We start from the raw sequence: 52,891 nt of genomic DNA, 5'->3' as shown, positions 1-52,891 counted from the left end.
GGCCCGGCCGGGGTGGGGGACCCGGCCGGGCCTCCGTACGCGCAATCGGGCCTCCGTACGCGCTACTCGGGCCGCGCTACTCGGGCCGCCCGAGCAGCCCGGTCAGGTGCTCCGGCGTGTCCACCGGGCAGACCTTGTGCACGAAGTCCCGCCGCAGCCCGTGGTACGGCTCGCCCGCCCGGTAGAAGTTGGCGTGCATCCGCCGCAGTTCCTCGGCCCGGTACTCGGCCAGCGGCTTCGCCTCCTCGTCGGCGGCGCGACGGCGCTTCTTGTCCACCAGCCGCCCGGTGAGCTCCGGTGAGGCGGCGATCCGGGCCGCCTCCCGGGCCACCCAGCGGCGGAACCCAGCCGCGTCCCCGCCGGCCGTACGGTCCACCAGGCCGATCCGGCGGGCGTGTTCGGCCCCGACCGGCAGCGCCTCGGTGGTGAGCCGCTCGGCCTGCGCGGCGCCGACCCGGTTCGGCAGGGTGTACGTCCAGTACTCGGAGCCGTACAGGCCCATCAGGCGGTAGTGCGGGTTGAGCACCGCCGAGTCGCGACACCACACCTCGTCCGCGGCCAGCGCCGCCATCAGCCCGCCGGCCGCCGCGTTCCCGGCGAGGGCCGCGACGGTCACCTTGTCCGTCGTGGTCAGGACGGCCTCGACGAAGTCGTCCATCGCGTTGATGTTCTCCCAGGACTCCAGCGCCGGGAACACCGCGCCCTCGATGACGTTGAGCTGGATCCCGTTGGAGTAGAAGTCCCGGGGCGCGCCGAGCACCAGCACCGAGGTGGGCCGGTCGGCCGCCTCCCGGTAGGCGGCGAGCAGCCGGCGGCACTGCTCGGTGCTCACCGCCCCTCCGGGGTGGGCGAATTCGAGGAAGCCGACCTCGCCCTCCTCGCGGTAGCGCAGCTCCGACCAGGTGTCGCGGCGGGCGGCCGCCACCGGGCTCACCCGCACCTCGCGGACCCGGTGCAGCTCGTCCGCGAGCACCGTCGCGGCCGGCAGCTTGAAGGTGGCCGGCCCGCCCGGGGTTCGGCGCGCGCGCAGCTGCGGGATCCACACCGCGCCGTCCGTGGTGGCCCGGCAGATCGCGCCGTCCCGGGTGGCCAGGACGGCGCCGGGCACCGGGCCGCGCAGCTCGTCCTCGGGGTGGCCGCCGTGCAGGAAGTACTCCCGCCCGTACAGCTCGTCCAGCACGCCGGGCTGGGAGTCGGCGGCGCGCAGCTTGCGCAGCACCGTGGCGGTGTCGTCCTGCTCCCAGTCGATCCGGCGGGTCGCCTGGCGCAGGAGGGGCCGCAGCTCGCCGTGCACGTCCGGCCGGCCGTAGTCCAGCGGTTCGGGGGTGAACAGCCCGCCCTCGTACCGCTGGACGGCCAGCAGGACGGCCTCCACGGCGGCGTCGGCGACCTCGCCCCGGTAGAGCTCGCTCTTGCCGCAGACCGGGACGGGGAACTCGACGGACGCCCAGATGTCGCCGGCGTCCATCTCCTCCACGGCCTGCAGCACGGTGACGCCCCAGCGTTCCGCGCCCTCGGTGATCGCCCAGTCGAGCGAGGAGGGGCCGCGGTCGCCGGTGGGCCCCGGGTGCACGATCAGGACGGTCCGGGTGGACCAGATGTCCTGCGGGACGGCCTTGGTCAGCATCGGGCAGATGACCAGCTCGGGATCGGTGCGGGCCACCCCCTCCCGCATCCGCTCCTCGTCGAGGGCGAGTTGGACGGCGACCTGGTGGCCGCGCTCGCGCAGCTCGGTGTGGACGCGCTGGGTCAGGCTGTTGAACGCACTGGCGATCAGGAGAATGCGCAAGGGGGGCCTCCGGCAGACAGGGGTCGCGCGGAGGCGATGAAACCAGGGCATGGACACGTAATGATTACGTTCCGTACCTCGGCGCTCTACCCTCACGTACCCCGCACACCTGTGGTCCCGGCGTGGCCCGCGCTTCGCGGTATCTCCCCAGTACCTTCCCCGAGTTGGACTGGCGCGGGCCCCGCCGAGGGGTGCCGCCCCCGTCGCACCGGCCCTACCGCGGGAAGGCTCGCCGGGCCCGCCAGGTGGTGTGCTCGCGGGAGACCGCGTCCTCCGCCTCGGCGGCCAGCCGGGCCCAGCGGGCCTCGGCGTCCGGCGCCCTGACGTCCAGGTCGGAGAGCTGGTTGCCGACGTTCTCCAGCTCGCGCGCGGCCAGCTGGTAGGCGGCGGCCAGCGGGCGGAGCTGCTTGAGCTGCGTCCAGGCGATGATCGCCGCCGCCGCGGCCGAGCTGACCCCGAAGACGTGCACCTGCAGCGCGCCGGTGGCCTGGGCGACGGCGGCCGCCGCGCCCAGGATGATCAGCACCGCGATGCCGAGCCCCCAGGAGACCGCCTGCGACTCGCAGGCATCGGCCCGGGAGCGGTACCAGGTGCGCTGGCCCTCGACCCGGGTGCGCAGGTAGAAGGTGCGCCTGGCGGTCAGGTTCTCGGCGCGCAGCCGGCGCATCTCCGGGGTGATCTCGGCGACGGTGTCGGGCGGCACGATCTCCGGGTCCTCGAAGGCCCGCAGCACGTCCTCCAGCTGCAGCAGGTAGCCGCGGTCCACGTCCGCGGACTCGGCCGGACCGTCGAACGGGCGGGCCCGGACGGTGTACTTCCAGGCCAGCGTCTTGACCGACTCGGCCGCCGCCCGGGCCTCGTACCAGCGGCCCTGCGGGTTGCTGCGGCGCAGCCGGGACCAGAAGTAGCCGGCCACCAGGAAGGCGGCCACCGAGAACAGCGGCCAGACGTCGAAGTCGCCCTTGTCGTCCGGGCCGGGGAACGACCCGATCAGCGCGGCGATCACCAGCATCGAGATCAGGCCGCGGTACCAGCGCAGCGTCTCGCGCTGGCCGTCCAGCGAGGCCTTGTCCGCCGTCCGGAACAGCTCCGGCAGCAGCTGCGCCTCGACTCCCCCGGGCGGATCCTGTTGCACCATCGGTCGAGTCCCCTCCCCCTTCTCCGTCCAGCCCAGTATTCCCACCGTCAACTGGCCTACACGGGCACCTTTTTGACACGCGCGGGACGTGCGGTGATTGCCCCGCCCATCCGCTAACCGATATAACCGGTTACATGCCGTTGCACTGGAAGCTCGTCATCGACTGCACCGACCCGCACCGCCAGGCCGCCTTCTGGGCCGCCGCCCTGGAGTACGCGCTGGAGGACCACGGCCCGCTGGTCACCCGGCTGCTCGCGGCCGGCGCGGTCGGCCCCGAGGCCACCACCGAGGTGGGCGGCCACCCCGCCTGGCGCACCCTGGCCGCCGTCCGCCACCCCGAGGACCCCTTCGACCCCGCCTCGGACACCGGCCTCGGCCGCCGCATCCTCTTCCAGGCCGTCCCCGAGACCAAGCAGGTCAAGAACCGCCTGCACCTGGACGTCCACCCCGGCCCGGACGGGCGCGCGGCCACCGTCACCCGCCTCGAAGCCCTCGGCGCCACCGTGCTGCGGGACGTCGCGGAGCCCGGCGGCGCGTGGACGGTCATGCGGGACCCCGAGGGCAACGAGTTCTGCGTCCACTGACCCGCGCGCCCGGCCTGCCCCGGAACCGGCCGGGCCCGGGCCGGGAACCGTCCCGGACCGGTCCCGGACACGACGAGGCCCCGCACCCGGGCGGGGTGCGGGGCCTCGCGGCGTACGGTGTCGGGCCCGTACGGCGGCGGAAGGTACGGCGTCAGAGCAGGCCGAAGGCCGGCATCAGGTAGTAGAAGGCGAACACCGCCGCCACCGCGTACAGCGGGACCGGCACGCTCCGGCCGCGGCCGGCGGCCAGGCGCAGCACGCAGAAGGCGATGAAGCCGAAGCCGATGCCGTTGGTGATGCTGTAGGTGAACGGCATCAGCACGATGGTCAGGAAGGCCGGGATCGCGATCGTGTAGTCGGCCCAGTCGATCTCCTTGATCGAGTTGGCCAGGATCAGGAAGCCGACGGTGACCAGGGCCGGGGTGGCGGCCTGGGCGGGGACCATGGTGGCGAGCGGGGTCAGGAAGAGCGCCACCACGAAGAGCAGGCCGGTGACGATCGAGGCGAACCCGGTCCGGGCGCCCTCGCCGACGCCGGCGGTGGACTCGACGAAGCAGGTGTTGGCGGAGGAGGAGGTGGCGCCGCCGGCCGCGGTGGCGATGCCGTCGACCATCAGGATCCGGTTGATGCCGGGCAGGTCGCCCTTCTCGTCCAGCAGGTGGGCCTCGTCGGCCACACCGAGGATGGTGCCCATCGCGTCGAAGAAGCACGACATCAGCACGGTGAAGACGAACAGCAGGCCGGTCAGCACGCCGACCTTCTCGAAGCCGCCGAACAGGCTGACCTTGCCGACCAGCCCGAAGTCCGGCGCGGCGACCGGGTTGCCCGGCCAGGTCGGCACGGTGAGGCCCCACTTGAGTGCCGGGACGTCGGCCACCTTGTCGATCACCAGGGCGAGGCCGGTGGAGACCGCGATGCTGATCAGGATCGCGCCGGGCACCTTGCGGATCACCAGGATCAGGGTGAGCAGCAGGCCGACGACGAAGACCAGCACCGGGAAGCCGAGCAGGTGCCCGTTGCCGCCGAGCTGCAGCGGGACGGTGGTGTGCGCGGCGTCCGGGATGCGGCTGACGAAGCCGGAGTCGACCAGGCCGACCAGGCTGATGAACAGGCCGATACCGATCGCGATGGCCTTGCGCAGGCCGAGCGGGACGGCGTTCATGACCCGCTCGCGCAGACCGGTGGCCACCAGCAGCATGATCGCGAAGCCCGCCAGCACGACCATGCCCATGGCGTCCGGCCAGGTCATCTTGGGGGCGAGCTGGAGCGCCACGATGGTGTTGACGCCGAGACCGGCGGCCAGGCCGATCGGGACGTTGCCGATGACGCCCATCAGCAGGGTGGTGAGACCCGCGGTGAGGGCGGTGGCGGTGACCAGCTGGGCGCTGTCCAGGTGGGCCCCGGTCATGTCCGTGGCGCTCGCCAGGATGATCGGGTTCAGCACCAGGATGTACGCCATGGTGAAGAAGGTGGCGACACCGCCGCGGATCTCGCGGGGCAGCGTGGAGCCGCGCTCGCTGATCCGGAAGTAGCGGTCGACCGCGCTGGTGGGGGGCTTCGGCGCGGTGTCGGCGGGTTCGGGCGACTCGGTCGCCGGCTGGACCACAGGCATGCGTGCGTCCTCTGTGGGGGGAGCTGAGGTGGGGGAGCTGACACCCGGGGCGACGGTGGCCGGGCTCAGATCTTTAAGTATGGTTTCCCCGCCGCACCCACGCTATCTTCGCGCGTAGACACCGGCCGGGCCGCGCACAGGCCCCTCGTGCGGCCCCGCACAGTCCCCGCGCAGTCCCCGGGCAGGCCCGCGGTGGTCCCGCGCACGGCCGCCACGACGGCGCCCGGCCCCCGCCGCACCGTACGCTAGGCCCCATGCCCAAGACGCCGCTGCACCCCTCGCCCCCTCCGCTGGAGGCCAATGACGTCGCCATCGTCGGCGGCGGCACGGTGGTGTGGTTCGTCGGCTTCCTGGCCCTGCTCCCCTTCCAGGGCACGCTCTCCGACCACGGCCACGGCAGCTGGCCGTGGATCTGCCTCTCCGGCGGCCTGCTCGGCCTGATCGGCCTCTGGTACTGCCGCGCCCGGCGGGACGCGATCGCCCGCAGCCGCGCCGCGGAGGCGGCCGCGCGGGTGGCCGACGGCGACGGCCAGGACCCGGCCACCCAGTCGGACTGAATAGGCCTTTAGTAGCACGCATCGGACATAAGGCACCCGTAGAGTCGGTGCCATGACGCAGCCTGCCCAGCCAGCTGACGAGCAGCCGACCGACCGGGACCGTCCGGACGGAGCCCACCCGCTCGGGCTGCTGCCCGGGCGGCGCGGCGGCCTGACCGCCGCCGAGGTGGCCGAGCGGGTCGCGAAGGGGCAGGTCAACGACGTCCCGGTGCGGTCCAGCCGCTCCACCAGGGAGATCGTCCGGGCCAACGTCTTCACCCGCTTCAACGCGATCATCGGCGTGATGTTCGGGATCATCCTGATCGTCGGACCGATCCAGGACGGCCTGTTCGGCCTGGTCATCGTCGCCAACACGGCGATCGGCATCATCCAGGAACTGCGCGCCAAGAAGACCCTGGACAGCCTGGCCCTGATCGGCGAGGTCCGCCCGCAGGTCCGCCGGGACGGCGCCGTCCGGCAGATCGGCGTCCCCGAGATCGTCCTCGACGACACCGTGCTGCTCGGCATCGGCGACAAGGTGATCGTGGACGGCGAGGTCACCGAGGCCGACGGCCTGGAGATCGACGAGTCCCTGCTCACCGGCGAGCCCGACCCCGTCCTCAAGCAGCCCGGCGACCCGGTGATGTCCGGCAGCTTCGTGGTGGCCGGCGCGGGCGCGTTCACCGCCACCAAGGTCGGCCGCGAGGCCTACGCGGCCCAGCTCGCCGAGGAGGCCAGCAAGTTCACCCTGGTCAAGTCGGAGCTGCGCAGCGGCATCGACAGCATCCTGCGGTTCATCACCTACCTGCTGATCCCCACCGCGATCGGCCTGATCATCAGCCAGCTGGCCGTCGAGGGCCGGGACTGGCGCGAGGCCGTGCGGCGGATGGTGGCCGGCATCGTCCCGATGGTCCCCGAGGGCCTGGTGCTGCTGACCTCGGTGGCCTTCGCGATCGGCGTGATCCGGCTCGGGCGCAAGCAGTGCCTGGTCCAGGAGCTCCCGGCGATCGAGGGCCTGGCCCGGGTGGACACCGTCTGCCTGGACAAGACCGGCACCCTCACCGAGGGCGGCATGGACGTGATCGACCTGCGGGTGATCTCGAACGGGGAGACCACCACCGTCGACAAGGACACCGTCAAGCACGCGCTCGCCGTGATGGCGGGCGCCGACGCCCGCCCCAACCCGTCCATGCAGGCCGTCATCGACGCGTACGGGCGCGGCGACGACGGCGCACCGGGCGGTGCGGCGGGCGGCGCAGCTGGTGGCGCGGCGGGCGGTCCGGCGGGCCGCGACGGCTGGCGGGTGATCGAGGCGATGCCCTTCTCCTCCGCCCGCAAGTGGAGCGGCGTGCAGCTGCTGGAGCCGCACGGCGGCGAGGCCAGCTGGCTGCTCGGTGCCCCCGACGTGCTGCTGCCCGCCGGGCACCCGGCGCTGGCCGAGGTGGACGAGCTGGGCGCGCGGGGCCTGCGGGTGCTGCTGCTGGGCCGCACGCCCGTCCCGCTGGACTCCCCCGACCCGGCAGCCGGCCTCACCCCGCTCGCGCTGGTGGTGCTGCAGCAGCGGCTGCGCGGCGACGCCGCCGAGACCCTGCGGTACTTCGAGGGGCAGCGGGTCCGGGCCAAGGTCATCTCCGGCGACGCGGCGGTCTCGGTCGGCGCGGTGGCCGGCCACCTGGGCCTGCCCGGCGCCGACCACCCACTGGACGCCCGCGCCCTGCCCACCGACCCCGAGGAGCTCGCCGAGACCGCCGACCGGACCAGCGTCTTCGGCCGGGTCACCCCGCAGCAGAAGCGGCTGCTGGTCGGGGCGCTGCAGTCGCGCGGCCACACCGTGGCGATGACCGGCGACGGCGTCAACGACGTGCTGGCGCTCAAGGACGCCGACATCGGCGTGGCGATGGGCACCGGCTCCGACGCGACCAAGGCGGTCGCCCAGATCGTGCTGCTGAACGACTCCTTCGCCTCACTGCCGTCGGTGGTCGCCGAGGGCCGCCGGGTGATCGGCAACATCGAGCGGGTCGCGTCGCTGTTCCTGGTGAAGACGGTCTACTCGGTGCTCCTGGCGCTGCTGGTGATCTTCACCCATTCGCCGTACCCGTTCCTGCCCCGGCACTCCACCGTGCTGTCCACGCTGACCATCGGCGTGCCGGCCTTCTTCCTCGCGCTCGCCCCCAACAACGAGCGGGCCCGCACCGGCTTCGTGAAGCGGGTGCTGCGGCTGGCCGTCCCCGGCGGCGCGATCGCCGGGACGGGCACCTTCGTCGCCTACGCGCTCGCCCGCGCCGACCACGCGACCGAGCTCAAGGCCGACACCAGCGTGGCCACCCTGACGCTCTTCCTGATCGCCATCTGGGTCCTCGCCATCGTCGCCCGCCCGTACAGCTGGTGGCGCCTGCTGCTGATCGGCACCATGGGCGGCGCGTTCGCCCTGGTCCTGCTGGTCCCCCCGCTGTCCGACTTCTTCCAGCTCTCCCTGGTCGGCACCCGCGACCCGCTGATCGGCGTCGCCATCGCGGCGGTCTGCGGCATCGCCCTGGAGATCGCCTGGAGCTACCTGAAGCGCCGCGGGCTGGAGTAGGCCGCGGGTACCGTGGGTGTGACCACCGAGGGGGTGCCGCACGCATGGCTTACACGGACGGGCGATCCGGATCCGAGCGCGAGAACGGGCAGGTGGAGGCCTTCGCCGCCTTCCTGAGCGGCCTGCTGGCGGCCGGGCTGACGGTCCTGGCCCTGCTGGGCGCCGGCTGGCTGATGAACGCCGGCGAGCTGACCTCGCCCTCACGGCCCTGGTTCCCGACGGCCCTGAAGGCCCTGGTGGTGGCCGTCTGGCCGGCCACCACCGTCCTCGTCTACCTCCGGCTCAAGCGCCGCCGCGAACGGCCCTGAGGCTCAGCCCTCGAAGTCCCGGGCCGCCGACAGCTCGTACGCCCGGTCCGGCTCGCTGAGCGCGGCCAGCACCTCGAAGCGCCGGTGCCACTGCCCGACCGACCAGGCGAGCCCGGCCGCCAGGCCCTCCGGGGTGGCCGCGTGCAGCAGGCCGGGCACCGGCGGGACCTCGAACTCGTCGTCCTCGTCCCCGGCCTCGGCCAGGTCCGGGTCGTACGGCGGCTCCGGCGCGTCCGCCCCGGTGTCCCACCGCCAGTCCACCGCGGCCTCGCCGCCGTCCGGCCCGACGACCAGCAGCTCCTCGTGCTCCTCGTACGCGACCGGGCAGCCGGGCAGCAGCTCCCGCACCACGGCGGGGACCCGGTGCAGCACGCCCTCGGAGAGCACCCGGCCACCGGCCACCTCGCTGGCCAGCGAGACGTGCAGCCGCTCGGCGAGGTCGGCCGCTAGCGCCGGGGCGACCGGCAGCAGCGGGTACGGGTGCAGCAGCTGCACGAGGTCGGGGGCGTCGGCGACGACCGCCTCGGTGGCGTCCACCACCACCGTGTGGGCCGGCCGGCGCCCGGTGGCCGGGTCCAGCGGCGGCAGCGCCCGCACCACGTCCAGCGACTCGATCCGCTCCACCTCGACCCGGGCCAACGCGCTGTGCAGCCCGTGCAGTTGACGGTGCCCGAGCTCGACGGCCGGATCGGTCATCCGGTCCAGCACCTCGTCCGGCCCGTGCGGCTCGGCGAGCAGCGCGGCCAGCGTGGTGCGCACCCCGAGCGCGTGCAGGAACTGGTCGTCCAGGGTGGTGCGCGCCTCGTCGTAGAGGCCGCGCAGCAGCGGGTCCGCCCCGGCGGCGCGCAGCCCGGCGGGCTCGCGGCCGCCCAGCACCGGGTGGTCGCGCAGCCACCACGCGGTGTACGGCGGCAGGTCGGCGTACGAGCCGTCCGGCAGCAGGGTGCGCACCGGGTCGACCACGGCGTCCCGGTAGGGCGGGCGGGCCAGCGCGGCGAGCGCCTCGGGCCAGGCGTCGTCGTCCACCAGGTCGAGGTCGCGCACCGCCAGCAGTTCGGCGGCCACCGGCGGGACGCCGACCGCCTCGTCCGCCTGCAGGGCCTCCAGCGCGTCCTCGGCCCACTCGGCGAGCCCGTCCGGCGCCTCGTCCAGCAGGCCGGTGGGGTGGCCGCCGGCCGCCCGGTCCGCGGGGACGGTGGGGTCGAGCCGCTCCAGGTCGTCCGGGTCGAGCACCACGTCCTCGGCGCGCACCAGAACGAAGTCCGCCAGCACGCCGACGGCCGTGAGCACCTCCGGCCCCCAGCGCTCCAGCAGCTCGTCCTCCACCCAGCCGGCGTCCTCCTCGCGCGCGAGCGCGGCGAACGGGCTTCCGGGCAGCACGAGTTCGCCCGCGCGGGCCGGCTCGCCCTCGTCGTCGAGCAGTGCCAGCCGGGCCAGCCAGGGGTGCTCGCCCGGCTCCGTGCCGGCGGCCTTCACCAGGGCCAGGACGGCGTCGGCGAGTTCGAGCGCGGCGTCCAGGTCGTCCTCGGCCAGCGCGTAGGAGCGGGCCACGGCGGCCCGCACCTCGGGCGTGTCCAGCACCCCGGCCGGGGTGGCGGTGCCCGCGCCGAGCTTGGCCAGCAGCGGGTGCGCGGCCTCGGGGTGGGCCAGCCGCAGGTCGAGCGCGGCCAGCGCGCCGGCCAGCGACTCGGGGTAGCCCGGGAAGGCCGCCCAGTCGGCGTCCTCGGAGGGCAGCAGGACGCGCCGCGGCCCGGTGATCGTCCGGCCGTCCGCCAGCGGCACGGGCAGCGCGCCGAGCGCCTCCGGGTCGGCCCCGCCGAGCGCCGCGTACAGGTTGCGCCACCAGCCGGGCTCACGGTCCAGGCCGCCGAGCTGGTCCACCACGTCGGCCAGCGGCACCCGGCGCACGTTCAGCACCCGCAGCTCGGTGCGGCGCTCCAGACCGGCCGGCAGCAGCCCGGGGAAGATCGGCGCGAGCGCCTCCACCACCGAGCCGTCCGCGCCCTCCAGCAGCGTCGCGTCCCGGGGCCGCAGCGCGGGGGTGCCCTCCTCGACCGGCGCCGGGTGCGGCAGGAACGGCGTGCCCGGCAGCCGGGACAGCACCGCCGTGCGCAGCGCGTTGTCCAGCGCGCCCTGGCCGAGCGGCCCGGGCACCAGGCCGAGCGAGCCGAGGTCGGCGCCGCGGGCGCGCAGCAGGTCGGCGTAGCTGTCGGCGGCGCGCTCGGTGAGGAAGTCCGCCAGCGGGCCGGGCGCCACGTGCCGGCGGGTGGAGTCCAGCGGGTAGGAGGCGATCAGCAGCGCGGGCAGGCCGATCGGCTCGTCGCTGGGGGTCGGCGCGTGCACCACCGACGCGATGCCGGGCTGCTGCGGGGCGCCGTCCGCGCCGACCGGGACGGCCCAGGTCACCGTCCAGTACGGGCGGGCGCGCTCCTCGGTGGGCCGGTCGACGAGCAGCTCGGCGTCCAGCCGGCCGGAGGCGCCGGCGGTCTGCCAGACCGTCTGCCGCAGCCGCCCGCCCGCGTCGTCGGTCACGGTGACCTCGGTGACGCCGTCCGGGCGGGTCTCGGCAGCGGCCCGGGTGAGCGTCCTGGTGCCCTCCGGGGTCTCCACCACGACCTCGGCCAGGCCCGGCAGGGTGAGCAGCAACGCGTCGTCGATCGCGGCCAGCAGACGGCGGGTCAGGTCCTCGGCGGCGGCGTCCCGCATCGGCAGCACGACCACCGTGTCGTAGCCCTGGGGCGCCGGGCCCTCGGCCGCGAACGGCAGCCGCAGCAGCGGCACGTGGCCGTCCCGGCGGCGCAGCTCGTCGGCCAGCGCGGGCTGCGCCTCGGCGAGCGAGCGGGCCTCGCCGAGCGACCAGCGCACCCCGCCGCCGGCACCGAGCACCGCGGGCTCGTCGGTGACCGCGAGGACGGCGGCGAAACCGACCCCGAAGCGGCCCACGGCGGGCTGCTCACCGCGCTTGGAGGAGGCCCGCAGGGTGGACAGCGACTCGACGGCCGCCGCGTCCAGCGGGGCGCCGGTGTTGGCGGCGGCGAGCACGCCGTCGGCGAGGGTCAGCCGCAGCCGCCCGGGGCCGTGCCCGGCGCGGACCGCCGCGTCGGCCGCGTTCTGCGCCAGCTCGACCACCAGGCGGTCCCGGTAGCCGCCGAGCGCCAGCTCCTCCTCGGCGTTGGCGTCCTCCCGGAACCGGGCCGGCGAGGCGGCCCAGGCGTCCAGCACCCGCCGCCGCAGCGCGGCACTCCCGAAGGCGTCCGCGGGGTGCTCGTCCGTGCCGCTGCCGATGATCCGAGGTTCCACTGGACCTGCCACCTTCCGCCGCCCTGTACGTCGTAGGGCATTCTTCCCTGCCCCACCGACTGCTCCCGACCACGGCCCCCGCGGGCCGCCCCGCCGGGCCGCTGACGGGGCGCTGAGAGGCCGCTGACGGGCCGCCGAGGGAGCGCCGAGGGACCTGCCGAGGGGGGCGCTGACGGGCCGCCGGGGGGCCACTGAGGGGCCCGGGAACGGCGTCGGCCCGCCGCACCGGGGGGTGGGGCGGGCCGACGGCGGATCGCTCAGGAGTGGCCGAGCTCCTCGGCCGGGGCGTCGGGCTCGACGGAGCCGGAGGTGCGGTCCGGGTGGAGCTGCAGGGGCTCGACCACCAGCTCGTCCAGGATCAGCTCGGACGGCGCCGGCGGGGCCGGGATGACGGCCGCCTCGGAGTGCCCGCCGCAGCCGTACGCGAAGGAGACGATCTGGCCGTCGGCCGGGCCGAACTCGTTGCCGCACACGCCGAAGGCCTGCCCGAGCGAGCCGCCGATCGGGATCAGGAAGCCGCAGCTGTTGCACGAGGCGGGCGCGGCCTGCGCCATCGGGGTCTGCGAGCCGTGGGCCTTCTCCCAGCGGTCGGCCGCCAGGTGCAGGCCGAGCCGGGAGAGCACCCGGCTGCGGCCCAGGCCGAGCTCGGCGGCGACGGCGTCGATCCGGGCGCGGGCCGGGGCGGGCTGGACGTGCGGGTCGGTGACGACCAGGTCCTCGTCGTCCGCCAGGGCGATCGCGGAGTTCGGCGCGGGCTCGTCCTCGCCGGTCCAGCCCGGCTCCAGCCGCAGGTCGTCGGCGTCGGTCGGCAGCAGGTCGCCCGGGCCCATGTCGCCGGGACGCAGCCGCTCGCTCCACGGCACCCACTGGGGTGCCAGCACCGCGTCGGCGCCGGGCAGCAGCACGACCTCGTCCAGGGTGACGTTCTTGGCGCGCGGGGCGCGGGCGACGGTGACCGCCCAGTGCCAGCCGCGGTAGGCCGCGTCCAGACACTCGAAGGTATGGGTGACGACGCGGTCGGCGTCCGCCTGCACATCGAGGTGCGGCCCGACGGCCTCCGCACCGACGGCCTCCTCGGCGGCCTGGCGGGCGAGTTCGACGGCCTCGGCACAGAGCCGGTCGGGGGTACGGCTTCGCATCGCAGCACTCACGGCGTCGATTCTCTCCCAGTTCTTCTGTCGCCCACGGCGTGTTGCCTGTTCCGTCGCGGCTCGGTAGTCCCTCGTCCATTCTGCGCGACCGGAGGCCCCCTCGGGTACCGGCCGCGCCGCTCGCACGGCCTGCCGACGCTCCGGCGCCCCGTCGGGCGGACCCTGGGCAGGCTACCCGCCGGTCGGTGCCCCGGCACAGTCCGGGGCGGACGCAAGCGTTCCGCGGCCGCGCCGAGCCGGGCACAATCCCGCGTCGGCGCGGCGAATCTGGGGCAGGATGGGCATGTGGCGGACGACGACCCGTCGCAGCACGCACTGCGCCCCTCGCAGGCCGGCAGCCCCGACGAGGCGGACGCCGTGCCGCGACAGCAGCCGGTCCCCGGCGCGGGCGAACCGCGGCCGGCGGACCGCCCCGGGGCGCCCGCCGGGGACTCCGGTCCCGCCGGTCCCGTCAGCCTGGTCAAGCCGGCGAAGCCCTCGGAAGGGGCCGCACCGGCAGGACCCGCCGCACCTTCAGGACCCGCGGAGCCGCCGGATCCCGCCGGGGAGACCACCCCCGGCCCGGACGACCCCCACGCCCGCCACCTCGCCGCCCTCGACGAGGACCTGGAGGAGGAGGTCCCCGAGCCCCGCCGCCACTTCCTGGTCCGCACCGCCTCCGCCGCCGGCTCCCGCACCGGCAAGGTGGTGCACGGCACCGGCCGCCGGATCCGCCGGGCCACCTCCGCCGAGGGCGCGGGCGAGTCCGGCCTCGCCAAGCTGATCGAGCTGCACGCGCTGAACTCCTTCGGCGACATGCTGATCACCATCGCGCTGGCCTCCACCATCTTCTTCTCGGTGCCCACCGGCGAGGCCCGCGGCCGGGTGGCGCTCTACCTGCTCATCACGATGGCCCCGTTCGCCCTGCTGGCCCCGGTGATCGGCCCGCTGCTCGACCGGCTGCCGCACGGCCGCCGGGCCGCCATGGCGATGTCGATGCTGGCCCGGGCCGTCCTGGCCTGGACGATGGCCGGGGTGATCTCCGGCGGCGGCCTCGCGCTCTACCCGGAGGCGCTGGGCGTGCTGGTCGCGTCCAAGGCGTACGGGGTGGTGCGCAGCGTCGTGGTGCCCCGGCTGCTGCCGAGCCGGCTCTCCCTGGTGAAGGCGAACTCCCGGGTCACCCTGGCCGGGCTGCTGGCCACCGGCGTGGCGGCCGCGGCGGGCGGGCTGCTGCACCTGATCGGCCCGGGCTGGCCGCTGCGCGGCGCCTTCCTGGTCTTCGTGATCGGCACCCTGATGGCCTTCCACCTGCCGCACACCGTGGACTCGGCCAAGGGCGAGCAGCGCGCCGTCCTCCACGCCGAGGTGCACGGCGAGGGCTCGCACCTGCTCCCCCACCGGCCGCCCCCGGTGAAGGCCTCGCTGCGCACCGTCGGCCCCTCGGTGATCCTGGCGCTGCGGGCGATGTCGGCGATGAAGTGGCTGGTCGGCTTCCTGGTGATGTTCCTGGCCTTCCTGCTGCGGGAGGAGCCGATCGGCGGGCTGCGGCCGACCCTGGCGCTGGGGCTGGTGGCGCTGGCGGCGGGTACCGGCAACGCGCTCGGCTCGGTGCTCGGCTCCTGGCTGCGCACCCGCGGGCCGGAGGCGACGGTCACCGCGATGCTGCTGCTGGCGACCTGTGTGACGGCGGCGGCCGCGCTCTGGTACGGCGTGGTGACGGTGATCCTGGTCGCTGCCGTCGCCGGCATGGCGGCCTCGCTGGGCAAGCTGGCACTGGACGCGCTGATCCAGCGGGACGTCCCGGAGGCGGTGCGGACCTCGGCCTTCGCCCGTTCGGAGACGCTGATGCAGATGTCCTGGGTGGCCGGCGGCGCGGTCGGCATCCTGCTGCCGCTCAACGGCGAGCTGGGCCTGTCGGTCGCCGCCGCGGTGGTGGGCCTGATGCTGCTGTGGACGTTCCGCTCGCTCTTCCGGGTGGGCCTGCGCAGGCACCCGGCGACGCCCCGGGTGGCCTGACCGGGCGGCGCGGCAACACGCGGTGGCCGACCCCCGCGTAGCGTGATCGGCCAGGCCCGGTAGATTCTGATCCCATGAGCCTCAATTCCCGTGCCATCGCCGCCCTCGGCGCCGTCGTCGTGGTCGGCGCCGCCACGGTGGGCACCTCCGTCGCCATCGCTGCCGACCAGACCGAGCACATCTCGCACCAGGCCACCCTCACGGTCGGCAACTCCTCGTTCGTGGCGCAGCCGCTGTGCTGGAACAACGGCAGCCCGCTCACCGAGGACCTCCAGCAGAAGTGCCAGGAGGACGCCCAGGACGCCCTGAAGAACGGCACCCTGCCGAGCTCGGACGTGGTGGCGAGCGACCGGGTCGGCGTCGGGGTCTCCCCGAACGTGGCCGACTCGGGCTGGTGGGCGTTCACCAACGGCGGCTCCTCCAGCAGCGGCGGGCGCACCAGCCTGGCGGTGTACGCCAAGGGCCCGACCTGGTCCGGTGCCCAGCAGGCGAACAAGGTGCTCAACGCCAGCGGCAAGACCCTGGTCACCGTGGTCGAGGGCGACAAGAACTCGGACAACCCGATCGCCGTCTGGTACTTCCAGCTGAACACCCAGGACAGCTGACGGTCCTGCGATGACCGCGCACGACGCCGGCAACGGCGAGCACGAGCAGTCGGGCCCCGGGCGGGCCCGGCTGCTCGTCGTCGTCGCGGTGGCCGCCGAGGCGGAGGCCGTCCTGCGCGGCCTGCCCGGCGGGTCCGCCGCGCTGCCGCTGCCCGGCGGCACGCTGCACCGGGCCGAGGAGGCCCCGGTGGACGTCCTGGCCGCCGGGGTCGGCCCGGCCGCCGCCGCGGCCGCCGCCGCCACCGCGCTGGCCGCCCGCCCGTACGCCCTGGTCGTCTCGGCCGGGATCGCCGGTGGCTTCGCCCCGCACGCCCCGGTCGGTGCCACGGTGGTGGCCGACGCGATCGTGGCCGCGGACCTCGGCGCCGAGACCCCCGAGGGCTTCGCCGACGTCACCGAGCTGGGCTTCGGCACCACCCGGCACACCCCGCCCCCGGCCGTCGTCGCGCTGGTCGCGGCGGCGCTGGCCGGCCCGGACGGCCAGGGTGCCGTCACCGGCCCGGTGCTGACCGTCTCCACCGTCACCGGCAGCGCCGCGCGGGCCGCCGAGCTGGCCGCCCGCCACCCCGGCGCCGCGGCCGAGGCGATGGAGGGCTTCGGCGTGGCCGAGGCCGCCGCCCGGTACGGCGTGCCGGCCCTCGAACTGCGCACCGTCTCCAACCCGGTGGGCCCGCGCGACCGGGCCGCCTGGCGGATCGGCGAGGCCCTGGGCGCCCTGGAGCGGGCCTTCGCCGCGCTGCCCGTCCACGAACTGGCCTCGGTGCCCGTCCACGAACCGGCGACAGCGCCCGCCCATGAACCGGCTGCCGCTCCACGAACCGATTGAGGAGGCCGGCCGTGGCTGAACGGCTGAGCATCGCGTACTCGCCCTGCCCGAACGACACCTTCGTCTTCCACGCCTGGGCGCACGGCCTGGTGCCCGGGGCGGACGTCCCCGAGGTGACCTTCGCCGACATCGACGTCACCAACGGCCTGGCCGAGCGCGGCGAGCTGGACGTCCTGAAGATCAGCTACGGCGCGCTGCCGTGGGTCCTGGACGAGTACACCCTGCTGCCCTGCGGCGGCGCGCTCGGGCGCGGCTGCGGCCCGCTGGTGCTCACCCTGCCGGGCGTGGCCTCCCCCGCGGACCTCACCGGGAAGACCGTCGCGGTGCCCTCCGAGCGGTCCACCGCCTACCTGCTGTTCCGGCTCTGGGCGGCGAAGGCGGTGCCGGGCGGCTTCGGCGAGATCGTCGTGCTGCCGTTCCACGAGATCATGCCCGCCGTCCGGGACGGCCGGGTGGACGCCGGCCTGGTGATCCACGAGGCCCGCTTCACGTACGGGCAGTACGGCCTGCACAGCCTGGCCGACATGGGCGAGGCCTGGGAGGACGAGACCGGCCTGCCGATCCCGCTGGGCGCGATCGTCGCCAGGCGCTCGCTCGGCGCCGAACGGCTGCGGGCGCTCACCGACGCCGTCCGCGCCTCCGTCCGACAGGCCTGGGCGGACCCGGAGGCCAGCCGGGAGTACGTGCTGGCGCACGCCCAGGAGATGGACCTGGACGTCGCGCGGCAGCACATCGGGCTGTACGTCACCGAGTTCACCGAGGACCTCGGCGAGGAGGGCTACGAGGCCGTCCGCGCGCTGCTCACCCGGGCCGCCGACGAGGGGCTGGTGCCCCCGCTCGACCCGGGTGCGCTCGCGTTCGGGTAGTCCCGCCGCGCGGGACCTCGGGCGCGGACCTCAGACGTCGAACTGGTCGGCCACCGCGCGCAGCAGGCCGGCCAGCTTCTGGCCGGTCGGCTTGGCGGGGTAGCGACCGCGCTGGAGGCCGGGCAGCACCGCGTCCAGGGTGGTGATCAGGTCCTGGACGATCGGGGCCATGTCGTCGGCGCTCTTGCGCTGGGCGGCGGCCACCGAGGGCAGCGCGTCCAGCAGCTGCACGCCCATCGCCTGGTCGCCGCGGTGGCCGGCGACCACGCCGAACTCGACCCGCTGACCGGGCTTCAGCACGGTGACACCGGCGGGCAGCGCCTTGGTGTGGACGAAGACGTCGCCGCCGTCGTCGCGCGACAGGAAGCCGAAGCCCTTCGTCTCGTTGAACCACTTGACCTGGCCGGTGGGCATCTCGAACAGTCCTCGAATGGGTGTGAGGGATCCCGGTCATGGCCGGGGATCACTGGGTGGTGGGAAGATGCGGGCGACCTCGGCTCGGCGCCCGCGGGCGCTCACGGTCAGCACGCTGTCAGGAGCAGACTAACGGTCCGTGACCGCCTCGTCCGTGTTCCGCGAAGGATCCGCGCCCCAGGCCCGCTCGGGGCGTCGGGCGCGCGGGGATCTCGCCGCCACGGGCGACCCGGTACTGGCACGGCCGGGTCGCGCCACTGCGCTGTCCATCGGCTCACACCCCCGGGTCTGAGAACGCGGGACGCACCTGTAGCGCCCCTCGGCACCCCCTGCATACCCCCGCTCAGCAGGGATCAAAACGTTGAGCTGCCGGGAAACTGCGTAACGTGACCGGACCGCTCCGGTGGGCGGTGCGCCCGGGCGCTCTGCCAGACTGGGGGCCGTCCGGTCCCGCCCCGAGGAGTGAGCAGACGTGAGCAGCCAGAGCGCCGATCCCGGCGACGTGTACGTCAAGGCCGGGGTGATCGTCTTCGGGCTCGGCGCGGTCGCCACCCTGGTCACCTTCGTCCCGCTGTTCCTGCACCTGACGCCGCTGCCGACGGCCGCGTACTGGCTGAGCATGCTGATGCCGGCGGGCTTCCTGTCGGCGCTGACCGGGCTGTTCCTGAACGCGCGCGCCCAGCGCCGCCGGGTCGCGCCGTAACCGGCCCCTCGGACGCGCCCTGACCGGTCAGGCGGCGGACTGAAGGTCGGCCAGGTGGCGGGCGAGCCAGTCCGGGAAGGCGGTGAGGTCCGCCAGCACCACGTCCGCCCCGGCCTCGCGCAGCTCGTCCGCTCCGTACGGGCCGGTGGCCACGGCGACCGCCACGGCGTCCGCGTGCTTGGCGCCCCGGATGTCGCCGAGGTGGTCGCCGACGTAGATGCTCGCGCCGTGCTCCCGCAGCGCCTCGCCCTTGGTCTCCGCCCACAGGTCGCCGATCACGGTGTCCGCCGACATCCCGGCGTGCTCCAGATGCAGGAGGGCGTTCGGCTCGTACTTGCCGGTGATCACGGCGACCCGGCCGCCGTGCGCGCGGACCGCGTCGACGGCGGCGTGCGCGCCGGGCAGCGCCACGGTCGGGGCGAAGGCGTACTCGCGGTAGAGCTCGCGGTAGCGCGTCGCGGCCCGCTCCACCTCCGCCTCCGGGAACCAGTTGCGCATCTCGTCCAGCAGCGGCGGGCCGAGCCGGGTGACCACCAGGTCGGCGTCGATGGGGGTGCCGGTCTCGGCGGAGAGCGCCAGATAGGTGGCGTGGATACCCGGCCGGGTGTCCAACAGCGTCATGTCGAGGTCGAAGCCGACGGTGAGCGGGGCCTGCGAGGTCGGGGGCATGCCGCCAGGCTATCCAACGGACCCCCCGGCCCACGAGGCAATTTGCCCCGGCTTCACGGCGGAACTTAGGTTTGCCTGAGTTGTCCGCGGAGAGGGCCCATGACCGACGACACCACCGCACCGCCCGGCGCGCCGCGCCCGCCGAACCGCGCGTCGAACCGCGCGGCGAACCGCTCGGCGCGGCACCGAATACCGTGGCTCGCCGCCGCCCTGGCCGTGCTGGCCGCCGCGGTGCTGCTGAGCCTCGCGGTCGGCAGCCGGACCGTCCCGTTCGGCGAGACCCTCGACGCCCTGCTGCACGGCGGCAGCACCGCGAACGCCGTGGTGATCCGCGAGCTGCGGGTGCCGCGCACGGTCGTCGGCCTGGCCGTCGGCGCGGCGCTCGGCCTGGCCGGGGCCGTCATGCAGGGCCTGACCCGCAACCCGATCGCCGACCCCGGCATCCTCGGCGTCTCCCAGGGCGCGGCGGCCGGCGTGGTGGTCGCCATCTCCGGCTTCGGCGTCTCCACCCTCACCGGGTACGTCTGGTTCGGCTTCGCGGGCGCCGTGATCGCCACCGTGCTGGTCTACGGCCTCGCCGGCCGCGGCCGGGGCGGGGCGACGCCGATCAAGCTGGCGCTGGCCGGTTCGGCGATGTCCGCGTTCATCGCCTCGCTCAACACCCTGGTGCTGACCACGGACGCGGCCACCATGGACCGGTTCCGCTTCTGGCACGTCGGCTCGCTCTCCGGGCGGACCTCGGACGTGGCCTGGCAGCTGCTGCCGTTCCTCGCGGTCGGCACGGTGCTGGTCGTCGCGGTGGCCCGCGGACTGGACGCGCTGGCGCTCGGCGACGACACGGCCAAGGGGCTGGGCGCCAGGACCGGCCTGGTCCGGGCGGTCGGCGCGCTCGGCGCGACCGTCCTCACCGGCTCGGCGGTCGCGGCGGCCGGCCCGATCGCCTTCGTCGGCCTCGCCGTCCCGCACGCGGCCCGCGCCCTCGCCGGCGCCGACCACCGCTGGGTGCTCGCCTTCTCCGCCGTCCTCGGCCCGGCCCTGCTGCTGCTCGCCGACACCCTCGGCCGGGTCCTGTTCCCGCCGTCCGAGGTGCCGGCGGGCGTGATGACGGCCCTGGTGGGCGTCCCGGTGCTGGTGGCCCTGGTGCGCCGCCGGAAAGTGGTGGCCGCATGAGTTCGGTGACGCTTCGCGGCTACTCGGTAGTGCGGGCCGGGCGGGCGTCCTTCCTGCTGCACCGGCGCTCGGCGCTCGTCGCGCTCGGGCTGCTGGTGGCGCTCGCCGGGACGGTGGTGGCCTCGCTCTGCCTGGGCGAGTCCACCGTGTCGCCCGCCGAGGTGGTGAAGGTGGTGCTCGGGCGGCCGAGCCCGGACCAGCTGGTGGTCGGCGAGTTCCGGCTGCCCCGGGTGGTCGTCGGGCTGCTGGTCGGCACCGCGCTCGGGCTGGCCGGGGCGCTGATCCAGACCGTCGCCCGCAACCCGCTGGCCAGCCCCGACGTGGTGGGCGTGACCTGGGGCGCGACCGCGACCGTGGTCGGGCTGACGGCGTACGGGGTGGTCGGCTCGACCGGCCAGGCGCCGTACGCGGCGGTGGCCGGCGGCCTGGTCGCCGGGCTGCTGGTGTACGCCCTGGCCTGGCGGCGCGGGCTGCACGCGCAGCGCTTCGTGCTGATCGGCATCGGGATCAGCGTCGCCCTCTCCTCCCTCACCTCGGTGTTCCTCACCAAGGGCGACGGCTTCCAGGCCCAGGCCGCCAAGGTCTGGATGACCGGCAGCCTGAACGGCTCCGGCTACGACCAGGCCGGCTGGCTGGCCTGGGTGCTGCTCGCCGCCCTGCCGGTCGCGCTGTGGGCGGCCCGCGCCCAGCGGTCGATCTCCTTCGACGACGCGACCGCCGTCGGCCTCGGGCTGCGGCTGGACCGGATCCGGCTCGGCATGGCGCTGCTGGGCATCGTGCTGGCCTCCTGCGCGGCCGGGGCCGCCGGGCCGGTCGACTTCGTCGCGCTGATGGCCCCGCAGATCGCGCTGCGGCTGGCCCGCTCGGCGCAGGTCCCGCTGTTCTGCTCGGCGCTGACCGGCGCGCTGGTGGTGGTCCTCGCCGACCTGATCGCCCGGCGGCTGCTGGCGCCGACCGAGCTGCCGGTGGGCGTGGTGACCGGCATGGTCGGCGCGCCGTACCTGATGTGGCTGCTGATCCGATCCCGCCGTGGAGGTTCCTGATGTCCGCCCACCAGCCGTCCACCGACCAGCCGCCGTCCGGGCGCCTGTCGTCCGGGCACCGTCTGGAGGCCCGGGGCCTCACCCTCGCCTACGACGCGCGCACGGTCGTCGAGGACCTGGACGTCCGCATCCCGGACGGGCGGGTGACGGTGATCGTCGGCCCGAACGCCTGCGGCAAGTCGACCCTGCTGCGCGCCCTCGGCCGGCTGCTGAAGCCGGCCGCGGGCGCGGTGCTGCTGGACGGCCAGGAGCTGGCGCGGATCCCGACCAAGCGGATCGCCCAGCGGCTCGGCCTGCTGCCGCAGTCGCCCACCGCCCCGGAGGGCATCTCGGTGGCGGACCTGGTCTCGCGCGGCCGCCAGCCGCACCAGAGCTGGTGGCAGCAGTGGTCGCCGGAGGACGAGGCGGCCGTCTCCGAGGCGCTGGAGCGCACCTCCACCGCGGACCTGGCCGAGCGCAGCATGGACGAGCTGTCCGGCGGCCAGCGCCAGCGCGCCTGGATCGCGATGGCGCTCGCCCAGGGCACCGACATCCTGCTGCTCGACGAACCGACCACCTACCTGGACATCGCCCACCAGGTGGAGGTGCTGGACCTGGTGCGCCGGCTGAACGTGGAGCGCGGGCGGACGGTCGTCGCCGTGCTGCACGACCTCAACCAGGCTGCCCGGTACGCCGACCACCTGGTGGCCATGCGGGACGGCCGGGTCGTCGCGCAGGGCCCGCCCGGGGACGTGGTGACGGCGGAGCTGGTGCGGGAGGTGTTCGGGCTGGACTCGGTGGTGGTGCCGGATCCGGTGACGGGCACGCCGCTGGTCGTGCCGGGCGCCCCGTGGGTGGCCGAGGCCGAGAAGGCCGCAGTGGTGGAGGCCTGACGGCACGCTTAACGGCACTTTAAGCACCAATTCGGACATAATCGACGGCGCCCCGACCCTCCCGCTCCCCGAGCTCCCCGAGGACCGCCGATGCACCGGATCACCCGCCGTACCCTCCTCGCCGGCCTCGGCGGGGCCGCGCTCGCGGCGTGCACCGGCGGCGTCCGGCACCAGGCCCCCGGCACCGCCGACAGCCTCGACCCGAGCGCCTCGCCGTCCGCCGTCCCGGTGCCGCCGGTGACCGTGAACACCGCCACCGGGCCGGTGCGGGTGCCCGGCAAACCGATGCGGGTGGTCGTCCTGGACACCGACGTGCTCGACTCCGCGCTGACCCTCGGCATCACCCCGGTCGGCGCCGCCCTCCCCGCCCGCGACACCAGCTACCCCGACTACTGGCCGGCCACCCGGACCACCGGGATCCGGCTGGTCGGCCCGGCCGGGGCACCCGACCTGCCGACCGTACGGGCGCTGCGGCCGGACCTGATCCTCTCCAACCAGGCGCGCGACGGCGACCGGTACGACCAGCTGCGCGAGCTCGCCCCCACCGTGCTCACCCAGACCACCGGCGCCCCCTGGAAGGCCAACGTCCGGCTGCACGCCCAGGCGTTGAGCCGGGAGGCGGCCGCGGAGGCCTTCGCCGACTCGTACCAGAAGCACGCCGGGCAGGTCGCGCAGGCGCTGACCGACGCGAAGCTGTCCGGCCGCAAGGTCAGCCTGGTGCGGTTCGTGGAGGGCGGCGGGATCCGGCTGTACGGCCGGCAGAGCTTCCCCGGGACGGTGCTCGCCGACGCCCAGGTCGGCCGGCCGGACTCCCAGAACACCGACCAGTCGGACTTCGAGGTCCCGCCGGACCAGCTCGGCAGGGCCGACGGCGACCTGCTGCTCTACGCGACCTACGGCGATCCGGAGCGGGCCGGCACCGACGCGGTGCTGGCGAGCCCCGGCTGGCAGGCGCTGGGGGCGGTCAAGGCGCACCGGGCGTTCCCGGTCGACGACCAGCTGTGGTTCCAGGGGATCGGCTACACCGGGGCCAACTACGTACTGGACGAACTGCAGCGTTTCCTCGGGGCTTAGGGCCCGTCTTGGGGCCCTAGTCGGTCTACTGACGACATGTCGACTCGCCGAGGGTTGTGCAGTGGAGCGGCTATTCCGCCACAATGGGCCGCCAATCACACCATTCATCCCGGGGGACGACACCATGTCAACTGCGGTAGCTCCGACCGCCCCTGCCCGCAAGGGCAAGGCCGCCGCGCTCGGCTGGCTGATCAGCATCGGCTTCAACGTGGTCGCGCCGATCATGATCTACAACCAGCTGCACGACGCCGGCTACAGCGAATCCACCGCCATCCTGCTCTCCGGCCTGGGGCCGGTGCTCGACACCGTGATCTACCTGCTCTGGCACCGCCGGATCGACGAGTTCGCCGTGGTCTCCCTGGTCTTCGTCGCCCTGACCCTGGTCGTCTCGCTGGTCGGGCCGACCGATCCGAAGATGCTGCTGGCCAAGGACTCCTTCGTCTCCGGCCTGCTCGGCGTGGTCTACCTGGTCTCGCTCGCCGCGCCGAAGCCGATCATGTTCTACTTCGGGCGCAAGTTCGCCACTGACGGCACCCCGGAGATGGTCGCCTGGTGGAACTCGATGTGGCAGTACCCGGGCTTCCGCCGGGTCCAGCGCAACCTGACCGTCGTGTGGGGCACGGCCTTCGTCCTGGAGGCCGTGCTGCGGATCGTGCTGGTCTACACCCTGTCGCACGGCACGGTCGTCACGGTCAACAACATCCTTCCGTACGTGGTGCTCGGCGGGCTGGTGTACTTCACCATCGCCTACGCCAAGCGGGCCAGCGCCAAGGGCCGCGCCGCGGCGGAAGCGGCCTCCGCCGCGGCGGAGGCCGGTCAGCCCGCCGCCGCGTAACGGGCCGGGGGGACGCCGACCGCCGCGGTGAAGTCGCGGGTCAGGTGCGCCTGGTCGGCGTAGCCCAGTTCGGCGGCGAGTGCGGCCAAGTCCAACTCGCCGCCGCTGCCCGCCCGTTCGGCGGCCTCGTGCAGCCGGGCGCGGCGCAGCACCCACTTCGGGGAGACCCCGACGTACTCGGCGAACAACCGCTGGAGACGGCGGACGGTCACGCCCAGCTCGCGGGCCAGCTCGTCCACCCGGCGCAGGTCCGTCCCGGCGGTGATCCGCTCCACCATCACGGCGACCTCCTCCGCCACCGGATCGGGCGCGGGCAGCCGGGGCAGCAGGAAGCCGTCCGCCAGGGCGGCGGCCGGCTCGCCGAGGATCCCGGCGTTGCGGCGGTCCACCTCCGGGCCGAAGAACTCGGCGGCCGGGACGGACCGGTCGGCGAGGGAGACCACCGGGCGGCCGGCGAAGGGACGGAAGGCGCCCGGGCGGAACTTCACGCCCAGCACGTGCCCCGCGCCCTCCAGCCGTCGGACGAAGAGCGAACGGTCCACCCCGTAGACCCGGGCCCGCGGGGCCTCGAAGACCAGGTGGACGTTGGGGTGGGCGAGCACCTTCTGCTCGTACGGGGGCAGGCCGTGCAGGTCCCAGCGCACCAGCCAGTAGTACTCGACGAACCGCGCCACGGCGGGCGCGGGGGCCAGCCGCTCCACGCTGATCAGCTCGGCGGCCCGGGCCGGGTGGAGCACGCCGCGGCCGAGGTCGGGTCCGGGCTCGGGTCCGGGCTCGGGCTCGGGTCCGGGCTCGGGTCCGGGAGCGTCCGTCATGGCGCCAGGCTAGTGCAGCGCCGCGTCGATCCTCCGGGGGGAACCCCGCGCCGCACGACGTACCCCCGGCATACTCCCGGCGGATTACTCCGGTACCTCGCGAGGGCTACGGACGACACCCGACTGCTTACATCCACGAGCCGATTCGCCACGGAACCGCGGAAACTAGCGTCGACCCCATGAAACGCAATCGCCGTATCAGCGCCGTCGCGGCGCTGGCGCTCGCCGCCCTCGTCACCGGAACCGGCGCCGGGTTCGCCGCCACGACCACACCGTCGGCCGCACCGGTGGCCACGCAGGCGTTCGACACCGCACCGGCCACCGCCACGGCCACCGCGCCCACGCGGACCTTCCACGGCGCGCTCCCCGCGCCGACCGGCCCCTACGCCGCCGGCGTGGACGTCATCCACCTCACCGACGCGAACCGTCCCGACCCGTGGGTGCCGTCATCCGGCCCCCGCCAACTGACCGTCACGATGGTCTACCCGGCCGTCCCCGGGACCGGGACCCCGGCCCCGTACATGACCCTCGGCGAGGCAGCCGGAATCATCCAGCGCCTGAAGTTGCCGGCGAGCTCCGGCGTCACCCCGCAGAGCCTTTCCGGCGTCACCACTCACGCCTTCGACGGCGCGCGGCCGCAGAGGGGCAAGCATCCGCTGGTGGTCCTCTCACCCGCGCACGAGGACCCGCGCATGACGCTCACCTCGCTCGCGACCGACCTGGCCAGTCACGGCTACGTCGTCGCGCTCGTCGGCGACACCTACGAGGACAGCGGCGAGACGCTGGCGAACGGCCAGACGTCGTCGTGCGCGATCTGCGACGACCCTTCGCGGATCGACGCCATCCCCGCCAGCCGCGCGCTGGACGTGTCCTTCGTGATCGACCGGTTGACGCACGGCGATACCGCGTGGTGCCTGGCACACCTCATCGACAAGCACGAGATCGGCATGGCCGGACACTCCATCGGCGGAGCGGCGGCCGCCGCCACGATGATCGCCGATCCCCGCGTACGGGCCGGAGTGAACATGGACGGCAGCTTCCACCCGGACCCGACGCCCGGCCAGATCAACCGGCCGTTCCTCATGCTGGGTACGACCGCCAACACCGATTGGGAGCACCCCTGGGCCGCCCTCGGCGGCTACAAGAAGTGGCTGACGGTCGCCGGCGCCGACCACTTCAGCTTCAGCGACCTGGACCTGCTCAAGGAGCAGGCCGGGTTCCCGACGCCGCCCCTCTCCCCGGAACGCGGGGTGGCGATCACCCGCGAGTACGTGACGGCGTTCTTCGACCAGACGCTGAAGGGGACCCACAGTCCGCTGCTGGACGGCCCCTCGCCGGACAATCCGGAAGTACTCTTCCATCCCTAGTACGGCGTCGCGTTTCTTCAAGACCGGGCGGCGCGGCCCGGCGGAGGATCGGGACCATGAACGTCCACCCGATGCACCCCTTCCTCGCCCGGGCCGCCTCCGCCGCGGCCGGAGTCGCCGCCGCCGTCCCGGCCGGGCAGCCGCTGGACGGGCCGACGCCCTGCACCGGCTTCGACACCCGCGCGCTGGTCAACCACTGGGTGCTCTACACCTCCCACGGCCTGGAGCACCGGGCCCGCCGCACCGAGCTGCCCCAGGAACTGATCGAGCGGGACTTCACCGCCGACGCCGAATGGCGCTCCGCGTACGCCGCGCAGCTGGACCGCGCCGTCGCGGCCTGGGCCGAGCCGGCCGCCTGGGAGGGGGACGTCGACCTCGGCGGCTCCCCGATGCCGGCGCCGGGCATCGCCCGGATGCTGATCCTGGAGCTGCTCCTGCACGGCTGGGACGTGGCCAGGGCGGTCGGCGGGGAGATCGAGGTCGACGAGGAACTGGCCGCCCTGGTCGGGGAGATCGTGGCGGAGAACGCCGAACTGTACCGCCAGTACGAGGGCTTCGCCGAGGCGGTGGCCCTGCCGGACGACGCCTCCGCCTGGGACCGCGCCCTCGCCGCCTCCGGCCGCGACCCGCACTGGAAGGCCTAGGATCCGTCCACCGGCAGGGCCGGCTCCCGTCCGGCGGACCACCGCGCCGTAGGCTCCGGATCATGCACACCCTGACGGAGTACGCGCGGTGTCTCTACGGCGACGAGTACGGCCCGCCACCGGAGTGCGACAGCGACCACCAGGAGTTCTTCTTCGTCGAGCGGCTGACCTTCGCCGACGCGGACGCGATCCTCGCCATGCTGCGTGAGCTCTGCCCGAATCTGGCCGACGGCTACCTGCCGGTCTGGATCCGGAACCTCGCCTACCGCCTGCTGCTCCTGCAGCGGCCGGACGAGCCGGAGCTGATGCGGGAGGCCGCCGCGAGCCTGCGGCTTCACGGCCCGGACTGGGACGACATCGCAGCCGGCCTGGTCGAGCGGGCCGGAGCCCTGGACGCGGGTTGATCGAGGCCCGAGCCGGAGGCCTCCCGTCGATCGCGTGACGTCCGCCGCGGCCTCACTCGTCATCCGGCTCCGCTCATGACCGTCAGGACACTGCCGAGCTTCAGGAACTCCCCAGCGCGGCGCGAAGCTTGTCCCGCAGCAGCCGGACCGCCGGGGAGTGCTGGTCGCGGCGGGCGACCAGGCCGAGCCGGGCGAACGTCGCCGCGTCGGTGATCGGGACGGCCCGCAGGCCCTCGCCCTCCGAGGAGGAGGCGCTGAGGACCGCGACCCCGGCGCCGCGCTCGGCGAGGCGGAGCACGGCGAGCGGGGAGCTGGCGTCGATGTCCACGCGCGGGTCGAGGCCGAGCCGGCGGCAGGAGTCCTCGTAGGCCGCCCGGAGGCCGGTGCCCGGGGAGAGGCAGAGGATCTTCTCGCCCCTGAGGTCGGCGAGCCTCAGCCCGTCGCGGTCGAGCGGGTGCCCGGCCGGGACGACGGCGGCGATCCGCTCGTCCACGACCACGTCGACGTCCAGGCCCGGGTCGGCGTCACCGGCGAAGCCGATCAGCGCCAGGTCCAGGTCCCCGGAGCGGATCTGCGCCTGGAGGAGGTCGGAGTGCCCCTCGTGCAGGCTGAGTTCGATCCCGGGGTGAGTACGGCCCAGGTCGGCGACGACGTCCAGGAACGGCGGGATCGAGCAGCCCATGATCATGCCGAGCCGCACCCGTCCGCGCACCGCGTCGGCGTACTCCGCAGCGGTGTGCTGGATGGCGTCCAGAGTGGCGAGGGCGTTCTTGGCCAGCGGCAGGATCGCCTCCCCCGCCGGGGTCAGGCTGACCCGACGGCCCGCCCGGTCGAGCAGCTGCTGCCCCAACTCGCGCTCCAGCTTGGCGACCTGGGTACTCACGCCGGACTGGCTCACGTGCAGGTGGGCTGCGGCAGCGGTGAAGGAGCCCTCGTCGACGACGGCGGCGAAGTAGCGCAGCTGGTGCATCTCCATAACTCATGATGATAGACAGCATTGGATCCATCTGTTGGACGGATGGACGAGGCGGCGGAAGGATAGAGGCATGACGACGAAGAACGCGCGTGAGCTTGCCGAGACCTACTTCACCGCCTGGGAGGCGGGCGAGTTCGACACCATCCGGGGACTGCTGGCCGACAACGTGGACTTCGTCGGGGCGCTGGGGACGGCCTCCGGCGTGGAGGAGGCGCTGGCCGGGCTGCAGGGGCTCGGGCGGGTGCTGGAGAAGATCGACGTGAAGGTGCGGGTCGCCGAGGGCGACGAGGTCATCACCTGGTTCGAGCTGCACACCAGCGTCGCGGAGCCCACGCCGACCGTGAACTGGATGCACGTGGAGAACGGGAAGATCGCCCGGATCCGGGTCACCTTCGACCCGCGCGCCCTGCTGGCCGGATTCGAGAAGAAGGGCTGAGCGGGGAGAGGGAAGAGCGGAGCAAGCAGGAGGGCCGTGATCGCCGAGGGCGGTGACGGCCCTCCTCTGCGTTTGCTCCTACGCGTCCTCGTCCGGCGGGGTCGCGCGGAGAGCGGTGACGACGCCCAGGGCGACGGTCGCGAAGGCGAGGGCAAGGAGGACGGCGAAGGCCGTCCCGATCAGGAATCGCACGAGGTCTCGCGTTCGGCGTCGAGGAGGAGGGTGAGGAGGTTCAGGAGGGTCGAGGCCGGGGCCGTGTTGAAGCAGACGAGGACGCGGCCGTCGAGGGTCTTGTCGGTGGTGGCCGAGGGCCAGATCAGGCCGAACTTCCGGCCGCGCTCCTGGACTTCGGCGAGGAGCGTACGGATGTGGTCGTCCGAGAAGTGCCGGATCCGGGGGTCGGTCGGCTTCATGGGGTGGCGCTTCACGCGGCACCGTCCAGCTCGAACCAGACACTTTTGCCACGCTCCTGGGGGTCGACGCCCCAGCGGTGGGTGAGGCCGGCGACCAGCTGGAGGCCCCGCCCGGACTCGGAGAGCAGGTCGGGCGCCTGCGGGGAGGGCGGGATCGGGCTCTCGTCCGTGACGGAGACACGGAGGGTCTGGTTCGCGGAGATGATCTGGACGATCGGCGCGGGGGTCGAGCCGTGCCGCCAGGCGTTGACCAGGAGTTCGACGAGCGCGAGCTGCGCGTCGAAGATGGCGGAGGGGGACCAGCCGACGCGGGTCATGGTGTCGCCGAGGGACTGACGGGCGATGGCGATCGAGGGCGTGTTGAGGTGACGCATGGGACTTCTCCCGAGGCGTGAGTGAGGGAAGAACCGGCGGAACACATGTCGCCGTGAGCCAGGCCAGGTGGAATACGTGGCTGCTCTGCGGTGCTTGCTAGCAGGCGTTACTGACGATCCGTCGGATCGATGTGGCAACGACCATAGCGCACGCGGTCTCAAATTTGAGACCGCTGCGAAGAACTTCCCTCTACCGTGTGAGGCAGACTGGTCTCAGCGCCCGCAGAGAGGACACCATGGCCCTTCGACCGAACCCGACCCTGCGTCAACGGCGGGTGGGGGCTGAGCTGCGGAGGATGCGGGAGGAGGCTGGTCTCGGTGGCAGTCAGCTGGCACGCCAACTCGGCATCCACGCCGCCCAGATCACTCAGATGGAGAGCGGGAAGAGCGGGATCAGCATCGATCGACTGCGGACCATTGCCGCAGCCTGCAAGTGCGAGAACCGTCCACTCATCAACGCTCTCAGCGACATCACCACTTCACACGAAAAGGGCTGGTGGGAGCAGTACCGCAACCGCCTCCCCGATACCCTGATCGTCTCCGCCGAACACGAGGATTTCGCCGCAGGAACGATCAAGTCCTGGATCTCCCCGCTCATCCCAGGACCTCTGCAGACCAAGGACTACGCCCGGGGCATTTTCAACCGTCGAATCCCATGTCTTCCAGATGACGAACTCGAACTACGCATCGCCTTCCGCTCCGAGCGCAGGGATCGGATCCTTCAGAACCCTCACCGGAGTCACGAGGTCTACCTGCACGAGTCCAGCCTGCTCACACGCTTCGGAGGCACCGAAACACTGCGAGATCAGCTGCGCTCTCTTATCGATGACTCCCATAGAGATGACGTGAGGATCCACGTCATCCCGTTCACCGCTGACACCTATCCCGGGCCGATCGAGAACCTCGTCTACTCACTGGGAGTGGTACCCGAACTCGACACGGTCGAGGTGGAGACGTCGGCGGGGCCGATGTTCTTCGATGCCCTGAATGAACTTGAGTCCTACCGCAAGATCTTCGACCGCATCGGACAGGTTGCCCTGAGTGAAGAGGACTCGCGGGACCTGATTCACCGAACAGCAAAGAACTTGAAAGGCTGAGATGCCTCAGACCCAGTGGCAGAAGTCGTCGTTCAGCAGCTCTGGCGAGAACTGTGTGGAGGTCCGTTCAGTGGATGGGGCGGTGGAGCTCCGCGAGTCCGACGAGGGCCACACCATCCTCCGCACCACCCCCGCCGCCCTGGCCTCCCTCCTCCACGGCATCAAGGCCGGCGAATTCGACCACCACGCCTGAGCACCCTGCCCCTCGCGCTCGCTACGCGCGAGGGGCAGGGGCCACACCGCCCGTCCAACTCTGCGGAGGTCAACATGTCCGGCTCCAACTGGCAGAAGTCGTCCTTCAGCGGATCCGGTGGCGACTGTGTGGAAGTGCGGACCGCCAACGGGACAGTCGAACTCCGCGAGTCCGACGAGGGCCACACCATCCTCCGCACCACCCCCGCCGCCCTCGCCTCCCTCCTCCACGGCATCAAGGCCGGCGAATTCGACCACCACGCCTGAACCTCCAGCGGCCCCTCGCCCGTGCGAGGGGCCGCGGTTCGTCGGCGGGCCCTTGCGACCCGCAAGGGCCCGCCGGCAGAAGGACGCCACTCCCCCGTTGCCGAAGTAGCCCATCGCCTTGATCTTTAGTCCGATACGGGAATACCCCCTTCCCGTCATGGACAGCCACCGACCAGCTCTCTAGCGTCGTTCGCAGACAGCCCAGACGGGCCTCACTCCTAGGGGGTTGGGATGGACACCAGGTCGGGTCTCACGCGGTTGACCAACACGAGCAACGGCAGCGGCTCGGGGGAGTGCAGCCAGAACGACTGTCCCAACGTCTACCGCACCGGGCAGGCTACGTTCGTGATCCAGGGGGCCGCCTCCAGCGCCTTCGTGCCGCCCGACGGCGAGGGCCTGGTGGAGATCCCCGAGAGTGTGCTTCGGGAGGCTGTCCGTGCTCTTGGATGGTGAGGCCTGGCAGGCCAGGTTCCGCGACTTCAGGACGGAGGCGTGGCGGCTGGAGACCCTCCCCGCTTACAACGTCCCGCAGGAGGAAGACGACCTGCAGTCGTTTCGAGCAGGTGAGCGGATCGACCCGCGCACGCATTCCAACGCGTACACGGAAGACCTCAAGCGCGTACGACGGGAGGGGAAGCTCAAGGGGCGGGTGCACATCGTCACGCGGCCGCTCTCCGAGTACCTTCGGTACGAGTTCATGTACTACCTGCCCCACGTGTGGGCGGGCGAGGACGTGCGCATCCTGGACGTCACCGACCGTCCCGATCCCCTGGCCGGTGTCACCGATTACTGGATGTTCGACAAACGGGAGGTCGTGCTCATGAACTACCTCCCCGATGGGACGCAGATCGACCGCACTCTCTTCGAGGGCGACGTCAGTCCGTTCATCGAATACCAGCGGATCGCCATCGCCGAATCGGTGCCGTTCGAGGAGTACGTGCAGGGCATTGGCATTTGATCCACGGGAGCTGGGTCAATCCAATTCAGACCTGGCGGCGATCCTTCAGGAGCTTCGCAAGCGAGCTGGACTCTCCGGGGTCCAGCTCGCTCGGCGTGTCAACATGTCACAGTCCAAGATCTCCAAGATCGAGACCGGCAAGGTCACGCCGTCGCTCGTCGACGTCGACCTGATCCTGCGCGCGCTCGCCACACCGCCGGAGCTGATCGCACACGTGACCGCGCTGGCTCGCATCGCGAACACGGAGTGGCAGGACGCCAGAGCCCTACGCCGGAAGGGACTGGACAAGAAGCAGGTCGAGCTGGCGACCCTCGAACAGAGTTCCACGGAGCTCAGGTACTTCCTGCCGACCATGGTCACAGGCCTGCTGGCCACCCCCGAGTACATCCGGGCCAGCCTCGCCTCGTTCCCCGGCGACCATTCGAAGGCCATCGCCAAAAAGCTGGAGCGGCAGACGGTTCTCTACGAGGCTGCCAAACGCTTCACCTTCATTCTGACCGAGCAGGCCTGCCGCTGGCCGCTCCTCCCGAGTCAGGCCATGGCCGTGCAGCTCGATCGGCTGGCTTCGGTCTCCCGCCTGCCGAACGTCCAGCTCGGAGTCATTCCCATGGCCGGCCACATGCCATGGGCCCCGCTGAATGTCTTCACGGTCTATGACGCGAGTCTGGCCACCGTGGAGGTCTCCACCGGCGCGCTCGTCTTCCGCGACCCCCGGGACGTCCAGGAATACCTGAACGAGTTTCGAATCTTCGAAGGCTATGCACTCTGGGGCGACGCGGCCCGCGACCAGCTGAACGAGTGGGCCGGGCGGTTTCGCGGGATATCGCGAGATCTTTAGTCGTTTCCAGGAATACCCGTTGTTCGGCCATTCGAGATTCCCCTAGTCTGCTTGCTGTTCACGAAGGGTGAACCCATGAAGAAGATCGCTGCGAAGCTCTGGCAGATCATTCGGGGCCCGATGCAGTGGCGTGTTCTCTGGCTCTGGCACTCGAAGTTCATGGTCGGCGTGACGGGCATCGTCCGCGACCAGGACGGCCGGGTGCTGCTGCTCAAGCACCGTATGTGGCCGGAAGGCCGGCAATGGGGCCTTCCGACCGGCTACGCCAACGCGGGTGAGAGCTTCGAGGACACGATCGTGCGTGAGGTCCGGGAAGAGACCGGGCTCACCGTGAAGGCGTGCGAGTTGGCACACCTGAAGAGTGGCTACAAGCTGCGCGTCGAAGTCGCCTACGAGGCCCTGTTCGTCAGCGGACGGATCCAGGCGGCCTCGTTCGAGATCCTGGAGGCTCGATGGTTCTCACCGGACGATCTCCCCGAAGGAATGCAGGATTCACACCGGCAGTTGATCCACCGCCGACGTCGCTGACGCTCGGCCAATCGCTTGCTCCTTCCTGCCTGGGCCCGAACGAGCACTTGGCTGGCTCCGCCGTCGAACGGGTCGAACTGGCACACCTGTTGGCCGAGCAACGGGCAACGGCGGCGCTCGGCCGAGCCCACCCGCACATCACGTTCTCGCTCCTGCACTGGGTGCTCGACACCTGGCTGGACGAACCGGCTCGCGAGGTCTTCCACCAGGGGGCCGCTCTCCTCGCCGACCGCTACGCGGAGCTGGGACTGGTCCGACTGCTGCCGATCGATCGGGTCTGGGTCGGAGTGCGTTCGACCCGGCCCGATGCCTTCGGCGGCTTCCACCACCCGGACCAGGGCTACCGGCACATGCAGCTGGCATCGGTGATCACGCGCTACGGGCGGCTGAACGACTCCCGACTGGAATCGCCGGAACTCGTGGCGCTCGACCTCCTGCGTTCCTATGCCCATGACTGCCTGCACTGGGGATCGTTCCGGGAGTACCGGCTCGTCGGAGGCCATCCGGTCCGCAGCCGGTACGGCATCAACTGGCGGGACCCACAGGGCCGGACGTACTCCGCACGGGACGCGGTCGATGCCACCTCCACGCGCAATCTCGGCATCGTGATGGAGGGCGCTACCGACCGGGAGGCCCGCACGATCGCCGCCAAGGTCGCGGACCGCCTCGGCTTGGCCGAACGCATCGCACCGCTCGATCGCCTGGCGTTCCGCGACACCACGGGACGGCTGGGCCCCGGCGACATCGGCCTCTCGGGCCTCGGCACCGCCAACCGTTTCCATCTCGCCCTGGCCGGATACGAGCTGGCCGTCGGAATGCGGTACGAACGCTTCCTCGCGGAGATGGGCAGCCCCAACACGGCCGGGCTGCACGGACTCATCCTCGCCGCGATGATCAGTGGCGACCTGCGCCCCCTGACCTGCTGGCTCGACCGGCGACACGGGCCTGGAGCATTCCGCCGTTCCTTCCGCTCACCGGCCTACACCGGGCCCGATCCCGCCGACTAGAGCCCCCGGGCCGGAGCAGGAAGTCGGCCTGACCGACTTCCTGCTCCGGCTCACTTACTCGCCGAAGCGGATCGGCTCTCCCGTCCGGTGCAGGTGGTCGAAGATCTCCCGGTACGAGCACAGCAGGCCCACCTCGTAGTACGGGATCCCCTCCTGGCACTACGCCGCCCCGCACCACGAGTGCGCCACTGGGGTACCGTCCGCCATGTGAGCCACCGACACGAGAGATCGACTGTCAAGCGCGCGTGGCGGAACTCCGTGATCGTCGGCATCTGAGAATCTCCGCGAACCCCGCCGGCCCACGTCCGGAATATTCGAGAATCGCGCGCCGTCCCGCCTTCTCCTCCGCCCTACCGTACTTCTCAACGGCGGTATTCGACGCCGCCGTTGAAGGGAGAAGAACATGCCCGTGTTCGACAGCGGCAAGCACGGCGGCGGGTCCGGCTCCGGTGGTGGCGGCGGCCAGCAGGACGACAGCAGCAGCGGCAACAAGCACGGTGGCGGCGGCAGCGACGAGGGTGGCAACACCTCGGACGGCAGCGGCCCGGCGTCGGGCGGCTGACGCGTGAGCGAGCGGCACGAAGCGGAGGCCGGCCGGGCCCGGCTGGCCTCCGCGCTCATCGCGAACGGGTCCCTCACCGCGGACTGGCTGCCCGGCTACCACTCCGTCCCCCGCCACTGGTTCGTCCCGGCTCTGGTCTGGCCCGGTCAGGGTGACGGGGTCCGCCAGGGCGAGGCGGTGAACCGGCACGCCGACCCGGCGGCCTGGTGGCGTGCCGTCTACTCGGACGTCCCGCTCACCACCCAGTGGGACGACGGCGACCACAGCGGGGAAGGCCGCGGTACCACTCCCACCTCCTCCAACTCCATGCCGACCATGGTGTTCTCGATGCTCGCCGCCCTGGACACCGGGCCCGGGGACCGGGTGCTGGAGGTCGGTACCGGCACGGGCTGGAACGCCGCCCTGCTCTCCCAGCGGCTCGGCTCCGGCAACGTCGTGACGGTCGAGGTGGACGAGGAGAACGCCGCCGAGGCACGGCAGCGGCTGGCGCGCGCCGGGCACTCACCCACGCTCGTGGTCGGCGACGGAACCGCGGGCCACCCGGACCGCGCGCCGTACGACCGGGTGATCGCCACCTGCTCGGTCCGCCGGGTGCCGCCCGCCTGGATCGAGCAGACCCGCCCCGGCGGCCTGATCGTCGCGCCGTGGGGCCCCGAGTACGGCGGGGAGGCGGTCGTCCGGCTGACCGTGGGCGGCGACGGCACCGCGAGCGGCCTGTTCGTCGGGTCGTCCGCTTTCATGCGGCTCCGGCAGCAGCGCGCCGCCCGTCCCGGCAGCCTGGAGTACCTGTCCCGGCCGTGGCCGGCGGACGGCACCCGGTCGTCGACGACTCTCTCTCCCCGGAGGCCCTGGGCAGCTGGCCGGCCATGTTCGCCGTCGGGGTGCAGGTGCCCGGGGTCTTTCCGCTGGTCGAGCGCTACTCCGACGGCAGCTACACCCTCTGGCTGCACGACAGGGCCGTCACGTCCTGGGCCACCGTCGACTGGGAGCCCGGCCGCGCCGCGTACGAGGTCGTGCAGTCCGGTCCGCGCGGCCTCTGGGAGGAGGTGCGGTCCGCCTGGCACTGGTGGGACGACCGGGGCCGCCCCGGCTTCGAGCGCTTCGGCCTCACCGTCACTCCGGACGGCCAGCGGGTGTGGCTGGACTCCCCGGACGAGCCGATGCCTGCTCGGAGTTGAGGCGAGGAGTGGGAAGTCGGCCACGCCGACTTCCCACTCCCCTCTCACGTGCCGGCGTCGTGCCAGTCCCCTGGACGACGCCCTGGCCGGCGGCTGAGGTTACCCAGAGACGGGTGAAGGGCGGGCCGACCGGCTGCGGGTGGCTACTTGAGCGGCGTGCCGCCCGAGTTGCGGTACGCGGTCGTCTTGTTGATCAGGTTCCCGCCGTCGGTCTCGGGCGTGGTCTGTTCCGTCCAGCCGGCGCCGAACAGGATGCCGCCGACGTGTGCGTCCGCCGCCTGGCCCAGGTGCGAGAAGAACCAGTCGACCTTGTCGTCCTTGTAGTGGTTGGGGGTGTTGTTCTGCGCCATGTTGCCCAGGGGCACCTGCCACAGGACCACCGGCTTGCCCACGGCCTCGGCCATGGTCTTGTAGAACGCGAGGGCGGCGAAGCCCTTCTGGTCGTTCCAGTAGGTGTCCTTGCTGCCGTGGGCGGGCAGCGCGTACCAGCCGGCGTCGCGGTCCGTCACGTCGGTGACCAGGAAGTCGGCGTTCTTCGCCCCGAGGTCCGCGTAGTCCTTGGCGCACTGCGGGGTGTTCTGCTGCCAGTCGAAGCAGGACAGGTGCAGACCCACGCCGGTGTTCGGCGCGTACTTGTGAGTCATCGCGATCATGCACTGGGCCAGGCCGGTGGCGCTGTTCTCCTGCGAGCCGCAGTCCGTCGGGTTCGCGGCCTTGACCTGTGCGGCGACCTGGTGCGGGTTGCCGAGCGACCGGACGTAGCCCCAGAAGTCGGGCTCGATGTCGACCATGTCCTGCGAGGTGCCGATCTTCTGGAGGAAGAAGCGGTAGTCGTTCAGGTAGCGGGTGAGCAGGTCGGTCCTGTTGATGGCCTGGACCTCGCCCGGGCCGTCGCCCTGGCCCGCCGCGTCGCCGAGGTCGCGCAGCGAGTACCAGGTCCAGAGCTGCTTCTGCGGGCGCGACTTGCCCTGGTAGGTCGCCTTGGCCGCAACGGAGTCCCGGTAGGTCACGAAGGTGCCGGGCGCCGTGGTGCTGCCGGTCCAGCAGCCCCACCAGCCCCCCCACGAGTCCTGGCAGCGGGCCGCCGTGTAGTAGTCCGACGAGGGCGCGGGCTGGCTGTGCACGTAGTTGTACCGCACGTCGAACGGCGCGGCGTTCGCCGAGGAGTCCTCCATCGAGCCGCCGATGAGCATCGTGGTGCTGCCCATGAGGCTCTTCGCCGGGCTGGCGCCGCCGGCGGTCGGGGACGCCGGCGGCGCCGACGCCGGGCGGGTGCCGCTGGGAGCCTGGCTCGTCGGAACGCCGCCGCCCGGCGCGGGGACCGTGCCAGGCGTCGTGGGCTTGGTGGACGCGGTGGGCGCGGCAGCCGTGGGGGACGGGGTGGGCGTGGCGTTGCCGCTGCCGCTGCCGCTCCCCGTGTTCCCGGTGCCGCCGGCGCTGCCGGCCGGGACGAGCTGCCACTGCTGCTGGGGGCCGGCCCAGTCGTGGTACTGGGCGATGTGGCTCCCCTCGGCCTTGGAGCCGCCCGGGACCTCGACGGCCTTGCCACTGAAGCGGTTGATCAGGCGCACGTAGCCGTCCGGCGACTTCTCCATGCGGAACTGCTGGTTGGCGCCGTTCAGGTCGCGCCACTGCACCAGCTCGGAGCCCTCGGTCTTCGACCAGCCGTAGTCGTCCAGCACCTTGCCGGAGTTCCGGTTCTGCAGCCGGTAGTTCCCGTCACCCGAGTCGAGGAACTTCCACTGCTGGTTGGTCCCGCCGTTGCGGCTCCACTGCGCCATCGGAGCACCGTCGCTCGTCGCGTAGGCGGGGGCGTCCAGCACCTCGCCGGTGCTGCGGTTGACCAGCAGGTACCAGGAGTTGGTGTCCACGGTTCCCGCCGAGGCCGTGTTGACCACGACCACGGAGCCGCCCACGACCGCCAGGCCGACGGCCGCCCAGAAACTCCGACGCTGGTACAACTTACGGCCACGGTGCGAGCGCGACGAGCTACCACGGCGGGCACGACCGCTGGGAGACGCCTCCGACGACGTGGATGGGCGAGGGAACATGTCGATGCTCTCTTTCAGCCGTTGCCTCTGACCAGACCGCTCGTCCGGACACCCCCCAGTGGTCGCCGCGCACGGAAAGGTTGCCGCGCATCGAAAAAGTTTTTTCCGGGCACCGACCGGCCGGAGCGGGAAGTCACTCGCCGAAGCGGATCGGCTCTCCCGTCCGGTGCAGGTGGGCGAAGATCTCCCGGTACGACCGCAGCAGGCCCACCTCGTAGTACGGGATCCCCTCCTCCGCGCAGAACTCCCGGGTGATCCGCGCTGCCCGGCCGAGCGCCGGGGTCGGCATGCTGGGGAAGAGGTGGTGCTCCACCTGGTAGTTCAGGCCGCCCATCACGGAGTCGACGACCACGCCGCCCCGTACGTTCCGCGAGGTGAGGACCTGGCGGCGCAGGAAGTCCAGCTTCATCTCCGGCGTGACCATCAGCATGCCCTTGTGGTTGGGCGCGAAGACGGCGCCCAGGTACACCCCGAGCAGCGCCTGGTGCACGGCGAGGAACGCGATCGCCTTCCCCGTCGGCAGCGCCGCGAACACCAGGCCGAAGTACGCCGTGAAGTGCACGACCAGCAGCACGCCCTCCAGCACCGGCCGCTTCATCGTGGGGCTGCGCAGCGCCCGGAAGCTGTTGTAGCTGAGGTTGAGGCCCTCCAGCAGGAGCAGCGGCACGAACAGGAACGCCTGCCGGCGCCCGATGAACCGGGCGATCCCGCTCGCCTGCCGGGCCTGCTCCTTGGACCAGACGAGGAGGTCGGGGGAGACGTCCGGGTCGCGTTCCTCGTGGTTCGGGTTGGCGTGGTGGCGGGTGTGCTTGTTCATCCACCAGCCGTAGCTCATGCCCATCAGCAGGTTGGCGGCGATCCGGCCGCCGATCTCGCTCGGCAGCCGCTTGCTGAACACCTGGCGGTGCGCGAGGTCGTGCGACAGCAGGGCGACCTGGGCGAAGACGACGGACATCGCCACCGCCAGGCCGAGCTGCCACCAGGTGTCGCCCAGCGCGAACAGGGCGTACCAGCCGCCGAGGAACGCGGCGAGCACCAGGGCCATCCGGACGGCGTAGTAGCCGGGCCGCCGGTCGAGCAGGCCCTCGGCGGCCATCCGGCGGCTCAGTCGGGCGAAGTCGCTGCCGGCGGGCCCGGTCTGCGGGGCGGGCGCGTCGGGCGCCGGCTGCAGGGCCGGGGCGTCGGCCGTCGTCACGGTCTGTGTGGGCATGCCCCGAGTCTGGTCGGGCGCGGCGGTCCGAAGAACGGGGGAAGCACCCTTCCCGTACGGGGGCTAACCCCCGAGCTGAGACGGGTGCGGGCCCGGCCGTGCCGACCCTCTACGATGTCCGCCGCAAACCATCCGACCTGCACCATGGGGGAATTGATGACCGGTCAATGGCAGGAGCTGGGCACACCCGGCGGCATCGAGGCGTACGTGCACCACCCGGAGGGCGAGGTGCGCGGCGCCGTCGTCGTCTGCTCCGAGCTGTACGGGGTGAACGCCTACGTCCGCGGGATCTGCGCCGAGCTGGCCGCGCTCGGGTACGTCGCGCTGGCGCCGGACTTCTACTGGCGCGACGCCCGTCGCACCGAACTCGGCTACAGCGCCGAGGAGCGCGAGGCGGGCCTCGTCCTGATGCGCGCCCTGGACCGCGACCAGCTGGTGGCCGACGCCGCCGAGGCGCTGGCGGCGGCCCGCGGCCTGGCGGGCGGGCGCGGGGTGGCGTTCCTGGGCATGAGCATGGGCGGCCACATCGCCGTCCGCGCGGCCACCGAACTGCACTTCGAGCTGGCCGCCGTGTTCTACCCGGGCTGGATGCTCAACTCGGGCTTCCCGCTGGTCGGCCCGGTCCCGCCGCTGGAGACCGCCGACCGGATCGCCGCCAACGGCGTGTTCCTGCTCGGCTTCAACGGCGACCAGGACCACATCCTGCCGCTGGAGGAGTGGAAGGCGGTGAAGGAGAAGCTCACCGGGGCCGGGGTCGCCCACGAGCTGGTGACCTACCCGGGCGCCGGGCACGGATTCGCCGCCGACCGCGCCGACGGGCACGACGGCGCCGCCACCGAGGACGCCTGGCGGCGCGTCCACCGGGCCCTGGCCGACCGGCTGTAGGCCCGGCCCCCCGGTGGTCCCCCGCGCTCGTCCGTACGGGCACGGGGGACCACCGGGCTCACGGCGTACGGAACAGCTCGTCCAGGTGGTACGTGAGGATCGCCAGCGCCTCCTCGCCGTCCCGCTGGCCGCCCAGGACGCTCGACCCGAGCCCGTTGACCATGGCCAGCAGCCCGGCCGCCGCCGTGCCCACGTCCCGGCGGGCGTCGATCCGCCCGGCCTCCTGCGCCGCGCGGAGCTGCTTGGCGAGGAAGCCCTCCAGCACGGCCGGCGGCTGCGCGGCCTGCTTCGCCAGAACGGCGGTGTCGCCGAGCACGAGCGTGTAGTACGCCGCGTACGTCCTGGTGATCCGGCGGCTCTCGGCGTCCGTCGGCAGGATGCAGGAGAGGATCGCGGTGACCACCTCGCGCGGGGCGCGCGCCTCGCCGATCCAGCGCTCCATCCGGGCCTGGAGCTGGGCGCCGAGCCTGGCCAGGGCGTCCAGTAGCAGGCCCTCCTTCGTCGTGAAGTAGTACTGCACGAGCCGCAGTGAGACGCCCGCCTCGGCCGCGACCGCCCGCATGCTGGCCGACTGCAGGCCCTCGGTGTCGGCGATGCGCAGCAGGGCCTCGGCGATCTGCCGTCGGCGTTCCTCGTGGTCGACCTTCACGGTCATGGTCCGGCCTCCGCGGGTTCGGCGCTTCTCCTGGTACACCCGTATCATGCCTGTGATACACATGTACCATGCGAATCAGCGAGTTCAGGAACGGCAAGGCCGAAGCCCGCTTCCGCACCGCCTACGAGCACGCACTCACCCGGCTCTGGCCGCAGCCCCGGACGTCGCTCGACGTCCCCACCGGCTACGGCACCACCCGCGTCCACCGCACCGGCCCCGAAGCAGGGCAGCCGATCGTCCTGCTGCCCGGCTCCGGCGGCAACGCCCTGATGTGGCACGGCTACCTCGACGCCCTCGCCCGGCGGCACCCCGTCATCGCCGTCGACACCGTCGGCGAACCCGGCGCCAGCGTGCAGAGCGCCCCCGTCCGGGACGGCCGGGACGCCGCCGCCTGGCTGGAGGAACTCCTCACCGCCCTCGACCTGCCCGCCGTCCACCTGGTCGGCTGCTCCTACGGCGGCTGGATCGCGCTCCACCACCGGATCCACCACCCCGGTCGCGCCACCACCCTCACCCTCGTCGACCCGGCGGGCCTGGCCGACCCCGGCCGCCGCTTCTACACCTGGCTCATCGCCGGCGGCCTCGCCGCGACGGCCCCGCGCCCGCTCCGGCCCCGGCTGGCCCGGCTCGTCGGCAACAGCGCCATCCTGGAGACCGAACTGATGGCCCTGGTCCGCGCCTCGATGGGCTTCCGCCGCCGGCTGCCGCCCGCCACCACCCTCACCGACCAGGAACTCGGCCGCCTCGACGCCTCCGTCCACTTCCTCCTCGGCGAACGCAGCGCCCTGCACGACGCCCGGGAGGCCGCCGCCCGGCTGCACCGCCTCGCCCCCGCCGCCCGGGTCGAACTCGTCCCCCGCGCCGGCCACGCCCTGCCCACCGACGACCCGGCGGCCGTCCTCGCCGGAATCCTCAGCACCACCACCGGACAGGCCAGTTGACCTCGACGCCGACACCGGGAGCCGGGTCGGCCGGTCGTTCAGGTGAAACCGCGGCGCACCGGCCGGGAGCGCCCGACACCCGGGGAAGCCTCGTGCGTGACGGCGCTCCCGCTGCGCTGAGGCCCGCGGGCCCTACGCCCCCGCCTCCGCCCGGTCCGCGCCGAGGGCGGCACGGACCAGGCGGGCGACGGCGGGCACGGCGGCGGTCAGGTCGTCCCCGGCCGCCGCGTCCGCCCCCGCCGCCAGCTCCGCCGCGAGGGCGTCGTAGGTCTCGAAGGCCGTCAGGACGAAGAGCAGGCTCGCCGCGTCCGGCGGCGCGGCCGGCAGCCGGGCGGCGAGGACCGCAGCACCCTCCCGACGGCGGGCGTCGCGATCGGCGATGACCCGGCCGACCTCGTCGTCGAGGGCGGCCAGGGCGCGCAGCCGGCGGGTGCAGACCCGGTCGACCGCCCAGAACCCGCCCATCACCTCGACGAACCGGTCCACCGCCGCCCACGGGTCGGCCAGGCCGAACGCCTCGGCCAGCCGGGCCATGCCGCCCTGGGCGGCGAGGGCGTCGCAGACCGCCTCCAGCAGGCCCGTCTTGGAGCCGAACTGGTAGTAGACGGTGGCCCGGGCGACGTCCGCGCGACGGGCGACCGCGTCCAGCGAGAGCCCGCCGGTCTCCGCCAGATGCACCCGGGCGGCCGCGACGATCCGGGCCCGGGTCTCGTCGACCTCCGCCTGCCGCTGTCCCATCCGGTAGGACCGGGGGCTCATCCCGTTCGCCTCCACTCGCTCCGCGTGAACCGTCCGCGGGAAACCGGCGGTTCCACGCGAACTGGCAGTATCGCCGATCACCCCACCCGGCCCGGCCCGCCCCCGCGGCGGGAGGACACCCCGGGGCTCAGACGATGACCCGCCCGCCGCTGACGTCCAGGGTCTGCCCGGTGATCCAGGAGGACGCGTCGGAGGCCAGGAACAGCGTGGCCGCGGAGATGTCCTCCGGCTCGCCGAGGCGCCCCAGCGGGTGTGCGGCGGCGACCGCGGCCTGCGCCTCCGGCGGCATCTGCGCGGCCGTCCGCTCGGTGCGGACGGCGCCGGGCGCGATCGCGTTGACCCGTACGCCCTCGGCCGCGACCTCCAGCGCGAGCTGGCGGGTGAGCATCAGCACGCCCGCCTTGGCCGCGGCGTACGCGGCGGAGGCGCCGCTGGGCAGCCGGCCCGCCGTGGAGGCCATGGTGACGATCGAACCGCTGCGCCGGGCCAGCAGCCCGGGCAGGAAGGCCCGGACGGTGAGGAAGGTGGCGGTGAGGTTGCCGTCCAGGACGGCCCGCCAGTGCTCCTCGGTCTCGCGGGCGGTCGGTACGGGGTAGCCGTCGCCGCCGGCGAAGGCCGCCAGGACGTCGACCGGGCCGAGCTCCCGCTCGATCCGGTCGACGGCGGAGGCGAGCGCCGCCATGTCGGTGCAGTCGGCGACCAGGCCGAGCGCCCGGGCGCCGTCCGCGCGCAGTTCCTCGGCCACCTCGGCCAGCGCCTTCTCGTCCCGGCCGAGGACGGCGACGGCCGAGCCCTGGCGGGCGAAGGCCCGGGCGGTCTCCGCGCCGATGCCGCGGCTGCCGCCGGTGATCACGACGACCCTGCCGTTCAGGTCGGGGTACCGAGCCTGTCGAACTCCCATGTCCCATCGCTCCTTTGGGCTTGCTCTCGCGGTGTGCTGTGGTTCACTAGATTCATTCATACAGTCCGTCTGAATGAATCACAAGGGACGGTCGCAGGCAGCGTCGGCCCGCTGACCCAGCAAGGAGCAACCGATGAAGATCGCAGTCGTGGGCGCCACCGGCCGCACCGGACGCCTGGTGGTCGACCTCGCGCTGGCGGCCGGACACACCGTCACCGCCGTCGCCCGCACCCCCGCCCGGCTGCCCCGGTTCGCGCACGGCACCCCGCGCACCGCGCAGGCGGACGTCCGCCGACCCGGCTCACTGCTGGAGCCGCTGAACGGCCAGGACGTCGTCGTCGCCACCCTCGGCAGCACCGGCCGCCAGGCCACCACCGTCTTCTCCGACGGCGCCCTGGCCCTGACCGCAGCCGTCCGCTCCGGCGGTGCGCGGCACCTGGTGACGATGGGGTCAGCCGGTCTGGAGACCAGCCAACTCCCCTTCGCCCAACGGGTGGTGACCAAGCTCGTGGTCGACCGGCTGTACCGGGAGATCCACCGGGACCTGGCCCGGATGGAGTCGGTGCTCGCCGCGTCGGACATCGGCTGGACGGTCGTCCGGGTGCCGATGCTCAAGGACGGGCCGCCCTCCGCGAACCCCGCGGTCTCCTACGACCGGCCGCTCCCCCGCGCCGGCACCGCCACCCGCGCCACCGTCGCCCGCTGGATCACCGACCACCTGGGTGACCCGGACACCTACCGCCGCCTCGTCCACCTCTCCGACGGCTGACGGCTGGCCTCCGCCCGTCGACCACGGACGGCAGCCACCCCGCCCGACAGGCCGGGAGCAGGAAGTCGACTGCCCCGACTTCCTGCTCCCCCTGGGGCCCGTCTTCGAACCCCCGCAGGCGGGGGTTCGAAGACGGGCCCCAGCCCGCCCGACCTCCGCCGGGCGGCGTCAGAGCCATCCGTTCTGCGCCGCCCGAAGGCCCGCCTCGAAGCGGCTGCGGGCGCCGAGTTGCTCCATCAGCCGGGCCATGGTCCGACGCACCGTGCTGACGGACACGGCGAGGCGGGTGGCGGCGGCGCTGTCGGTCAGGCCCTGGGCCAGCAGGCGCAGCAGTTCGCGGTCCGCTCCGGAGATGCCCTGCTCCGGCGGGACGGCCTGCTCGTCGCCGTCGACCACGCCCAGCGGGAGGGCCTGTTCCCACGCCATGGCGAACAGCGCCTCCAGGGCCGCGACGGCGCCTGGGAGCCGCAGCACGACGGCGCCGGCCCGCGAATCGTTCATGTCGACCGGGACCAGGGCGGTCTCGTCGTCCACCAGCAGCATGCGCATGGGAAGCGTCGGAACCGTGCGGACCTGGCCCCCCGCGGCGCTGAGGGCCCGGGCGTACTGCAGGGTCGGCGCGTGGTTGCGCACGCTGTCGAGGCAGATCGTGCGGATGTCGACGCCGCGGGCCCGGGCGCGGGCGTTGTTGCGTTCGGCGGCGGCGAGCGCCTGGGGCGAGTGGGCTCCGCCGGGCATGAAGCTGTGGACGGAGCGCTGCGCGCGTTCGGCGATGGCCTCCAGTTCCGTCTGGATGGCGTCGATGCTGTCCAGCCGGCGACAGAGGGAGGGGTCCACGTCGCCGCCGTGTCTGGACAGCGAGTCGATCATCTTGCTGACCTGGGCCTGGGCCCTGGCCAGTTCGCTCTGCCGGGTCCGGAGCTGTTCCTCCTGGTCGTGCAGCAGCGCGTGGAGTCCGACGTGCGGGCTGACGACCCGCCAGCTCCCCTCGGCGCTGAAGGACTCGCGCAGCAGCTGGAGCTCGGCGAGGCGGTCCAGTGCCGTGCGGACGCCTTCCTCGGGGATGCCGAGGTGGTCCGCGATGGCGGGTACGCCGTGGCCCTGCGGGGCGGTGGCGAGGAAGGCGTAGACGGATTCTGTGTGCGGGTCGAGCCCGAGCACGGACAGCATGGTTGTGATCATCCCCCGTGATGGCGATGAGGCGCGCGTGGCCCCCCACCGGCTCTCTTGTTGATCTCCCTGGGCAGTCTCTCCGGCGGCGGCAGGACTTGTCTTGTACAAAGCGGAAACGTTCGGGACGGGCGCGGCCCGCGTCGGCGCAGGCAGCAGGAGGGTCGTCACCTGGTTCGGGACGCGGTCGAGGTCGGACGGGCCGGCGGCCCGCAGTTGCGCGAGCGTGGTCGGCGGCAGCCCGGTCATCGCCTTGATCTCGGCGGACAGGTGGGCCTGATCGGTGAAGCCGGCTCCGGCGGCGATCTCGGCCCAGCTGCTTCCCTGCGTGTGGCTGACGAGTACGTGGTGGAGGCGGGCGATCCGGGCGACCAGCTTGGGGGCGAGGCCGATCTGCTCGTTGAAGCGGGTCCGCAGGTGACGCTCGCTCCAGCCGAGCCTCCGGGCGATCTCGGCGAGGCCGGGCCGGGTGTCGCGGCCGGTCCGGCGGGTGAGGAGGCGGTGGGCTTCGCGCACCTGGGGCGCGACCGTCGGCCCGTTGCGGATCCGGTGGAGGAACCACCGGTCGAGCACGGCGAAGCGCTGCTGCCACGAGTTGGCGCTCTGCAGCCGGTCCTGGAGCCGTTGCGCGTCCGGGCCGAGCACGGAGTCCAGGTCCACGATGGTGTTAGCGCTAACAAAGACGGGCTGCGCAAGCACCTGGTAGGCGCCGAAGGGTGTCAGGGCGACATTGACGCCGTTGAGGTGGCCGGAGTAGGTGGCACTCCTGGCGGTGCTGCGCGGACCGGCCAGCGCGGAGCCGTGCAGCGTGTGGCCGCCCCCCGCCAGCGCCTGGACGTCGACCCGCCCCTCGAACAGGAACAGCAGGCTCGCCGATCCGGAGGGCAGCTCCATGCAGCTCCAGTGGGCACAGCTCTGCGGCGCGCGGAAACCGAGGTAGCGGGCGACCACGCCACTCAGGGGCTTCGCCGGCGCCGCCCGGACGGCTTCCACGCCGGGGCAGCAGGAGGAGTGGGCGTCGGACAGGCGGGTCACTGGCTTGCCTCTCGAGCTGAAGTACAGGTGGTGCGTGGGCGGTTCCCCGGGCCGGGCACGGCCGGTGAGAGCTTGCGCTCAAGAGCGTTTCCGCTCGGACCGACTGTCTTCCGCGGCCTGGCCAGGGCCAGCAATACTCAGACCCGTCGGTAGCAACTGTCAACCGCGGGAACGGAATGGTTCCCGCACGGGAGAGGAGGGCGAAATGTTGGTACTCCCCGGCGGAATCATCTGGGACTGATGAATCACATGGAAATGCTGCTCGTTCTCGGAAGTATCACAGCCGCTTCGACCGCTGAACGGCCAAGGCTGGAACCGGCCGTGATGACGGATCTCCTCTGGTCAGTGGCCACGGCGACCGACCATCTGGAGCACGTCTACGTGTCGACCTCGCCCGGCGTGCTCAACCTCGCCATCTACGTGCTGGCGGGCAGTCCGGAAGAGGCCAGGAACGTGAGCAGGAGGCTGTGCGAACGCGCGGTGAAGCAGTCGCCGGCGCTGTCCGGATGGTCCTGCGTGTGAGTGAATCCGGCGAATCGGCGAAAGGCCGTTCCGTCGGCCCCGCGCCTCCGACCGTCCACGAACTCCCGCCCGCCCGAAGAATCCTGGGACGGCGACCGCCGCCCCGGGGCGGACGAGGCTTCCCGCGCGCCGATCGACCGACGACGCAAACGATCCGTACGGCATGGAACGGAGGAAAAAGGTATGGAAGTCCATAGGTCACCCGCCGCCGCGAAGGCGGCACCGGAACCACGGGCCGGGGCGGCCGGGCCGTCGTCCGACGCGCGGCCCGGACCTTCGCCCGACGGGCGGGCCTGCACGGGAGGACAGGCCGACGTCACCCGTGGCGGACGCTGGCGTCGCCTCATGCGGGCCTGGCCGGGCCTCAGCGACCCGTGGGTGACGGCGGCCCACGTGATGGCCAGACGCTGGTTCCACAGCTGACTCGTTCGTCCGACCACGGGGGAGACACGTTGGCACGACCACCCTTGCTTCCGCCTCAGCGGAAGGCAGACATCATCCTTTCCGTCCTCTCCGGCGAGACGACCGCTGCCGAAGCGGCCCGTGTCGCCGGGGTCTCCAGCCAGGCCATCAGCAACTGGAAGCGCTGCTTCATCAAGGCCGGCTGTGAGGGCCTCGACACCAGTACCGAGCACAGCGGCCGTGAGCAGCAGCTCCTGAAGGAGATCGAGAAGTTGAAGAGCGCACTGGGCGACTCGTACCTGCAGCTGCGCGAGATGCGCGCGCTCGTCCGCAGACCGGGTGCCCGAAGAGGGCCCGCCGAGATCGGGGCCAGAGGCATGGTCCCGGTGATCGGCGGCAGACGGCACGCGTAGGCGGCGGCCCACCCGCCACGTCAACATTCGCACCAGGTTGCGACTTCCGATCGAAGTCCCGAGGTCAGAGGCGTTCACGGGTCAACCGACCACGAGCGGTTCCTCGACGGTGTGTTGGCCCCGGTGATGGACTCTTCCTCGTCGGGCCGGGGGTTCCCCGGAGCCCCCCGGCCCGAGAAGAAGCCCACAAGAGGGTTCCTACTCGGGAGGTAGTGAGATGAACGAGAAGCTGATGGCCGGATACGCCGCGTACACCGACGCTGCGGAGTTCGGCGGCGGCGCCGCGGCCGATGCCCCGGCGACCACCCCGGTCTGCTCCTTCGTCGCTTCGGCGGCGCTGTCCGCGCAGACCGTCATCGGCGGCTGCTGATCAGCCAGCTGTTCTGACCACCACGTCAACATCCACATTTCGAAGGGAAGTCATCACATGAACGCCAACGAGAAGCTCATCGCCGGTTACGTCGCCTACACCACCACCGAGGAGTACTCCCTCGGCCTGGGCGGCGACACCCTGGCCTCGGTCGAGTCGGTCAGCTGGATCGCCTCCCTCGCGGCTTCCGGCGCCGTCGTCAGCGCGAGCGTTTCGGCCACCGTCAAGGCCGGCTGCTGATCATCTGATCGTTTGATCACCTGATCGTCCAGTAGATCAGTTCTTGACATGTGCCGGTGCGGCCGTCTGACCCCCAGACGGCCGCACCGCTCTGCGTTGGCGCCGATGTTCGGGTTGGCACCGTGGTCCGGGTTGGCGCCGATGTTCGGGTTGGCGCCGTAGCCCGGACGCCTACCGGCGGCGGGCGTGGGCCGCCGCGTCGTCGGCGATCTTCCGCAGGGCGCCCAGGTGGCCGGCCAACGCGCTCGCCCCCTCCTCGGTGAGGGCCAGCCAGGTGCGCGGCCTCCTGCCGACGTACCCCTTGCGCACGGAGACGTAGCCGACCTCCTCGAGTGCCGAGACGTTCTTGGACAGGGCCGGCGGCGTCAGCTCGCAGTACTCCTGGACGGAGCGGAACTCCGCTTCGTCGCACGCGGAGAGGAAGGCGCAGATGCGCAGCTTGGTGGCGGTACGGAAGGCCTCGTCCAGGCCGTCGCCGTCGGTCATCGCCCGGCCTTCGTCTGCAGCTTCCACCAGGCGAACGCCCCGGCGAACACGCCGATCCCCGCATAGATCAGGCGGCCGCCCGGGAAGGCCCCCAGGCCCAGGACGATGAACACCAGGCCGACGGAGAACAGCTCCGTCTGAGCCTTGCGGGCGGGGCCCCGCAGACCGCGGATCCCCTGGCGCAGGCGCAGATTGCGCAGCAGGCCCAGGGCCAGCAGCCCCAGGGCGGCGCCCCCCGCGATGGCGGCGAGCCGGAGCCAGGTGTCGTCCGGGGCGAGCCCGTCCAAGGTGATCGCTCCGGCCACCAGCAGACCGCACAGGGCGGGCGCCCAGCCGGGCAGCGGGGGCTGGGCGGCCGTCGCGTAGGAGCGGCGCGCCTGGTCGAGTGCCTCGTTCGCTTCGTCTGCATCCATGACTCCATGCTGGCATCTAGTTCCCCGAATGGCAACTACTTATCTCCAAGGGAGTAGTACTCCGTGAAGCCACTGACCTACAAGGGCGTCACCAAGAGCTACGGCAGCCACCAGGCCCTCGACCGCCTGGACTTCACCGTCCACCCCGGACAGATCTTCGGGTTCGTCGGCGGCAACGGCGCGGGCAAGACCACGGCACTGCGCATCGCCGCCGGCGTGCTGGCCGCCGACCAGGGGGCCGTGTACTGGGGAGACTCCCCGGTCGGCCGCCCCGAGGCGGCCCGCTTCGGCTACATGCCGGAGGAACGCGGCCTCTACCCGAAGATGACGGTCGCCAAGCAACTGCTCTACCTCGGCCGCCTCCACGGCCAGTCCACCGCCCAGGCGCGCTCCGCCATGACCCGCTGGACGCGGCGACTGGGGATCGACGCCCACCACGACAAGCCCATCGACACCCTCAGCCTGGGCAACCAGCAGCGGGTGCAGCTGGCCGCCGCCCTGATCCACGACCCCGATGTGCTCATCCTCGACGAGCCCTTCTCCGGCCTCGACCCGTCCGCCGTCGACGACATGAGCGAGGTGCTGCGCGAGAAGGCGGCCCAAGGGGTCCCCGTCCTGTTCTCCAGCCATCAGCTCGACCTCGTCGAGCGCCTGTGCGACCGGGTCGGGGTCATCGCCGCCGGGCGGCTCGCCGCCGAAGGCAGCCTGGACGAACTGCGCGCCCCCCGCACCGGGCACTCCCTCTACCTGGAGGTCGAGGGGGCACCGCCCGGCTGGCCCGAGGGGACACCCGCCGTCGCGTCCTACCGGCCCGACGCGGCGGGCGTACTGGTGGAACTGGCCGACGGCCACACCGAGAACGACCTGCTGGCCGAAGCCGTCCGGCACGGCACCGTCCGGGCCCTGAACCGGCGCCGCCCCACCCTCACCGAGCTGTTCCGCGACCTGGTCGACCCCGCGAAGGACGGTACCCCCGCATGAAGACCCCCACCGAGAAGCACACCCGCCCGCTGCAGGGCACCTGGCAGGTCTACCGGCGCGAGATCGAGGCCCGGATGGCCACGAAGGGCTACCTGGTGAGCCTGCTCGTCCTGGGCCTGCTCATGTTCGGGCTCACCGTCGGCCTCGACTTCGCCGGCAAGCCCAAGACCTCCAGCGTGGCCGCCTGCGGCGCCCCCGCCGCGGACTTCGGCCCGGCCCCCTCCGGCGCCCGCCTGGTGCCGTGCCCGGACCTGGACGCCGCCCGGCGACTGACCGCGGACCGCAAGGCCGAGGCCGCGGCCGCCGTCACCGCGGACCACGTCACCGTCGTGCTCCGCGGGGACACCCCGGACCAGGCCCGGGCCGTCGCCCTGGCACTCGGCCGCGCCTGGGCCACGAACCACGCCTACGCGCTCCAGCACATCGACACCGCCGCTCTCGACCAGGCCGTCGTCCAGGCCGGGCCCCGTCTCGACACCGTCGGCGCGGGGGTCGGCGCCGCCGAGATCAGCGGCCTGATCAGCATGATCGTCGTCCTGTTCATGCAGATCGTCGGTCAGGGATCGGCCATCGCCCAGGGAGTGGTCGAGGAGAAGTCCACCCGCATCGTCGAGGTCCTGCTGGCCACCGTCAGCCCGCTGCAGCTCATGGTCGGCAAGGTCGCGGGCATCGCCACCGCGGCCGTCGTCCAGGTCGCCGCCATGCTCGGCGCGATGCTCGGCGCCAGGGGACTGTTCCCGGACGCCGGCGGAAGCCTGCCCGGCACCGCGGCCCTCCTCTCGGCCGGCTTCTGGTTCCTGCTCTCCTTCGCGCTCTTCGCGGGCCTGTTCGCGGCGGCCGGTTCGCTGGTGTCCCGCCCCGAGGACCTCCAGACCGTGCTCATGCCCCTGGTCCTGCTCACCCTCGCGCCGGTCGCCGTCGCGGTCGCCGCCGTCCAGTCCCTCTCCTCGTCCTGGGTGCAGATCGTGCAGTACGTCCCGCCGTTCTCCGGGCTCCTGATGCCACTGCAGGCGGGCGCGGGCAATGTGTCCCTCCCCCAGCAGGCCGCGGCCGCGGCGGTCACCATCGCCGCCACCGCCGTCACCATGCGGCTCGCCGCCCGGGTCTACCGCAACTCGATCCTCCGGGTCGGTGCCGCCGTCCGCTGGCGTCAGGCCCTGGCCGCCTGACCGGCACCCCGCGTCGCGTCCCGCCCCGTCCGAACGATCCAGACAAGGAGGCATCGTGCTGCCGAAAGACCCGATGCTCGCCGTTCTCATCGCCGTACCCGCGGTCATCCTCACCTGCCAGGCCAGCGCCTGGGCGGTGCGCCGACTGGGCCAGCCCGCCGTCATCGGGGAGATCCTCGCCGGCATCCTGCTCGGCCCGTCCCTCCTCGGCTGGCTCGCCCCCGACCTCCAGCACTGGCTCCTGCCGCCCGCCGTGCTGCCCATCACCTCCAGCCTGGGCAACCTGGGACTGCTGGTCTTCCTCTTCCTCGTCGGCTTCGAGCTCGACCTCGGCTCGCTGCGCGGCCACAGCCGGACCGCGGCCGCGGTCAGCCAGGCCGGCATCCTCGTCCCGCTGGCCCTGGGCTGCGCGCTCGCCTGGGCGATGTACCCGACGCTGGCGCCGGCGCACACCGGGCGGACGGCCTTCGTCCTGTTCATCGGAACGGCGCTGAGCATCACCGCCTTCCCCGTCCTCGCCCGCATCCTCAGCGACCGCGGCCTGGCCACCACCCAGCTCGGGGCGCTCGCCATGGCCTGCGCCGCGGCCTCCGACGCCATCGCCTGGTGCCTGCTGGCCGGCGTGGTCGCGCTCTGCGCGGCCGGATCACCGGTCTCCGCACTCACCACCCTCGCCCTCGCGGCAGCCGTCACCGCCGCCCTGGTCGCCCTGCGCCCCGGGCTGCTCCGGCTCCTCCAGCGCGCCGAGCGCGCCTCCGACGAGCTCGTCATGGTGACCGTCTTCGTCGGCATGTGCCTGACCGCCTACGTGACCGACCGGATCGGTGTGCACCCGCTGTTCGGGGCGTTCCTCTTCGGCGCGGTCACCCCGCGAGGACTGCCGGCGCTGGAGCGCTGCACCGCCCGGCTGCGCGCCGTGGCCGTTCCGATCCTGCTCCCGCTGTTCTTCGTCGACACCGGCCTGCACACCGACTTCGCCCGGCTGGCCGCCGGCCCGTCCCTGTGGCTGTGGACGCTCGCCGTCCTGGGCGCCGCCGTGGCGGGCAAGTGGGGATCGGCCACCCTCGCGGCCCGCCTCACCGGCTGTGCCTGGCGGCCGGCGGCGGCCCTCGGCGTCCTGATGAACTGCCGCGGCCTGACCGAACTCGTCGTGCTCAACATCGGCCGCCAGCTCGGCGTCATCGGGACGGACCTGTTCTCGATCCTGGTGCTCATGGCGCTGCTGACCACCGCCGCGACCACGCCGCTGCTCAACCTGCTCACCCGCGGCGGCACCGAACTCGCCCGGGAGACCTCCGGCGGCCGGCCGGCGACCCCCGCCCGGGAGGCCGCCGGGGCGCGGCCCTGACCGTCGCCGCGGACAGCGGACACGGGTGCGGCGCCTGCGGTCGAACC

Annotated in this window: 57 protein-coding genes and 1 pseudogene; 39 read left to right on the top strand and 19 right to left on the bottom strand. The window is 72.9% G+C overall.

Annotation, left to right across the window (positions count from 1 at the left end; translation table 11 throughout):
• Positions 1-76: 76 nt before the first annotated feature.
• Positions 77-1,789, bottom strand: a complete 1,713-nt coding sequence (locus IE332_RS23880) for an enoyl-CoA hydratase-related protein (protein ID WP_189919946.1) — start codon at positions 1,787-1,789, stop codon at positions 77-79.
• Positions 1,790-2,003: 214 nt separating this feature from the next.
• Positions 2,004-2,927: a DUF4231 domain-containing protein gene (locus tag IE332_RS23875; RefSeq protein WP_189919944.1), complete on the bottom strand. Its 924-nt coding sequence runs from the start codon at positions 2,925-2,927 to the stop codon at positions 2,004-2,006.
• A 134-nt stretch (positions 2,928-3,061) separates the two neighbouring features.
• Here IE332_RS23875 and IE332_RS23870 point away from each other — a divergent pair, with 134 nt between their 5' ends.
• Positions 3,062-3,511: a VOC family protein gene (locus tag IE332_RS23870; RefSeq protein WP_189919942.1), complete on the top strand. Its 450-nt coding sequence runs from the start codon at positions 3,062-3,064 to the stop codon at positions 3,509-3,511.
• 151 nt (positions 3,512-3,662) lie between these two features.
• Here the strand turns inward: IE332_RS23870 and IE332_RS23865 are convergent, their stop codons facing one another.
• Positions 3,663-5,123, bottom strand: a complete 1,461-nt coding sequence (locus IE332_RS23865) for an NCS2 family permease (RefSeq protein ID WP_189919940.1) — start codon at positions 5,121-5,123, stop codon at positions 3,663-3,665.
• 254 nt (positions 5,124-5,377) lie between these two features.
• Here IE332_RS23865 and IE332_RS23860 point away from each other — a divergent pair, with 254 nt between their 5' ends.
• From IE332_RS23860 to IE332_RS23850, 3 genes are read left to right on the top strand one after another with little or no spacing between them, the layout of a single operon-like run.
• Positions 5,378-5,680 carry a DUF2530 domain-containing protein gene (locus IE332_RS23860; protein ID WP_189919938.1) on the top strand — a complete coding sequence of 101 codons (303 nt, stop codon included), beginning with the start codon at positions 5,378-5,380 and terminating at the stop codon, positions 5,678-5,680.
• A 52-nt stretch (positions 5,681-5,732) separates the two neighbouring features.
• Positions 5,733-8,237 (top strand): HAD-IC family P-type ATPase, encoded by a 2,505-nt coding sequence (locus IE332_RS23855; RefSeq protein WP_189919937.1) that lies wholly within the window; start codon positions 5,733-5,735, stop codon positions 8,235-8,237.
• Between the two features lie 44 nt (positions 8,238-8,281).
• A complete protein-coding gene (locus IE332_RS23850; protein WP_189919935.1) occupies positions 8,282-8,545 on the top strand; it encodes a hypothetical protein in 264 nt (87 codons plus the stop codon).
• Positions 8,546-8,548: 3 nt separating this feature from the next.
• On the opposite strand, the gene IE332_RS23845 is transcribed toward IE332_RS23850, so the two are convergent.
• Positions 8,549-11,845: a sacsin N-terminal ATP-binding-like domain-containing protein gene (locus IE332_RS23845; RefSeq protein WP_229928859.1), complete on the bottom strand. Its 3,297-nt coding sequence runs from the start codon at positions 11,843-11,845 to the stop codon at positions 8,549-8,551.
• A 257-nt stretch (positions 11,846-12,102) separates the two neighbouring features.
• The gene (locus IE332_RS23840) at positions 12,103-12,984 is read right to left on the bottom strand and encodes a DUF3027 domain-containing protein (RefSeq protein ID WP_189920121.1); all 882 of its coding nucleotides are present in this window, start codon (positions 12,982-12,984) and stop codon (positions 12,103-12,105) included.
• A gap of 654 nt (positions 12,985-13,638) precedes the next feature.
• Between IE332_RS23840 and IE332_RS23835 the strand changes: the two genes are divergently transcribed.
• From IE332_RS23835 to IE332_RS23820, 4 genes are all read left to right on the top strand, one after another.
• Complete coding sequence (locus IE332_RS23835; RefSeq protein WP_308437599.1) at positions 13,639-14,991, top strand: MFS transporter; 1,353 nt, start codon at positions 13,639-13,641, stop codon at positions 14,989-14,991.
• A gap of 74 nt (positions 14,992-15,065) precedes the next feature.
• Entirely contained in the window at positions 15,066-15,596 is a 531-nt protein-coding gene (locus IE332_RS23830) for a hypothetical protein (RefSeq protein WP_189919933.1), read from the top strand.
• Between the two features lie 10 nt (positions 15,597-15,606).
• Positions 15,607-16,422, top strand: a complete 816-nt coding sequence (locus IE332_RS23825) for a futalosine hydrolase (RefSeq protein ID WP_189919931.1) — start codon at positions 15,607-15,609, stop codon at positions 16,420-16,422.
• An 11-nt stretch (positions 16,423-16,433) separates the two neighbouring features.
• Positions 16,434-17,288: a 1,4-dihydroxy-6-naphtoate synthase gene (locus IE332_RS23820; protein WP_189919929.1), complete on the top strand. Its 855-nt coding sequence runs from the start codon at positions 16,434-16,436 to the stop codon at positions 17,286-17,288.
• A gap of 30 nt (positions 17,289-17,318) precedes the next feature.
• Here IE332_RS23820 and IE332_RS42250 read toward each other — a convergent pair whose 3' ends face one another.
• A complete protein-coding gene (locus IE332_RS42250; protein WP_189919927.1) occupies positions 17,319-17,702 on the bottom strand; it encodes a cold-shock protein in 384 nt (127 codons plus the stop codon).
• Positions 17,703-18,174: 472 nt separating this feature from the next.
• On the opposite strand from IE332_RS42250, the gene IE332_RS23810 reads away from it, so the two are divergent.
• Positions 18,175-18,405, top strand: coding sequence for a hypothetical protein (locus IE332_RS23810; RefSeq protein WP_189919925.1), 231 nt, complete (start codon positions 18,175-18,177; stop codon positions 18,403-18,405).
• A gap of 27 nt (positions 18,406-18,432) precedes the next feature.
• Here the strand turns inward: IE332_RS23810 and IE332_RS23805 are convergent, their stop codons facing one another.
• A complete protein-coding gene (locus IE332_RS23805; RefSeq protein ID WP_189919923.1) occupies positions 18,433-19,074 on the bottom strand; it encodes an HAD family hydrolase in 642 nt (213 codons plus the stop codon).
• Between the two features lie 99 nt (positions 19,075-19,173).
• Here IE332_RS23805 and IE332_RS23800 point away from each other — a divergent pair, with 99 nt between their 5' ends.
• The 5 genes from IE332_RS23800 (at position 19,174) to IE332_RS23780 (ending at position 24,068) form a co-directional block, all read left to right on the top strand.
• Positions 19,174-20,244 (top strand): FecCD family ABC transporter permease, encoded by a 1,071-nt coding sequence (locus IE332_RS23800; protein ID WP_189919921.1) that lies wholly within the window; start codon positions 19,174-19,176, stop codon positions 20,242-20,244.
• Positions 20,241-21,287: a FecCD family ABC transporter permease gene (locus tag IE332_RS23795; protein WP_189919919.1), complete on the top strand. Its 1,047-nt coding sequence runs from the start codon at positions 20,241-20,243 to the stop codon at positions 21,285-21,287. Before IE332_RS23800 ends, IE332_RS23795 begins: the two co-directional genes overlap by 4 nt.
• The gene (locus tag IE332_RS23790; protein ID WP_189919917.1) at positions 21,287-22,159 is read left to right on the top strand and encodes an ABC transporter ATP-binding protein; all 873 of its coding nucleotides are present in this window, start codon (positions 21,287-21,289) and stop codon (positions 22,157-22,159) included. Before IE332_RS23795 ends, IE332_RS23790 begins: the two co-directional genes overlap by 1 nt.
• A 90-nt stretch (positions 22,160-22,249) precedes the next feature.
• On the top strand, positions 22,250-23,233 hold the full coding sequence (locus IE332_RS23785) for an ABC transporter substrate-binding protein (protein ID WP_189919915.1): 984 nt from the start codon (positions 22,250-22,252) through the stop codon (positions 23,231-23,233).
• A 124-nt stretch (positions 23,234-23,357) separates the two neighbouring features.
• On the top strand, positions 23,358-24,068 hold the full coding sequence (locus IE332_RS23780) for a VC0807 family protein (RefSeq protein ID WP_189919913.1): 711 nt from the start codon (positions 23,358-23,360) through the stop codon (positions 24,066-24,068).
• Here the strand turns inward: IE332_RS23780 and IE332_RS23775 are convergent.
• Complete coding sequence (locus IE332_RS23775) at positions 24,050-24,883, bottom strand: helix-turn-helix domain-containing protein (protein WP_189919912.1); 834 nt, start codon at positions 24,881-24,883, stop codon at positions 24,050-24,052. The two genes, IE332_RS23780 and IE332_RS23775, sit on opposite strands and share 19 nt — an antisense overlap.
• Positions 24,884-25,062: 179 nt before the next feature.
• Here IE332_RS23775 and IE332_RS23770 point away from each other — a divergent pair, with 179 nt between their 5' ends.
• The 3 genes from IE332_RS23770 to IE332_RS23760 all read left to right on the top strand — a co-directional run bounded on the left by IE332_RS23770 (position 25,063) and on the right by IE332_RS23760 (position 27,298).
• On the top strand, positions 25,063-26,250 hold the full coding sequence (locus IE332_RS23770; RefSeq protein WP_189919910.1) for an alpha/beta hydrolase family protein: 1,188 nt from the start codon (positions 25,063-25,065) through the stop codon (positions 26,248-26,250).
• 56 nt (positions 26,251-26,306) lie between these two features.
• Positions 26,307-26,894 carry a TIGR03086 family metal-binding protein gene (locus tag IE332_RS23765; protein ID WP_189919908.1) on the top strand — a complete coding sequence of 196 codons (588 nt, stop codon included), beginning with the start codon at positions 26,307-26,309 and terminating at the stop codon, positions 26,892-26,894.
• Between the two features lie 62 nt (positions 26,895-26,956).
• A complete protein-coding gene (locus IE332_RS23760) occupies positions 26,957-27,298 on the top strand; it encodes a hypothetical protein (protein ID WP_189919906.1) in 342 nt (113 codons plus the stop codon).
• A gap of 100 nt (positions 27,299-27,398) precedes the next feature.
• On the opposite strand, the gene IE332_RS23755 is transcribed toward IE332_RS23760, so the two are convergent.
• The gene (locus tag IE332_RS23755) at positions 27,399-28,274 is read right to left on the bottom strand and encodes a LysR family transcriptional regulator (RefSeq protein ID WP_189919905.1); all 876 of its coding nucleotides are present in this window, start codon (positions 28,272-28,274) and stop codon (positions 27,399-27,401) included.
• 70 nt (positions 28,275-28,344) lie between these two features.
• On the opposite strand from IE332_RS23755, the gene IE332_RS23750 reads away from it, so the two are divergent.
• On the top strand, positions 28,345-28,710 hold the full coding sequence (locus IE332_RS23750; protein WP_189919903.1) for a nuclear transport factor 2 family protein: 366 nt from the start codon (positions 28,345-28,347) through the stop codon (positions 28,708-28,710).
• Between the two features lie 179 nt (positions 28,711-28,889).
• Here IE332_RS23750 and IE332_RS23745 read toward each other — a convergent pair whose 3' ends face one another.
• Both IE332_RS23745 and IE332_RS23740 read right to left on the bottom strand, forming a co-directional pair.
• Positions 28,890-29,123: a hypothetical protein gene (locus IE332_RS23745; protein WP_189919901.1), complete on the bottom strand. Its 234-nt coding sequence runs from the start codon at positions 29,121-29,123 to the stop codon at positions 28,890-28,892.
• 11 nt (positions 29,124-29,134) lie between these two features.
• Complete coding sequence (locus IE332_RS23740; protein WP_189919900.1) at positions 29,135-29,497, bottom strand: ATP-binding protein; 363 nt, start codon at positions 29,495-29,497, stop codon at positions 29,135-29,137.
• Positions 29,498-29,772: 275 nt separating this feature from the next.
• Between IE332_RS23740 and IE332_RS23735 the strand changes: the two genes are divergently transcribed.
• From IE332_RS23735 to IE332_RS42240, 11 genes and pseudogenes are all read left to right on the top strand, one after another.
• On the top strand, positions 29,773-30,594 hold the full coding sequence (locus IE332_RS23735) for a helix-turn-helix domain-containing protein (protein WP_189919898.1): 822 nt from the start codon (positions 29,773-29,775) through the stop codon (positions 30,592-30,594).
• Between the two features lies 1 nt (position 30,595).
• Entirely contained in the window at positions 30,596-30,787 is a 192-nt protein-coding gene (locus tag IE332_RS23730) for a DUF397 domain-containing protein (protein WP_189919896.1), read from the top strand.
• A 74-nt stretch (positions 30,788-30,861) separates the two neighbouring features.
• Entirely contained in the window at positions 30,862-31,053 is a 192-nt protein-coding gene (locus tag IE332_RS23725) for a DUF397 domain-containing protein (RefSeq protein ID WP_189919894.1), read from the top strand.
• A 231-nt stretch (positions 31,054-31,284) separates the two neighbouring features.
• A complete protein-coding gene (locus IE332_RS41150) occupies positions 31,285-31,506 on the top strand; it encodes a hypothetical protein (RefSeq protein WP_229928858.1) in 222 nt (73 codons plus the stop codon).
• Entirely contained in the window at positions 31,490-32,011 is a 522-nt protein-coding gene (locus IE332_RS23720) for a DUF6879 family protein (RefSeq protein ID WP_189919892.1), read from the top strand. Before IE332_RS41150 ends, IE332_RS23720 begins: the two co-directional genes overlap by 17 nt.
• On the top strand, positions 32,001-32,849 hold the full coding sequence (locus IE332_RS23715) for a helix-turn-helix domain-containing protein (protein WP_189919890.1): 849 nt from the start codon (positions 32,001-32,003) through the stop codon (positions 32,847-32,849). Before IE332_RS23720 ends, IE332_RS23715 begins: the two co-directional genes overlap by 11 nt.
• A 75-nt stretch (positions 32,850-32,924) precedes the next feature.
• Complete coding sequence (locus tag IE332_RS23710; protein WP_189919888.1) at positions 32,925-33,377, top strand: NUDIX domain-containing protein; 453 nt, start codon at positions 32,925-32,927, stop codon at positions 33,375-33,377.
• Between the two features lie 47 nt (positions 33,378-33,424).
• Complete coding sequence (locus IE332_RS23705) at positions 33,425-34,384, top strand: hypothetical protein (protein ID WP_229928857.1); 960 nt, start codon at positions 33,425-33,427, stop codon at positions 34,382-34,384.
• 403 nt (positions 34,385-34,787) lie between these two features.
• Positions 34,788-34,946: a hypothetical protein gene (locus IE332_RS23700; protein WP_189919884.1), complete on the top strand. Its 159-nt coding sequence runs from the start codon at positions 34,788-34,790 to the stop codon at positions 34,944-34,946.
• A 3-nt stretch (positions 34,947-34,949) separates the two neighbouring features.
• A pseudogene (locus tag IE332_RS42245) lies at positions 34,950-35,546 on the top strand (methyltransferase domain-containing protein); the annotation flags it as partial.
• A gap of 197 nt (positions 35,547-35,743) precedes the next feature.
• Entirely contained in the window at positions 35,744-36,124 is a 381-nt protein-coding gene (locus tag IE332_RS42240; RefSeq protein WP_308437601.1) for a hypothetical protein, read from the top strand.
• A 143-nt stretch (positions 36,125-36,267) separates the two neighbouring features.
• Here IE332_RS42240 and IE332_RS23690 read toward each other — a convergent pair whose 3' ends face one another.
• Both IE332_RS23690 and IE332_RS23685 read right to left on the bottom strand, forming a co-directional pair.
• A complete protein-coding gene (locus IE332_RS23690; RefSeq protein ID WP_229928856.1) occupies positions 36,268-38,085 on the bottom strand; it encodes an RICIN domain-containing protein in 1,818 nt (605 codons plus the stop codon).
• Between the two features lie 223 nt (positions 38,086-38,308).
• Complete coding sequence (locus tag IE332_RS23685) at positions 38,309-39,385, bottom strand: fatty acid desaturase family protein (protein WP_189919880.1); 1,077 nt, start codon at positions 39,383-39,385, stop codon at positions 38,309-38,311.
• A 156-nt stretch (positions 39,386-39,541) separates the two neighbouring features.
• Between IE332_RS23685 and IE332_RS23680 the strand changes: the two genes are divergently transcribed.
• Positions 39,542-40,270, top strand: coding sequence for a dienelactone hydrolase family protein (locus IE332_RS23680; RefSeq protein ID WP_189919878.1), 729 nt, complete (start codon positions 39,542-39,544; stop codon positions 40,268-40,270).
• A gap of 58 nt (positions 40,271-40,328) precedes the next feature.
• On the opposite strand, the gene IE332_RS23675 is transcribed toward IE332_RS23680, so the two are convergent.
• A complete protein-coding gene (locus IE332_RS23675; RefSeq protein ID WP_189920117.1) occupies positions 40,329-40,919 on the bottom strand; it encodes a TetR/AcrR family transcriptional regulator in 591 nt (196 codons plus the stop codon).
• A 74-nt stretch (positions 40,920-40,993) separates the two neighbouring features.
• Between IE332_RS23675 and IE332_RS23670 the strand changes: the two genes are divergently transcribed.
• Complete coding sequence (locus IE332_RS23670) at positions 40,994-41,866, top strand: alpha/beta fold hydrolase (protein WP_189919876.1); 873 nt, start codon at positions 40,994-40,996, stop codon at positions 41,864-41,866.
• Positions 41,867-41,998: 132 nt separating this feature from the next.
• On the opposite strand, the gene IE332_RS23665 is transcribed toward IE332_RS23670, so the two are convergent.
• Together IE332_RS23665 and IE332_RS23660 are read right to left on the bottom strand one after the other, a co-directional pair.
• Entirely contained in the window at positions 41,999-42,625 is a 627-nt protein-coding gene (locus IE332_RS23665; RefSeq protein ID WP_189919874.1) for a TetR/AcrR family transcriptional regulator, read from the bottom strand.
• A gap of 127 nt (positions 42,626-42,752) precedes the next feature.
• On the bottom strand, positions 42,753-43,526 hold the full coding sequence (locus tag IE332_RS23660) for an SDR family NAD(P)-dependent oxidoreductase (protein WP_189919872.1): 774 nt from the start codon (positions 43,524-43,526) through the stop codon (positions 42,753-42,755).
• 133 nt (positions 43,527-43,659) lie between these two features.
• Between IE332_RS23660 and IE332_RS23655 the strand changes: the two genes are divergently transcribed.
• Positions 43,660-44,295: an NAD(P)-dependent oxidoreductase gene (locus IE332_RS23655; RefSeq protein WP_189919870.1), complete on the top strand. Its 636-nt coding sequence runs from the start codon at positions 43,660-43,662 to the stop codon at positions 44,293-44,295.
• Between the two features lie 168 nt (positions 44,296-44,463).
• Here IE332_RS23655 and IE332_RS23650 read toward each other — a convergent pair whose 3' ends face one another.
• The gene (locus IE332_RS23650; protein WP_189919868.1) at positions 44,464-46,500 is read right to left on the bottom strand and encodes a helix-turn-helix domain-containing protein; all 2,037 of its coding nucleotides are present in this window, start codon (positions 46,498-46,500) and stop codon (positions 44,464-44,466) included.
• Between the two features lie 249 nt (positions 46,501-46,749).
• Between IE332_RS23650 and IE332_RS23645 the strand changes: the two genes are divergently transcribed.
• From IE332_RS23645 to IE332_RS23630, 4 genes are all read left to right on the top strand, one after another.
• Entirely contained in the window at positions 46,750-47,022 is a 273-nt protein-coding gene (locus IE332_RS23645) for a hypothetical protein (protein ID WP_189919866.1), read from the top strand.
• A gap of 467 nt (positions 47,023-47,489) precedes the next feature.
• Positions 47,490-47,837 carry a helix-turn-helix domain-containing protein gene (locus IE332_RS23640; RefSeq protein ID WP_229928855.1) on the top strand — a complete coding sequence of 116 codons (348 nt, stop codon included), beginning with the start codon at positions 47,490-47,492 and terminating at the stop codon, positions 47,835-47,837.
• A gap of 217 nt (positions 47,838-48,054) precedes the next feature.
• Positions 48,055-48,207 (top strand): LxmA leader domain family RiPP, encoded by a 153-nt coding sequence (locus IE332_RS23635; RefSeq protein WP_189919862.1) that lies wholly within the window; start codon positions 48,055-48,057, stop codon positions 48,205-48,207.
• A 57-nt stretch (positions 48,208-48,264) separates the two neighbouring features.
• A complete protein-coding gene (locus IE332_RS23630) occupies positions 48,265-48,447 on the top strand; it encodes a hypothetical protein (RefSeq protein WP_189919860.1) in 183 nt (60 codons plus the stop codon).
• A gap of 171 nt (positions 48,448-48,618) precedes the next feature.
• Here the strand turns inward: IE332_RS23630 and IE332_RS23625 are convergent, their stop codons facing one another.
• Both IE332_RS23625 and IE332_RS23620 read right to left on the bottom strand, forming a co-directional pair.
• A complete protein-coding gene (locus IE332_RS23625) occupies positions 48,619-48,933 on the bottom strand; it encodes a transcriptional regulator (RefSeq protein ID WP_189919858.1) in 315 nt (104 codons plus the stop codon).
• Positions 48,930-49,346 (bottom strand): hypothetical protein, encoded by a 417-nt coding sequence (locus IE332_RS23620; protein ID WP_189919856.1) that lies wholly within the window; start codon positions 49,344-49,346, stop codon positions 48,930-48,932. The genes IE332_RS23625 and IE332_RS23620 overlap by 4 nt, the downstream gene beginning before the upstream one ends.
• Before the next feature lie 63 nt (positions 49,347-49,409).
• On the opposite strand from IE332_RS23620, the gene IE332_RS23615 reads away from it, so the two are divergent.
• The 3 genes from IE332_RS23615 to IE332_RS23605 all read left to right on the top strand — a co-directional run bounded on the left by IE332_RS23615 (position 49,410) and on the right by IE332_RS23605 (position 52,844).
• Complete coding sequence (locus tag IE332_RS23615; RefSeq protein ID WP_189919854.1) at positions 49,410-50,327, top strand: ABC transporter ATP-binding protein; 918 nt, start codon at positions 49,410-49,412, stop codon at positions 50,325-50,327.
• Entirely contained in the window at positions 50,324-51,496 is a 1,173-nt protein-coding gene (locus tag IE332_RS23610) for an ABC transporter permease (protein WP_189919852.1), read from the top strand. Before IE332_RS23615 ends, IE332_RS23610 begins: the two co-directional genes overlap by 4 nt.
• Positions 51,497-51,569: 73 nt before the next feature.
• Positions 51,570-52,844, top strand: coding sequence for a cation:proton antiporter (locus IE332_RS23605; protein WP_189920116.1), 1,275 nt, complete (start codon positions 51,570-51,572; stop codon positions 52,842-52,844).
• Positions 52,845-52,891: the final 47 nt, after the last annotated feature.

The organism is Kitasatospora xanthocidica (assembly GCF_014656195.1).
Taxonomy (GTDB): domain Bacteria; phylum Actinomycetota; class Actinomycetes; order Streptomycetales; family Streptomycetaceae; genus Kitasatospora; species Kitasatospora xanthocidica.
This window is presented reverse-complemented; position numbering and strand designations above follow the sequence as displayed.

What these genes read in the sequence shown, in the direction of transcription:
- IE332_RS23850 (WP_189919935.1), top strand. Translation starts at nt 8,282, where the DNA reads ATGGCTTACACGGACGGGCGATCCGGATCCGAGCGCGAGAACGGGCAG.
- IE332_RS23800 (WP_189919921.1), top strand. Translation starts at nt 19,174, where the DNA reads ATGACCGACGACACCACCGCACCGCCCGGCGCGCCGCGCCCGCCGAAC.
- IE332_RS23670 (WP_189919876.1), top strand. Translation starts at nt 40,994, where the DNA reads ATGCGAATCAGCGAGTTCAGGAACGGCAAGGCCGAAGCCCGCTTCCGC.
- IE332_RS42250 (WP_189919927.1), bottom strand. Translation starts at nt 17,702, where the DNA reads ATGCCCACCGGCCAGGTCAAGTGGTTCAACGAGACGAAGGGCTTCGGC.
- IE332_RS23660 (WP_189919872.1), bottom strand. Translation starts at nt 43,526, where the DNA reads ATGGGAGTTCGACAGGCTCGGTACCCCGACCTGAACGGCAGGGTCGTC.
- IE332_RS23860 (WP_189919938.1), top strand. Translation starts at nt 5,378, where the DNA reads ATGCCCAAGACGCCGCTGCACCCCTCGCCCCCTCCGCTGGAGGCCAAT.
- IE332_RS23795 (WP_189919919.1), top strand. Translation starts at nt 20,241, where the DNA reads ATGAGTTCGGTGACGCTTCGCGGCTACTCGGTAGTGCGGGCCGGGCGG.
- IE332_RS23645 (WP_189919866.1), top strand. Translation starts at nt 46,750, where the DNA reads ATGGAAATGCTGCTCGTTCTCGGAAGTATCACAGCCGCTTCGACCGCT.
- IE332_RS23710 (WP_189919888.1), top strand. Translation starts at nt 32,925, where the DNA reads ATGAAGAAGATCGCTGCGAAGCTCTGGCAGATCATTCGGGGCCCGATG.
- IE332_RS23680 (WP_189919878.1), top strand. Translation starts at nt 39,542, where the DNA reads ATGACCGGTCAATGGCAGGAGCTGGGCACACCCGGCGGCATCGAGGCG.
- IE332_RS23765 (WP_189919908.1), top strand. Translation starts at nt 26,307, where the DNA reads ATGAACGTCCACCCGATGCACCCCTTCCTCGCCCGGGCCGCCTCCGCC.
- IE332_RS23870 (WP_189919942.1), top strand. Translation starts at nt 3,062, where the DNA reads ATGCCGTTGCACTGGAAGCTCGTCATCGACTGCACCGACCCGCACCGC.
- IE332_RS23725 (WP_189919894.1), top strand. Translation starts at nt 30,862, where the DNA reads ATGTCCGGCTCCAACTGGCAGAAGTCGTCCTTCAGCGGATCCGGTGGC.
- IE332_RS23830 (WP_189919933.1), top strand. Translation starts at nt 15,066, where the DNA reads ATGAGCCTCAATTCCCGTGCCATCGCCGCCCTCGGCGCCGTCGTCGTG.
- IE332_RS23625 (WP_189919858.1), bottom strand. Translation starts at nt 48,933, where the DNA reads ATGACCGACGGCGACGGCCTGGACGAGGCCTTCCGTACCGCCACCAAG.
- IE332_RS23685 (WP_189919880.1), bottom strand. Translation starts at nt 39,385, where the DNA reads ATGCCCACACAGACCGTGACGACGGCCGACGCCCCGGCCCTGCAGCCG.
- IE332_RS23855 (WP_189919937.1), top strand. Translation starts at nt 5,733, where the DNA reads ATGACGCAGCCTGCCCAGCCAGCTGACGAGCAGCCGACCGACCGGGAC.
- IE332_RS23635 (WP_189919862.1), top strand. Translation starts at nt 48,055, where the DNA reads ATGAACGAGAAGCTGATGGCCGGATACGCCGCGTACACCGACGCTGCG.
- IE332_RS23605 (WP_189920116.1), top strand. Translation starts at nt 51,570, where the DNA reads ATGCTCGCCGTTCTCATCGCCGTACCCGCGGTCATCCTCACCTGCCAG.
- IE332_RS41150 (WP_229928858.1), top strand. Translation starts at nt 31,285, where the DNA reads ATGGACACCAGGTCGGGTCTCACGCGGTTGACCAACACGAGCAACGGC.
- IE332_RS23775 (WP_189919912.1), bottom strand. Translation starts at nt 24,883, where the DNA reads ATGACGGACGCTCCCGGACCCGAGCCCGGACCCGAGCCCGAGCCCGGA.
- IE332_RS23700 (WP_189919884.1), top strand. Translation starts at nt 34,788, where the DNA reads ATGCCCGTGTTCGACAGCGGCAAGCACGGCGGCGGGTCCGGCTCCGGT.
- IE332_RS23740 (WP_189919900.1), bottom strand. Translation starts at nt 29,497, where the DNA reads ATGCGTCACCTCAACACGCCCTCGATCGCCATCGCCCGTCAGTCCCTC.
- IE332_RS23770 (WP_189919910.1), top strand. Translation starts at nt 25,063, where the DNA reads ATGAAACGCAATCGCCGTATCAGCGCCGTCGCGGCGCTGGCGCTCGCC.
- IE332_RS23755 (WP_189919905.1), bottom strand. Translation starts at nt 28,274, where the DNA reads ATGGAGATGCACCAGCTGCGCTACTTCGCCGCCGTCGTCGACGAGGGC.
- IE332_RS23655 (WP_189919870.1), top strand. Translation starts at nt 43,660, where the DNA reads ATGAAGATCGCAGTCGTGGGCGCCACCGGCCGCACCGGACGCCTGGTG.
- IE332_RS23865 (WP_189919940.1), bottom strand. Translation starts at nt 5,123, where the DNA reads ATGCCTGTGGTCCAGCCGGCGACCGAGTCGCCCGAACCCGCCGACACC.
- IE332_RS23665 (WP_189919874.1), bottom strand. Translation starts at nt 42,625, where the DNA reads ATGAGCCCCCGGTCCTACCGGATGGGACAGCGGCAGGCGGAGGTCGAC.
- IE332_RS23610 (WP_189919852.1), top strand. Translation starts at nt 50,324, where the DNA reads ATGAAGACCCCCACCGAGAAGCACACCCGCCCGCTGCAGGGCACCTGG.
- IE332_RS23805 (WP_189919923.1), bottom strand. Translation starts at nt 19,074, where the DNA reads ATGCCCCCGACCTCGCAGGCCCCGCTCACCGTCGGCTTCGACCTCGAC.
- IE332_RS23780 (WP_189919913.1), top strand. Translation starts at nt 23,358, where the DNA reads ATGTCAACTGCGGTAGCTCCGACCGCCCCTGCCCGCAAGGGCAAGGCC.
- IE332_RS23750 (WP_189919903.1), top strand. Translation starts at nt 28,345, where the DNA reads ATGACGACGAAGAACGCGCGTGAGCTTGCCGAGACCTACTTCACCGCC.
- IE332_RS23875 (WP_189919944.1), bottom strand. Translation starts at nt 2,927, where the DNA reads ATGGTGCAACAGGATCCGCCCGGGGGAGTCGAGGCGCAGCTGCTGCCG.
- IE332_RS23620 (WP_189919856.1), bottom strand. Translation starts at nt 49,346, where the DNA reads ATGGATGCAGACGAAGCGAACGAGGCACTCGACCAGGCGCGCCGCTCC.
- IE332_RS23825 (WP_189919931.1), top strand. Translation starts at nt 15,607, where the DNA reads ATGACCGCGCACGACGCCGGCAACGGCGAGCACGAGCAGTCGGGCCCC.
- IE332_RS23760 (WP_189919906.1), top strand. Translation starts at nt 26,957, where the DNA reads ATGCACACCCTGACGGAGTACGCGCGGTGTCTCTACGGCGACGAGTAC.
- IE332_RS23790 (WP_189919917.1), top strand. Translation starts at nt 21,287, where the DNA reads ATGTCCGCCCACCAGCCGTCCACCGACCAGCCGCCGTCCGGGCGCCTG.
- IE332_RS23630 (WP_189919860.1), top strand. Translation starts at nt 48,265, where the DNA reads ATGAACGCCAACGAGAAGCTCATCGCCGGTTACGTCGCCTACACCACC.
- IE332_RS23730 (WP_189919896.1), top strand. Translation starts at nt 30,596, where the DNA reads ATGCCTCAGACCCAGTGGCAGAAGTCGTCGTTCAGCAGCTCTGGCGAG.
- IE332_RS23785 (WP_189919915.1), top strand. Translation starts at nt 22,250, where the DNA reads ATGCACCGGATCACCCGCCGTACCCTCCTCGCCGGCCTCGGCGGGGCC.
- IE332_RS23840 (WP_189920121.1), bottom strand. Translation starts at nt 12,984, where the DNA reads ATGCGAAGCCGTACCCCCGACCGGCTCTGTGCCGAGGCCGTCGAACTC.
- IE332_RS23745 (WP_189919901.1), bottom strand. Translation starts at nt 29,123, where the DNA reads ATGAAGCCGACCGACCCCCGGATCCGGCACTTCTCGGACGACCACATC.